The organism is Nonomuraea ceibae, assembly GCF_019396325.1.
Taxonomy (GTDB): Bacteria; Actinomycetota; Actinomycetes; order Streptosporangiales; family Streptosporangiaceae; genus Nonomuraea; species Nonomuraea ceibae.
In genome coordinates this window covers 1-47,318 of record NZ_JAHKRO010000073.1, presented here as the reverse complement: position 1 = coordinate 47,318, position 47,318 = coordinate 1, and the positions used below count along the sequence as shown (strand labels likewise).

The following is a 47,318-nucleotide window of genomic DNA, read 5'->3' as shown; positions in this document are numbered from 1 at the left end:
CCGGCTGCGGGACGCCGGGCCGGCCCGGCGCCTCGCGGCCGCCGGCCTGACCACGACGCGACTGCCCAAGGCGAGCGCCGCCCGGACCTGGCGGGACCTCGCGGGCGGGGGCGGTCCGTCACTGGCCGCCGGGACGGCCAAGCTGTGGCTGGACGGCCGCCGTGCCTTCACCCTCGACCGCAGCGCCGAGCAGATCGGCGCGCCCACCGCGTGGAGCCAGGGCTTCACCGGCAAGGGCGTCAAGGTCGCCGTGCTCGACTCCGGGTACGACCCCGATCACCCCGACCTGAAGAACGCGGTCAAGCAGTCACGCAACTTCAGCGACGAACCCGACATCCGCGACAACATTGGCCACGGCACCCATGTGACGTCGACCATCGCGGGGGCGGGGGAGAAGTACCGGGGCGTGGCCCCGGACGCGGAGATCGCCGTGGCCAAGCTGGGCAGCCGCACGTTCACCGAATCGGCTCTGCTGGCCGCCATGGAATGGGCCGCCGTCGAGGTCGGGGCCAAGGTCGTCAACATGAGCCTGGGCGGTTCCGACACACCCGGGCTGGACCCCGTGGAACAGGCCGTGAACGTGCTGTCGGAGCGGACCGGCGCGCTGTTCGTGGTCGCCGCGGGCAACTCCGGCCGCAACCCGGTGAGCAGCCCCGGCAGCGCCGACGCCGCCCTGACGGTCGGCGCCGTGGACCGGGACGGCCGCCTGGCCCCCTTCTCCAGCGCCGGGCCCCGCCTCGGCGACCACGCGATCAAGCCGGACGTCACGGCGCCGGGCGTCGGGATCGTGGCGGCGCAGGCGGGCGGCGCCCACGTCGCGATGGACGGCACCTCGATGGCCGCGCCGCACGTGGCCGGGGCCGCCGCGATCCTCGCCCAGCGCCACCCCGGCTGGACCGGCCCCCGGCTGAAGGCGGCCCTCATGGGCAGCGCGGCGCCCGCGGCGGACGAGACGCCGTACCGGCAGGGCGCCGGCCTGGTCGACGTGGCCCGCGCGCTCGCCCAGCCCGTGGTGGCCGAACCGGGCAGCCTGCACGCGCTCTTCCCCTTCGGCACGGCCGAGCGGGGGGCGACCAGGACCATCACCTACACCAACACCGGCGACACCCCGGTCACGCTCGGCCTGACCGCCGAGGGCGAGCTGCTCCGCCTCTCCGCGGACCGCGCCGAGGTGCCCGCGCACGGGCAGGCGACGGTCACGCTGACGATCGACGCGAGCGGCAGGCCGACCGGCGACCACCCGGGCGTCGTCACCGCCCGGTCGGGCGACCAGGTGATCCGGACGCCGGTCGGCGCGTACGTGGAACCGGAGACCCACCTGGTGACCGTCACGGCCCTGGGCAGGTCCGGCACGCCCGTCGACCCGCTGGTCCACGCCTTCGACCCGGAGACCGGCGTACAGCACGAGCTGTCCTTCGCCGACGGCCGCGCCGGGATCAGGCTGCCCAGGGGGCGGTGGAGCCTGCTGTCGGATACCTCCGAGCGCGAGGGCACCACCATCGCCCACACCGTCGTCACCGTGGGCGAGACCGACCAGGAGGTGACGCTGGACGCGCGGGCCGGCAAGCAGTTCCTGTTCTCGATCGACGACCCGGGCGCGGTCCAGGACAACGGCTTCGACTTCCAGCTGGAGTCCGGGAAATGGGCCACGGCCTGGCTCTCGTTCACGAGGTACCCGGACCGGCTGTTCGTCGTCCCGGCCCGCGAGCCCGGCCTGAAGTTCCTGATCAGGAACCAGTGGGTGAACGAGGCCACCGGCTCCCTCTACGACCTCGCCCGGCGTCACGTCGGCGGGCTCCCGGACGATCCCGGCTACGCGGCCGAACGGCGGGAGCTGGCGAAGGTGACCTCGACCTACCGGGCCTCGGGCACGGCGGGCACGGCGGGCACGGCGACTCCGCTGACGACGGTGCGTCTCGGCAGCGCAAGCGGCATGCCCCTGGCGCCCCCCAAGGACGTGGACCTGCCCGGCACGCTGACCCAGTACCGGACACCCGGCCTCTCCTGGAGCGGCGCGCTCCTGATCGGCACCGCGCTGATCACGGGCGAGGAGAGGACCGCACGCCGAGGCTCCACCAGAGAGCTGTGGAACGCCGCGGTGACGGGCCCGTCGCTCGCCGGGATCCACGCCCGGCGCACCGGCGACCAACTGGTGTTCCGCCCGGCGGCCCTGTTCGCCGACGGCGCCGCCGGACGGGCCGGGAGCGACGAGGCGGCCACGGGCACGGCGACCGTCGCCAGGGACGGGCAGGTGCTCGCCACCGCCGACCTGGCCGGCTGCTGGATCGACTCCCCGGAGTCCTGCGAGATGCGGGCGAAGCTGCCGGCCGGAGCCGCCACGTACACGATCAGCGCGTCCGCGCGCCGGCCGGCCGCGACGCTGTCCACCGCCGTGGACGCCGTCTGGACGGTGCCCTCCGCGCGCACCGGGGAAGAACGGCCGCTGCCGGTGATGGCGATGCGCTTCGGCCCGGCCGGGCTCGACGCGGTCAACCGCGCCCCCGCCGGATCGCTGACCCGGCTGCCGATGCGGCTGGAGGGCGGGGTCCGGCCGGTGAGCGTCCGCCTGGAGACGTCCGCCGACGACGGCGCGACCTGGCGGCCCGTGCGCGCCTCCGGCGCGGGTCCGTCCTGGCAGGCCGCCGTCCGCAACCCGGGCACACCGGGCTACGTGTCGCTGCGCGTCCGGGTCGAGGCGGCCGGCGGCGCCGCCCTCACCCAGACCGTCGTCCGGGCGTACGCGGTGGGCCCGCCATAGCCGCGTCGAGCTCGCGCGACGAACGCTGAAGCGGTCCTGGCAGGGTCACGTTGAGGATGGTGGGCCCGCCGTCCGGGCTGTTCAGCAGGAACGACCCGTCGTGCGCCTCGACCCGGCGGCGGATGCCGGTGAGCCCGGGGCCGCTCTCGTCCGCCCCGCCGCGTCCGTCGTCCACCACCCGCAGGCACAGCCGGTCGTCCCGGTGGCGGACGCTGACGACGGCGTACCGGGCCCGGCTGTGCCTGGCGACGTTGGCGAGCGCCTCGGCCACCACGAAGTAGGCGGTGGCCTCGACGGAGGCGGCGGCCCTGACCGGCGGGCCGGCGTCGACGACGCAGGGCACCGGGCAGGCCGCCGCCAGCCCGGTGAGCGCGTCGGCGAGGCTCTTGTCGGTCAGGACGGGCGGCAGGATGCTCCGCACGACGCCCCGGAGCTCGGCGAGCGCCTGCTCGGCGGTGGTCTGTGCCCGTTCGATCGAGGTCATGGCGGTGGCTGTGTCGCCGGCCGTGTCGCTCTCCAGCGCCCGCAGCGCGTCCGCGATCAGCGCGTCGACGGCGACGAGGCGGCTCTGCGTCCCGTCGTGCAGCGACCGCTCGATCCGGCGCAGTTCGGCGAGGTGCGCGTCGAGGACGGCGGCGCGGGTCGCGGTGAGCTGCGCCACGCGCAGGCTCAGGTCGACGCCGGGGCCGGGCCGCAGGAGACGCAGGCCGGACCAGGCCTGCAGCCGGGACATGCGGGGCGCTAGGAGCATGGTGAGCGCGATCTCGATCGGGGCCAGCACGGCGACGGCGAGGGCGCTGGGCAGGTCGCTGACCTCCCACATCCCGTAGGTCGCGGCCGTGGCGTCCCCCGCAGGCAGCACCCACCACCACAGCGCGAAGGTCGCGTCCTGGACCGCGTGGACCGGGAAGGTGAGGGCGAGCACGCCCACGAGGATGCCGGTGGACGCGTGCACGACCGCCCAGGCCAGCTCGCGCCGCACGGGCGGGTCGGCGAGGGCGGCGCGCAGCCCGGCCGGGGGCGGGGGCGGGGCGATGATCTCGTCCGGGTGCCAGCGCGAGAGCCGGGCCCGCTCCCGGTCGGCGACCGCGCGCAACCCGCGCAGCGCGGCCGGCATCAGCGGCAGCCCGACGCCGGCCAGGCAGGCCAGGGCGGTGACGATCACCGTGAGGAGCGCGGCCAGCGCCAGGACTCCCGTGCCTATGCCGCCGACGAGGTATTCGAGCGCGTCCAGGGTGGCACGGCCCCGGCCGAACACGTCCCAGCGCCAGGCCCATCGCGTCCGCCATCGCGCCCGCGGCAGCCGCGCGGCCCGGCAGCCCTCAGCGACCGTCATGGGAACGTACCTCCTCGGCCACGCACAGGGCCGTTCGCTGATCAGCACCGGAGGTACGCAGGTTATAGCCGACATGTCACCATGTCAGGGCTTTTGTCATAAGAGAGGGTCAGGCTCACAGCCGGTGACGGGGACCGGCGACGCCGTACAGCTCGGCGTGCCAGAGGTCGGAGCCGATCCGCTCCACGCCGGCCGTCAGATGGCGGCGGTAGGTGGTGAAGGGCAGGCCCAGCCGGGTGGCGGCGAGCTGCTGGGTGGGCGGGCCGCTCACGTACGTGACGGCGAGCGCCCGGTGCAGCTTGACCGAGCGCGGGTCGTCGCGCAGGGCGTCGATCGCCTCGCGGAGCAGGTCGTGCAGGGCCGTCGCCGGATCACGCCCGGCCCGCCCGGCCCGCTCGGTGACCAGCCGGGTACGCGTCAGCGGCGAGGCGGCCAGCGCGCCGGGCCGCGAGAAGTGGCGTAACGCCTGCCGGACGGCCTCGCCGAACTCGGCCCGTGACAGCACCGCCAGCCGCCCCGCCCCGCCGCCCGCCTCCGGGGCCGTCGTCCGGCCGAAGCGCTCCAGCCACGCCTGGGGCGGCACCGCCCGCCAGTCGTGGGCGAACAGGTCATAGGCCGCGTCCCCGACGCGAGGCCGGACGTCGATCCTGCCGATGCCGCAGCGCCACAGGTGTTCGTGCGCCTCGTGCTCCGGCAGCGCCCAGTAGGACCAGGCCATCTGCTCCGACCGCAGGCACTCCCCGACGGCCCGCCAGCGCATCATCGCCGTCAACGCCCTGCCGCCCGGCCGTCCCCGTGGCAGCCACATCCTGGCGACGGCCAGGTGCTCGCCCGCGCGTAGGGGCGCCGTGGCCCGCGCGTGCGCCCACGCCGCGGCCACGACCGGGTCGGCCGCGAGTTCCTCCTGGTCCGGTCCCGGCAGCCGCAGCCAGGCGAACCAGGCGACGGGCTCGCCCGTGGCGGCCCGGCGGTAGACGCGGAACGCCTCCGGGCGGCGCCCGGCCCAGAAGGCGGCGCAGCCCGCGGCCTCCTCCCCTTCCATCTCGGCCGCCATCTCGACCAGGGCCTCGACGTCCGCCGGGTTCAGAGGCTCCTCGCGGAACTCGGCCGTCGAGTGCGCGTCGCGTACGCTCGCCGGCTGGTCGCCGCGGTGGAGGTGGAGCAGGGCCGCCACGGCGCCGGGCACGTCGGGATCGGCCGCCGTCCGGACCTTTCCGGCCAGGTGGGCCCGGACGCGTTCGTGCATGGCGGCGTGTCCCTGCCGGTCCCGCCAGCGGAAGTCGGCCTCCAGGATCTCGCGCACCAGGGCGTGCGGGTACAGCCCGGAGGCGCCCGACTCCATGAACGGCAACCGGCGCAGCCACCGGAACAGCTCCTCGGCGTCGTGCGGCAGCACCACGCGCAGCAGATCCTCGGTCGTCACGTACGCGTGCGCGCTGACCTCCAGCGCCTGCCGGTGCGCGGCCGAGGGCACCTCGCCCACGAGCTGGTCCAGCAGCGCGGTCACGAGCTCGTGCTCCGGTTCCGCGCCCCCCGACGCCGCGGTCAGCAGCAGCGCCAGCGGATGGCCGCCCGCGAAGGTCAGCACCCGCTCGCGCGACTCCTCGGGCACCCCGCAGGAGTCGAGCAGCGCCCGCGCCTCGGCGGGCGGCAGGTCACGCAGCGGCATGACCCGCAAGGCCCGGGCCCACCCGGGGTCGGCGTGCCAGCGCACGTCCGGGGCGTGCCGGCCGGCCAGCACGACCAGCGCCCCCATCCGCACCCTCGACAGGAACTCCTCCCGCAGCCACTCCTCCAGCTCCTGAAGCTGCTCGAAGGCGTCGACCAGCAGGACCGCGCGCGGGTCGCGCAGCACCGGCGCGGCCTCGGCCTCGAACGCCTCGGGCGACGCCACGAGCCCACGGCCGTCGATGTGCACCACCGGGCGGTTCGCGGCGGCGGCGTCCTGGACGAACCGCCGCAGCAGCGCGGACTTTCCGATGCCGCCGGGACCGTGCAGGTACAGGACACTGTGGCTGCCGTGCAGGGCCGCGTGGAAGGCCGCCAGCTCCGCGCCCCGGCCGACGAAGGCCTGCTCCCGCGCGAGGTGTACCTGTCGCCCCAGTTGCTCCGGTTCATAATCGCTCGCCAGGCGCATACGCCTTGCTCCCCCTCGATCAACCGCTACGGACCGACGGTACGGGCCGCCGGTCCGCGCGGGCGATCCCGCGCACTGCCTCCTGCGGGTACAGCAGGCCGTACCGGCTCCGGAACGGCGGGGATCACGGCCCGCAGGGCAGGGTCACGGCCAGCACGGTGGGCCCGCCGGGCGGGCTGTCCAGGGTGAACGTCCCGTCGTGCGCCTCGACCCGGCCGCGGATGCCGCGAAGCCCGGAACCGTGCCGCTCGTCCGCCCCGCCTCGGCCGTCGTCGGTGATCCGGATCTGGAGCCGGTCGCCCACGCGGCGGGCCTCGACGGCGACGTGCCGCGCACGGCCGTGCTTGGCGGTGTTGGTGAGCGCCTCGGCGACCAGGAAGTACACGGTGGCCTCGACGGAGGCGGCGGCCTTGGCCGGGAGGTCCACGTCCACGGTGCACGGCACCGGGCTGGTCGCGGCCAGGCCGGTCAGCGCGTCGGCGAGGCTCTGGTCGATCAGGACGGGCGGCAGGATGCTCCGCACGACCCCACGGAGCTCGTCGAGCGACTGCCTGACGGCGTCCTGGGCCCGCACGAGGGGCTCTCCGGCCGTGGACGGATCACGTTCCAGCGCGCGACGGGCCGCCCCGAGCAGCACGTTGACGGCGACGAGCCGGTTCTGCGTCCCGTCGTGCAGCGACCGCTCGATCCGGCGCAGCTCGGTGGCGTGCGCGTCGAGGGCCGCGGCGCGCGTCGCGGTCAGCTCCGCCACCCGCGAGGTCAGATCCGTGGCGGAATCCGGGGCGTGGCGCAGCAGCCGCCGCCCGGGCCATGCCTGCAAGCGTGCCAGGCCGGGCGCGGCGATCATGGTGAGGACGATCCACACCGGGATCAGCAGGGCGACGCCGAGAGCGCTGGGCACGTCCCTGATGGTCCACCATCCCCAGGATTCGACCGCGGGCTGCTCCGGAGACAGCAGCAACCACCACAGCGAGAGGGCGGCGACCTTGAGGGCCTGGAGCGGCAGCGTGAGGGCGAGCAGTCCCAGGAGCCCCCCGAACCCGGCGTGGATCACCAGCCAGCCCAGCTCGCGGCGGACTGTGCGGTCGGCGGCCGCGTCGCGCAGCCGGGAGGGGGTCGTGCCCGGGCCGGTGAGCTCCGGGCCCCAGCGCGAGAGCCGCCGTCGTTCGCGGTCGGCGACCTCCCGCAGCTCGCGCAGCGCGGCGGGCACCAGCAGCAGCCCCACGCCGACCAGGCACAGCAGCGCGGTGGCGGTCAGCAGCAGCAGCGCGATCATGGCGACGATCCCCGTGCCCATGCCGCCGACGAGGCGTTCGAGCGCGTCGACCGTGGCACGGCCACGGGCCTGCACGTCCCAGCGTCCGCCCGGGCGCCGACGATCCCCGCGATCGTCGACCGTCATCCACACTCCCACGACTGAGGACCGGACGCTCCGCGGAGGTGGAGCAGGCGGGCATGCAACGGTATAGCAGGCTATATCCGGACTAGTTGCCTCAGCAGGAATTCATTATGAATTGTGGCAGTCAGCAGCCATTCGCCTGGGCAATCCGAGCCGCCTGACGCCCGGGAATGGCCGAAGATGGGGGCATACGGCGATCTTCGACCTCGGGGGACCACGCGTGCTTTCTGAACGGTACGTACTGCTGGACCAGCTCGGCAGCGGCGGCACGGGCACCGTGTGGCGGGCGACCGATCAACTCCTCGGCCGTACGGTGGCGGTGAAGGAGATGCACCTCCGGACGACCGGCCAGACGCGCGCCGCCCAGCTCACCAGGGCCCACCGGGAAGCCCAGGTCATCGCCCGGATCTCGCACCCGAACGTCCTCGGCGTGCACGACCTCCTGATCCACGACGAGCGGTTGTGGCTGGTGATGGAGTACGTGGACGGCCCCTCGCTGAAGGACCACCTCGCCGCCGCCGGCCCGATGACCCCGGCCGACGCCGCGACGATCGGCCTGCAGCTGCTGTCCGCGCTGGAGACCGTGCACGCCGCCGGCGCGCTGCACCGGGACGTCAAACCGGCCAACGTCCTGCTGCGCCGCGACGGCAGGGTGGTTCTGTGCGACTTCGGCATCGCGGCGCTGACCGGGACCGACTCGCTCACCGAGACCGACGCGGTGGTGGGGACGCTCGAGTACATCGCCCCCGAGCGGCTCCGCGGACAGCCCGGAGGGCCGCCCAGCGACCTGTTCTCGCTCGGCGTCACCCTGTGCGTGCTGGTGTCGGGACGGTCCCCGTTCGCCCGGCCGGAGCCCGCCGGGGTGCTGCACGCCATCGCCCAGGAGGCGGCGGACCTCCCGCCCGTCGCCGGGCCGCTGACCCCGCTGCTCGAAGCCCTGCTCCGCAAGGACCCGGCCCACCGCCCGTCCATCGCGGAGGCGAGCGCGATGCTGCGGCCCTTCGCCTCGACGACGCCGACCGTGCCCGACCTGCCGACCCATCCGCGACGACGATCCCGCGCCGTGCCGCGTCGCCGGCTGCCCGGCCTGGTGGCGATCACGGCCGCCGTCGTGCTCACGGCCGCCGTGGCCGCGGTCGCGCTCACGAACCGCGCCCCGGACGACACCCCCGCCGCCGCGGCGGCGACGACGAGCCCCGCCACCCCGCCGGCCAGTCAGCCAGCCACTCAGCCCGCCACCCCCAGCGCCACGGCCGCCGAGCCCCTGCGGCGCGTCCACGCGGTGATGCCCGTCCCCGACGACCCCGAGCTGAACGCCCCGAGCGGCTATTGGCTGTTCTCCGGCGACCGCTACGTCCGGGCCCGCCTCTCCACCCGGGGTTACCCGATAGGCGAGATCCTGCGAGCCGCCACGCCGCTCCGGACGTGGGACGACACCTTCGAGGACCTGCCCGCGTTCCGGGATCGGATCGACGCGACGCTGCGGGTCCCGGGCTCCTCCGATGAGTACTGGGTCTTCTCCGGCCGCGAGTACGTCCGCATCCGCCTGGCGGGCCCCGGCCAGGCGTACGACGACACGCTGGTGGCGGGGCCGCGACCCCTCAGCGACTGGGCGGACGTGTTCGGCGACCTCGCCGACGACGGCATCGACGCGGTGGTGCGCACCCCGGACGACCCGGAGCAGTACTGGGTGTTCTCCGGAGACAGGTACGTCCGGACCAGGCTGGACGGCGAGGGCCCCGGCGGTCAGATCACCCGCGGCCCGGCGCGGCTCGACGGCTGGCCCGGCACGTTCCACAAGGTCCCGGCGTTCAGGCAGGGCATCGACGAGATGCTGCCGGTGCCGGGCGAGGCGAACGACTACTGGGTGTTCTCGGGCACCCGGTACATGAAGATCCGCGTCACCGACGTCGCCTACGAGGACTCGGTGCTGACAGGGCCGAGGCCCATCCGCGACTGGTCCGCTCTCGGCTGAGCCGGGGCCGTCCCTCACCGGACAGTTTTCGGGCAGTGAATGGGTCTGTCGCGTGGACAGCCGAGGACTCTAGCGTCCCTCCGGTCCGACGGGGTGTCGGGATGCAGGGGAACGAGGGAGTCTGCGTTGAAGAGCAAGACCACCGGCGTGCTGTCCGCGCTGCTGGCCGTCGTCACGGCCACGGGAACCAGCGCGTGCGCGGCGGGCAAGACCGAGACGGCCGGGAGCGCCGGGGGGTGCGACACGAGCAAGGGCACGCTCGTCGTGGGCGTGATCGCGCCGATGTCGGGCAAGCTGTCGGCGATCGGGCTCGGCATCCGCAACTCGGTCCAGCTCGCCGTCGACCAGGCCAACGCGGCGTGCGCGGTCAAGGGATACCAGCTCGCGATGGATGCGCAGGACGACGAGGCAAACCCGGACAAGGGCGCCGCGGCGGCCCAGCGTTTCGCCGACGACCCCAACGTCGTGGGAGTCGTCGGCTCGTACAACTCGGGCGTGGCGCGGGCGATCCAGCCGAAGATCGCCGCCGCCAAGCTGCTGCTCATCTCGCCGGGCAACACCGACCCGGTGCTGTCCAGGGGAGCCGACTTCGCCACCGCGCCGAAACGGCAGTACGGCAACTACTTCCGCGTCGTCGGCACCGACGACCTCCAGGGCCCCTTCAACGCCCGCTACATGGTGCAGAAGGAGGGGAAGAAGAAGCTGGCGATCATCACCGACGGCAAGGCCGTGGGTGAGAGCAGCGCGACGGAGTTCGCCAAGGAGGCCGAACGCCTCGGCGCCCAGATCGTCATCCGCGAGAAGGTCAACGAGAACGACAGCGACTTCTCCAGCGTGCTGACCAAGGTCAAGACGCTGAACCCGGAGGCGATCTTCGTCGGTTCGGAGTATCACGTGGCCGGCCCGCTCAGCAAGCAGGCCAGGGACCTGGGGCTGAACGTGCCCGTGTCGGGCACCGACGGCCTGTTCGACCCCCAGTTCATCGCGCTCGGCGGCAAGGACGGCGACGTCGCCACCTCTGTCGGCGCGCCGATCGACAAGCTGGACAGCGGCAAGGCGTTCGTGGACGCGTACAAGAAGAAGGGCTTCTCCGACGGGTACGGCGGTTTCGGGGCCTTCGCCTTCGACGCGGCCAACGTCATCGTCGCCTCGGCCGGCAAGGTGACCGCGAGCGGCGGCTGGAGCGGCGGGCTCGAACAGCGCGCCGAGCTGATCAGGCAGGTCCAGGAGTACCGGACCGACTCGGGCGCCAACGGCACGATCGGATTCGACCAGTACGGCGACAGCGTCAACAAGATGTTCACCGTGTACAAGGTCACGTCCGGTGCGTGGAAGGACGTGCTGAGTGACCAGTTCGAGGCGAAGTAAGCCGTGTCCACTCTGGCGCAGCAGATCGTCAACGGTCTGGTGCTGGGTGCGCTGATCGGCTTGATCGCGCTCGGCTACACGATGCTCTACGGCATCGTCCAGTTGATCAACTTCGCTCACGGCGAGGTGTTCATGGTGGGCGCGTTCGGCGCGCACTTCGTCTCCCTGCGTCTGCTGCCCGCGGACACGCCCTGGTACACGGCGCTGCCGGTCATGTGCGTGACGGCGGTGGCCGTCTCCGTGGCGGTCGCGGTCGCGGTGGAGAGGCTGGCGTACCGGCCGCTGCGCGGCGCGCACAAGCTGGCGCCGCTGATCACCGCGCTCGGGGTGTCCATCCTGCTGCAGGAGGTGGTGCGGGTCTTCTACCCCGGCGCCACCGCGCCGCTGGCCTTCCCGCGCGCCTTCCCCGACGGGCACCTGGTGCTCGGGCCGGTGACGGTCCTGTGGACCGGCGTGCTGGCCCTCGCCGTCGCCCCCCTTCTGGCCGCCGCGCTGCACCTGTACGTGGAGCGCTCCCGCCTGGGACGCGCCATGCGCGCCACGGCCCAGGACCCCGAGACCGCCCGGCTCATGGGGATCGACCCGGACCGGGTGATCCTGGCGACGTTCGTCCTCGGCGCGGCGCTCGCGGGGGTGGGCGCCGTCCTGTACGGCATCCACTACACGCAGATCGACACCGCCATCGGCTTCCAGAACGGCATCTTCGCCTTCACCGCGGCCGTGCTCGGCGGCATCGGCAGCATCCGCGGGGCCATGCTCGGCGCGCTCTCCATCGGCCTGGTGAAGTCACTGGCCGGCCAGTACGCCTGGGGCGGCGCCCAGTACGACTACGTGTGGGTCTTCGCACTGCTGATCCTGGTCCTGATGTTCCGCCCGCAGGGCTTCCTCGGCCGGCCGGAGAGGGTGCGGGCATGACGTCCTCCTTCGTCCGGGACCGCCCGGTCACCGAAGCGCCGTCCCGGCGCGAGCCGCGCCCCGCCTGGCGTTCCGCGCCGGGCGCCGCGCTGGTGCTGCTCGGGGCGCTGTCGCCGTGGGCGTCGGCCGTCATCCCCGGCGGCGCCTATCCCGGCCTGGCCACGCTGCAGTTCTTCGACGCCCCGTACCTGGTCACCGGCTTCCGCCTGCACCTGCTGCTCCTGGGGCTGGCCGCGTTGCTGCCCCGCGCGAGCCGGGCCGCGGGCGCGGGCGCGGCCGTCATCGCGCTCGTCCACATCGCGTTCCTGGCCGCGCTCGGCGTCCTGTCGTTCGGCGGTCCGGTGACGCTGGCCGGCGGCGCCCTGCTGATCTGGCTGGGCCGGAGAGAACCGGCCCCCGAGTGGAAGCTTCCGTCCCGCGCGCTGGCCTGGCCGATCCTGGTGGCGGCCTTCGCCGCCCTGCTGTGGGCGGTGTCGGCGATGCTGACGGCGGGCGGGCAGAGCCGGGCGACCAACCCGCACGGAGGGGCCGAGTTCCTGTCGTTCCTCGGATTCGCCGTCGGCCTGTTCGGCATCCTGTCCGCGTACGGGGTGCTCTCCTGGCTCTCGGCCCTGGCCGAACGGCACCGGGCCTTCAGCCTCACCGTCCTGCTGGCCTGCGCCATGCTCCTGCCGCTCACCGAGGCCGGAACCGGCTACTGGATGACGGTGGCCTCCACCATCGGCATCTACGCGGCCACCGCGATCGGGCTCAACATCGTCGTGGGCCTGGCAGGGCTGCTCGACCTCGGCTACGTGGCCTTCCTCGGCATCGGCGCCTTCACCGCCGCGAACCTGGCCCACGTGGTCTCCTTCCCGGTCGCGGCGCTCGCGGGCGCGGTGGTGGCGGGCCTGCTCGGCGTCGTGGTGGGCGCGCCCACCCTGCGCGTGCGGGGCGACTACCTGGCGATCGTGACGCTCGCGTTCGGCGAGATCTTCTTCCGGGCCGCGCAGAACGACATCGGCGGGCTGACCGGCGGCGCCAACTCCATCCCGGGGATCCCGCCGATCACCCTCTTCGGGCAGGGCTTCGACCAGCCGGTCGGCGGGCTGCCCGCCGGCTTCCTCTACTACGCGCTGACCGTGCTCCTGGTCGCCGGCACGATGGCGGTCCTGGCCAACCTCAAGCACAGCCGCACCGGCCGGGCCTGGCTGGCGATCAGGGAGGACGAGGACGTCGCCAGGGCCATGGGCGTGCGCACCGGCCGGGCCAAGATCCTGGCCTTCCTGGTCGGCGCCACGCTGGCGGGCCTGGCGGGCGCGGTCTTCGCGCACAAGCTCGGCACGGTCGGCTACGAGAGCTTCGACTTCAGCGAATCGGTCACCTTGCTGGCCGCGGTGATCCTCGGCGGCATGGGCACGGTGCCCGGCGCGCTCGTGGGCGCCTCGCTGCTGTTCGTGCTGCCGGAGAAGCTGCGCGAGTTCAGCGACTACCGGCTGATGCTCTTCGGGCTCGCCCTCATCCTCATCATGCGTTTCCGGCCCAAGGGGTTGGTGTCCTCATGACTCTCGTCGCAGAGCGCCTGTTCATGTCCTTCGGCGGCCTCCTCGCGCTGGACGGCGTCTCGCTCACCGTGCCCGACGGCGGCGTGGTCGGGCTGATCGGCACCAACGGCGCGGGCAAGAGCACCGTGCTCAAGGCCGTGTCGGGCCTGCTCCGCCCGCACCGCGGCGAGATCCGCCTCCGGGGCCGCCCCATCCACCACCTGCCGGCGCACGCCGTCCTCGCCGCCGGCGTCGCGCACTGCCCCGAGGGACGTCGCCTGTTCGCCGGCATGACCGTCGAGGAGAACCTGCGCCTGGGCGGCCACCTGCGCCGGGACCGCCACGTCGCGAAGGACATGGCCCGCGTCTACGACCTCTTCCCCGTCCTGGGGGAACGCCGTACGCAACGGGCGGGGCTCTTCTCCGGAGGCGAGCAGCAGATGCTGGCCATCGGCCGCGCCCTGATGGCCCGGCCGGCGCTGCTCATGTTCGACGAGCCCACCATGGGATTGTCGCCCATCATGATCCGGCGCATCCTCGACACCATCGCCCTGCTCCGGAACCAGGGGACGACGATCCTCATGGTCGAGCAGAACGCCCTGGCCGCTCTCATGCTGGCCGACCACGGCTACGTCATCGACCTCGGCCGGACCACCATGTCCGGGCCGGGCACGGACCTGCTGGCCGACCCGCGCGTCCGCGCCGCCTACCTCGGCTGACCGCGGCGGCCGTCTCTAGCGCGTGCCGGGGCGGGCCGGTGTGAGGCGGACGGGCAGGGCGCGGACGAAGTCGCCGTGCGGCTGCCCGTCCCGGACGACCGGCCCGGTGACCTCGATCTTCGCGAACCGCTCGACGAGCAGCCGCACGGTCTCCTCGATCTCGACGAGCGCGATCAGGCGTCCCAGGCACGCGTGACGCCCGGAGCCGAAGTTCAGCACGGGTCTCGGATGCGTACGGCCGATCCGGAACCGCTTCGGGTCGGTGAAGACCGACGGATCGTGGTTGGCGGCGATCACCGAGGCGAACAGCCACGTGCCGGAGGGGATCGCCAGCCCCGCGAACTCCTGGTCCGCGCTCCCGAGCCTCGGGTCCGACCAGACGTTCGGACGCGCCCGCAGGCTCTCCTGGACCGCGCTCGGGATGAGTGTGGGGTCCTCGCGCAGCAGGCGCCACTGGTCCGGATGCGCGGCGAGCGCCATGACGGTGTGCGAGAGGGCCGCGCTCGTGTTGTCGGTGCTGGCTGTCAGCAGCGTGAAGAGGATTTCGAGGATCTCCTCCGTGGTCGTCTCGCCCCGCCGCTCCGCCACGAGGAGCTGGGAGAGCACGTCGTCGCCCGGCTCGGCGCGCCGGCGTTCGATGTGGGCGCGGGCGTAGCCGACCAGCGTGCGGGCGCCGCGTTCGATCTCGTCACGATGGCGGGGATCGGCGCGGAACGCCTTGAGCAGCATGTCCGAGCAGGCCGCGACCAGCTCGTGGTCCTCGGCGGGCGCGCCGATGAGATGGCAGAAGTACGCGGCCGGCACGTGGGGCGCGACGGCCTTGGCGAAGTCGAACTCGTCGCCCGCCAGGCTGTCGAGCAGCCCGGCCGCGATCAGGCGCGCCACGCCCCGGGACCGCTCGATCACCACCGGGCCGAGCAGCGGCCCCAGCAGCCGGCGCTGGCGCCGGTGCGCCTCGCCCTCGAGCGCCGCCGTGTTCGCGACGCTGTAGCGGTAGGCGACGTCGCCCGGATTCAGCCCGCAGGCGGTGAGCAGCTCGGCGAAGCCCACCGTGAACCGCTCGTCACGCAGCAACGCCCGCGCCAGGTCGTAGCTGAGGAACTCCACCCCGCGCGGGCTCCGGGCGACGGGAACGCCCGGCCCGAGCGCCTCGATCATGCCCAGTGGGTCCGAGACGTAGTCAGCGGAGTACACGTCGAGGAAAGGCAAACTGTCGATGTCCCGGGTGAGGTCGCGCATCTGATCCCCCTGATCTCCATGCGGGCTCCGCCGAGCCCGCCGACCGGATCGAGCCTGTCAGCGCGAGCGCGGCATGATCCATCCCGCCAGCGCTACCTCCACCGGTAGCGCAGCCTGTCGGCCGGAGACGCTTTGGGTGGCGTGAGCCGATCCGGTCAGACGCCGACCTCGTAGGGGCGCACGTCCACGGTGTCCTTCCAGCCGGCGTCGGTCGGCAGGGGCGGTCCGCCGTTGCGCGTCAGCACCTGGAAGCGGGCCAGGTGGAGGCGCACGGGATGGTGGAAGTCGCTGGTGAACCGCCAGGAAGACGCGCGCGGCCACGGCCTCTCCGGGAGGCTCGACCGCCGACCGCCGACCGCCGACCGCCGACCGCCGACGGGGGACCGCGCTGTCGTCGGCCGCCCGGTGCCGGGCCCGGTCTGGACCGGCTGACCGACAGGGAACGCGAGGTCCTGACGCTGGTGGCGACCGGCCTGTCCAACGAGGAGATCGCCACCCACCTGACCATCAGCCACGCCACCGCGAAGACCCGCGTCAGCAGGACGATGTCCAGGCTGGGCGCAAGGGACCGCGCCCAACTGGTCGTCCACGCCTACGAGTCGGGCCTGGTCACCCCGGGCGCCCGTTGATCGCCCCGCCCGGTCCGCGCGGGGCGCGCGGCCCGGCCGTAGGGTTGAGCATGATCGAGCAGCGCGCGAAAGGCCGGTAACGGATGCGGGTGATGGTCGCCGACGACTGTCTGCTGTTCCGCGAAGGGCTCGCCCGGCTCCTCACCGAACGCGGGTTCCAGGTCACGGGCCAGGCGGGTGACCCGGGGTGGCTGATCAGCCTCGTCCGTCAGGACCCGCCCGACGTGGTCGTGGTCGACGTCCGCATGCCGCCGACGTACACGGCCGAAGGTCTCGACGTGGCGCGGGAGCTGCGTGACGCCTATCCCGGGCTGGGCGTGCTGGTCCTGTCGCAGTACGTCGAGACGCACCACGCCGGTCAGCTCTTCGGGGAGGACGGCGGCATCGGCGGCGCGGGCTACCTGCTCAAGCACCGGGTCAACCGGCTGGACGACCTGGAGAGCGGCGTCCGGCGCGTCGGGGCGGGCGGCCTGGTCCTCGATCCGTCGGTGGTCGACCGGCTGCTGCGGCGCCGGCGGACGCGAGATCCGCTCGACGAGCTGACCGGCCGGGAGCGCCAGGTGCTGGGCCTGATGGCAGAGGGGCGTACGAACGCGGCCATCGCCAAGGCGATGAGCGTGACCGTCAAGACGGTCGAGGCGCACGTGCGCAACATCTTCGACCGGCTGCACCTGGCGCTCACGGACGACGACAACCGCAGGGTCCTCGCGGTCCTCGCGTATCTACGGCGCTGATCAGCCGTTCTGGCCCGCCTTCAGCGGCGTCCTGGCGGTGGGCAGGAGGACCTGTCCCGTGACGAACTCGGTCCACAGGCCGAAGCGGAGCTCGCCGCCCGTTCTCGCGGTGGTCTCGGCGAAGCCGACGGTGCGCCCGTGGTGCCGGCGGGTGGCGCCGAACGAGAGCTGGAAACGGGTGGTGCCCACGCGGTCCTGGGGTGGGACGGCCGTGGGCGGCACGATCTCGTCCAGCGCCCATCGGTAGTCCTTCCGGTACGGGGACGTGACCCGTTCCAGCGTCTGCTCCAGGATCACCCCCGAAGCCGGCAGCACCACCAGCACCCCGGCTGACCGCCCGATCCGCGTGTTGAAGGCGTGTACCTCCTGCGGCTCGCCGCTCGGGAACTCGCCACGGCCGCCTCCGATCCGCGACCCGGCCGGGCACGCCCGCACCCCCTGCCGCTCGATCACGGCGCGAGCGCACGTGGGGAACGCCTCGGGGTTGAAGCTCACCGAACGGTCGAACAGGAAGACGAACCGCCGTGGCCCGGCCGGGACGTCGCCCGTCGCGGCGCGGCTGCGCCGGTCGAAGGCGATCGTCACGCTCCGGCCGGCCCCGCGAGTCGCCGTCACCGACAGCGAGTCGATGTTGTCCGTGGCTTCGACGTCGGGCTCGTACGGCCGCTGCGGCCCGCCCGGAGCGGGGTCCGGCGGGGTGGCGTCGGCAGCCGCGGCCTGCGTGAGCACGCTCAGGGCCGCGAACGCGGCGGCCGCGGTCAGAACGCTCTTCATCCTCATGAAACCTCCAGATGTGGAACGGCGACGGCGGTCACGCGCACGCGTCGGACCCAGGGGAGATGGCTTGCCCACGACCGCCGGCGGGTTCGGTGAGATCATGCTCGCTCGCGTGCGGGGTGGTGAACAGAGGGATAACCCTGTGTCGCGGGGTCAGGGACGGGCAGGCTCGCTGTCACACGGGTGCCCGCACCCGCGGGGCTGTGCACGCGCACGTGGCCGCCGACGGCGGCGGCCCGGTCGGCGAGCCCGCGCAGGCCGCTGCCCGACGGGTCCGCGTTCCCGGCGCCGTCGTCGCTCACGATCAGGATCAGCCGGCTGCCCTCGTCCCGAAGCCGTACGACGACCTGCGAGGCCCCGGCGTGTTTGGCGGCGTTGGCGATGGCCTCGGAGGTGAGGAAGTAGGCGGTCTCCTCGACACGGGAGGGCAGCCGGCGTGCGGGCAGGTCCTCCAGAACGACGGGCAGGGCAGCGCGTTCGGCCAGCGACTCCAGCGCGGGCCCGAGGCCGGCGTCCGCCAGGATCGCCGGGTAGACGCCACGGGCCAGCTCGCGCAGCTCCTCCAGGGCCGCCTCCAGCTCCATCATCGCCCGGTTGAGCGCCGCCCCGGCTTCCGGCGGTTCGGCCAGGCGTGTGCGTGCGAGCGTGAGTGACATGCCGACGTTCACCAGGCGCTGTTGCGCGCCGTCGTGCAGGTCGCGTTCGATGCTGCGGCGCCCGGCGTCCATCGCCTCGACCACCTTGCCCCTGGCGTCCTTCACCTCGCCGTGCAGGTGCTCGTTCTCCGCGAGCAGCCCGCGTACGCGCGTGTTGCCCGCGCAGATCACCCGGACCATGACCTCGATCGGCCAGGTCACCAGCGCCGCCAGGAGCAGCCCGAGACCGGGCACGGGCAGGAACAGCTCCATCGCCGTCACTCCGCCGGCCAGCCAGCCGAGGAGGCTGATGAGCAGCCCCGCCGCGGTGAAGGGGAAGCCGGGCGACGAGGCGAAGACCGCGTAGGCGAAGACCACGAACAGCACCCCGGGCGCCAGGTCGCCGATCCCCGCCAGGACAGGGTGGTCGAAGGAGCGCAATCCAGCCGTGAACCAGGTGAACCCGATCGCGACCGTCCGCCGCCCCAGCGAGCTCACGTGCCGCTGCGACCAGACGATCAGCCCCATGACGATGTAGACCCATGCCGCCCATAAGGGTCCCGCCACCCCGGCCAGGTCCCAGAGCGGCGCGGCGTGCGGGTCGTCCAGCCAGCCGGTGCCGGCGACGTACACGACGCTGGCGAGAACGGCCAGCGCCACGATGCCGTACCTGGTCCTGAATGTCATGAACCCTCCTTCGCAGAGATCACGCCGATCGGCACCCATGACATCAACTACCACCGCAAAGTCGGCGAAAGCCGCCATTCGGGCGGCGACATCTAGGGATAACCCCATGGCCGGCGTCGCGGCGGACCACGACGATGGCATCTCCCGGACGCGCATGAAGTGAAAGGCGATGAGGAGTCTCCCGATGACAAGGCATGTCGCAGCTCTGACAGGGGTTCCGGCTCTCGTGATAGCCCTGACGGCCTGCGGTGCGGTGGGCGGGCCCGGCGGCGGTGGAGAGCGCCAGGACGGCGCTCGTGCGGCGAACTCCACCGGGACCTCCGCGGCCCGGCCGAGTTCGTCGCCGTCACCCGAGACGACGACCACCACCACACCGGCCGTATCTCCGTCAGCCCTTGCCCCGATCGCGTCTCAGCGGTTCGAGCGTGAGGGACGCGACATGACCGTGACCATCACCCAGCTCCAGCGGGAGGGGAAGATGGCCACGCTCAGCCTCACGATCAGCAACGAGGACGGGCCCTCCTGGCGCATCGGCAACGACCTGGGCAAAGGACCGACCGACTACACGGTGGGCGGACTCTCCCTGGTGGACGCCGGCAACGCCAAGCGGTACCGGCCCGGACGCACCGGCCACTTCGCCTGTCTGTGCTCCACGACCAGCGGCAGCGTGGTCATCGACGAGGGCGAGAGCCTTCCCTTCTACGCGACGTTCGCCGCTCCGCCCCCGGACGTCACCAAGGTGCACGTCGAGGTCCCGGGCTTCGGAATCATGAGCGATGTCCCGATCGCGTGAGCCGGTCACGGCCACTTCGGTGACTGAGGCCCGGGCGGCGCGCCGACGGCTGGCTCTGAGCCTCGGAACGGCGTCGATGCTGCTGCTCACCACGTACACCCCGGCCTCAGCCGGGACCCGGGCAGACGACGTCTTTCCCGTTGAGGACATCAGGCACCTCGTCGAGAACGTCCGGCTCACCGTGGAGTCCCTGGACGCCTCGGAGAGCGAGACCCGCGACGACAGGACCGTCACCGTCACCCTGACCAGCGACGTGCTTTTCGCCTTCGACAAGTGGGAGGTGACCGGGGCAGCCAGGACCCGGCTGGCGAGGATCGCGGAAAGCATCAGGACCGACGCGCCCGACGGCGTCATCGAGATCGCCGGGCATACCGACGACCAGGGCTCGAAGGCATACAACCGCCGCCTGTCCCAGCGTCGCGCCGAAGCCGTGCGCGGCGTCCTCGCCGGGTTGCTCTCCGGGAGGTCCGTCACGTTGAGGGCCTCCGGCCACGGCGAGACCAGGCCGCGGGTGCCCAACATGGTCGGCAACCGGCCCAGCGCCGAGAACCGGGCGCTCAACCGGCGCGTCGAGATCGTCTACGAGGCGAGTCGATGACCACTCCACCGTGTGCCCGGCCGGCCGGTGGCACCCCATGCCTGTTCTTTCCGTCGAACATCTTTTACGTCGTGAAATATCTTGGTGCGCGAGAAGGCGGCCTTGTCTGTCGAGCGGAACCCCGGCTCGGGTCGCCGAGCCGGGGTTCTTTCGTGCCGGGGTCAGGAGAAGACGACGGAGCGCACCAGGAGGCGGTCCGAGGCGCCCGCGCCGGGGCGCAGGCTGTAGTAGACGTCGCCCGCGCAGCCCCGCTCCAGGAAGACGGTGGCCGTCGCGTCGGTCAGGTTCTTGGGCGCGTAGGCGGCCGACGTGCCGTCGGAGCCGGCGCCCTGGATGTCGATGCACGTCCGGCTCGGCGGATTGTTGATGAAGCCGACGGCGTCGTAGCCGTCGGCGGTCTGGTACGAGTAGCGGAACTGGCCCGTGGCGGCCCAGGCGGAGCCGGGAACCGCCAGGACCAGCATGAGGGCGCCGGCGGCGGCGGCCAGAGCGGAGTGCGAACGCATGGTTCTCCCCTTCACGGAGTAACGACATCGGACACAAAGAGTAATCGTACACTTACAATTCGTGTCAGGACGCTGCTCGGCCGGATGCGGCATAGTGGGCGGTCATGGCGAGAAAGCTCGGAGTCTTACTCGTGTCGTCGATGCTCGCCGGGTGCGCCGCCGCAGGGCCGGGCCCCGCCGCGCCGACACCCCCGCCCGCGCCGGAGCCCGCGCCGGAGCCTGTGCCGGTCTCGGTGACCCCGGCCGCCGCGCCCCCGTCGCGGCCCCGGTGCTCCGGCAAGGCCGAACCCGGTGACGTGAACGGTGACGGCTACGCCGATCTGGCGTTCGTCCGGACGGGCGCCGACTGGCGGGAGCGGGCCCAGCTCGTGGTGGTGCACGGGTCGGCGCGCGGCCTCGACCCGGCCACCGCGTACGTCGCCGGTGACGGCGCCATGTCCGGCGAGGTGCCCCCGCAGTTCGCCGACCTCGACGGCGACGGCTGCGCGGACGTCGTCATCCCCGACCGGTCCCTGATGATCTTCTGGGGCGGCCGGGGCCCGGCCGCCGTCCTGCCGTACGGAAGTCACTCCGGCGTGGCTGACCTCGACGGCGACGCCGCCGCCGACCTGCTGGCGACCACGTCGCGTCCCGACGGCAGCGGCGGCAGGCTCGTCCGCCTGCACGGCCCGTTCACCAGGTCCGGCGAGCCCGCCCGCCGGAGCGGCCGCCCGCTCCCCGAGGGCGAGTGGCCCGGCAGGATGGTCACCGATCCGTACGGGCCGGACCTGGTCGTGTACGGGCCCGACGACGGCGAGCAGGCCCACGCCTGGCTGCTGACCGGCGAGGACTTCCGCGAGGTGGCCACGGGCAGCTCGGCGGTGTTCGGCGACTTCGACGGCGACGGCCGCCGCGACGTGGCGATCGGCGACAGCGGAGCACGCAACAACGAGCCCGGCATGGAGACGGAGGACCCGTCGGTCGAGAGCATCACCCGCGTCTTCTACGGCGGCGCGGACCGCGAGCCGCAGGTGCTCGACGGCGTCCGGGGCAGCCTGCACGCCGGCGACCTGACCGGCGACGGCGCCGACGACCTGGTCTCCGGCGAGGTCATCGGCATGCACGCGCGGGTCGTCGGCGGGGCCGAGATCCTCACCGGCTCCCCGGAGGGCGTGCGCCGTCCCGGCCTGGCGTTCAGCCATCGGGGCCCCGAGCGCGGCCCGGCGGGCAAGCGGCTCAAGGACTGGGAGCGCGGCTCGATCAGGACGTGGTCGGTGGGCGACCACGACGGCGACGGCCGGGCCGAGGTGATCCGCGTCTGGCAGGGCGGTCCGGGCCGCGCCCGCTTCTGGCGTGTCGACGGCGCGGGGGCGACGCTGCAGGTGTTCGACCTGGCGGGCAAGGGCGGCTGACCGGAGGGGCGAAGTCTTTGCCGGTGTCGCACGGCGGCTTGAGGGCAGGGCGGGAAAGGGGTCATCCGAGGAGAGGAAACGGTGACATGAGTGACGTTGGTGACCGTCGCGAAGTGCTGACGAACCGGCAGGGCCATCCTGTCTACGACAACCAGAACCAGCGGACGGTGGGCGCGCGAGGGCCCGCAACGCTGGAGAACTACCAGTTCCTGGAGAAGATCAGCCACTTCGACCGCGAGCGCATCCCGGAGCGGGTGGTGCACGCGCGCGGGACCACCGCCTACGGGTTCTTCGAGGCGTACGGGAAGATCGGCGACGAGCCGGTCAGCCGCTACACCAGGGCCAAGCTGTTCCAGGAGCCGGGCAAGCGCACGGATCTCGCGGTGCGCTTCTCCACGGTGATCGGCGGCCGTGACTCGGCGGAGACGGCCCGCGACCCGCGCGGGTTCGCCGTCAAGTTCTACACCGAGGACGGCAACTGGGACCTGGTGGGCAACAACCTGGCGGTGTTCTTCATCCGGGACGCGATCAAGTTTCCCGATGTGATCCACGCGCTCAAGCCGGACCCGGTGACGTTCCGCCAGGAGCCGAACCGGATCTTCGACTTCATGTCGCAGACGCCCGAGTGCATGCACATGCTGGTCAACCTGTTCAGCCCGCGCGGCATCCCGGCCGACTACCGGCACATGCAGGGCTTCGGCGTGAACACGTACAAATGGACCAACAAGCAGGGCGAGTCGTTCCTGGTCAAGTATCACTGGATGCCCAAGCAGGGCGTGCGCAGCATGACGGCGGCCGACGCGGCGATCATCCAGGCGACCGAGCTGGGGCACGCGACCAAGGACCTGCACGAGGCGATCGAGCGCGGCGACCACCCGGAGTGGGAGCTGCTCGTGCAGGTGATGAGCGACGACGAGCACCCCGAGCTGGACTTCGACCCGCTGGACGACACCAAGGTGTGGCCGGAGAACGAGTTCCCGGCGCGGCCGGTGGGCCGGATGGTGCTGAACCGCAACGTGGACAACAACTTCGCCGAGAACGAGCAGATCTCGTTCGGCACCGGCGTGCTGGTCGACGGGCTGGACTTCTCCGACGACAAGATGCTGGTCGGGCGGACGTTCTCCTACAGCGACACCCAGCGCTACCGGGTGGGCCCCAACTACCTGCAGCTCCCGGTCAACCAGGCGAAGAACGCGAGCATCCGCACCAACCAGCGTGACGGGCAGATGACGTACTTCGTCGACACCGGCGGCGAGTCGCCGCACATCAACTACGAGCCGTCGCTGGTGGGCGGGCTGCGCGAGGCCGAGTACCCGACGGAGGACATCGAGGGCCCGGTCATCACCGGCCGTCTCACCCGCAGGCGCATCCCGCGCACGAACGACTACGTGCAGGCCGGGCAGCGTTATCTGCTGATGGAGGAGTGGGAGCGCGACGACCTGGTGCACAACTTCGTCACCCAGCTCAAGCAGTGCGACCGGCGCATCCAGGAGCGCATGGTGTGGCACTTCCTGCTGGTGGAGGACGACCTGGGGCTGCGCGTGGGCGAGGGCCTGGGCATCACGCCGGACGACGTGGCCGGGCTGGAGCCGCTGCCCAAGCAGGAGCTGACCGACGAGGACCGGGACCGGCTGGCCAAGCTGGGCAGGAACGGGCCGCGTGACGTGACCGGGCTGAAGATGACGCACTGCGTGCCGGACGAGCGGTTCACTCCAGGCGGCGCAGCAGGGCCTGCTTAGCCGAGGCGAACTCCTCGTCGTTGAGCACGCCGGAGCGGTGCAGCTCGCCGAGCTCGGCGAGGTGGCGCAGGACCACGTCCACCTCGCCCGCCGGGGCCGGGGCGGGGGGCAGCTCGGCGACGCCGCGCGGGATGCGGGCGTGCACGGCGGCGGCGACCAGCGCGGTCGTGCCGCCGAAGCGCTGCACGCCCCACGAGATGCAGCGCGGGTCCTTCTGCGGCTGCTTGTCGGGCCCGTCGCCCTTGGCGCGGAAGCGAAGGGTGCCGTAGCCGAGGCCGGACTGCGGCTTCCACTCCACGGCCACCAGGTCGGTCAGCGGGAACTCCTGCGGGCCGGCCTCGTCCTTGGCGGTGCTGGCGAAGGCGGTCCACTCGATGCGTACGCGCTCGCCGTCGAAGGCGACGGTGCCGTCACCGGCGGACGCGCTGATCGGCACGTCGGGCCCGGGCAGCAGGTAGTCGTCCGTCGGCCCGCTGGGCGTCTGCCACGCGGCGAGCGCGTCGCGGATCTCGTCGGCGTAGTATTCGGCGGCGCCGGTGCGGCCCTTGGGAACGGCCAGGCGGTAGGGGTCGGCGGGGGCGGTCAGCGAGCCGGCGACCACGTCGGTCAGCGGGTCGGCGCCCCGGCGCAGCCGCAGCCGCAGGTGGCCGCCCTTGCGTGACGGCTCGAACGTCGCCCCGGCGACGGCCTCCAGCGGGACGACGAGCTCGCCGAGCGCCTTGCGCAGCTCGTGGACCTCGCGGCCGCTGCCCGGGACGATCCGGACCGTCTCTCCGTCGAACGTCCACGCCCCGTCGGGGACTGCGATCTCCGCCATGTCCTCCAGCGTAGTGGGCCAGAAAACATTCCGATAACAAGCCTTGACCGGCCAAAACACCACAAACTAACGTCTGCTGCATTCTATAGAAAGCAGAATGTGGAGGCGGTGGATGGACGCGACGGCACACGCGGCGATCGTCACCGACGTCGCGGGACCGGTGGACGTACGCGACTACCCGCTGCCCCGCCCCGGCCCCGGGGAGTTCGTCCTCAAGGTCGAGCTCTGCGGCATGTGCGGCACCGACGCGCACATCTACCGGGGCCGGCTGGCCAGCGTGCGCTTCCCCGCGCTGCTCGGCCACGAGATCGTCGGCACCCTCGCCGCCCTCGGCGAGGGTGTCACCACCGACCACGCCGGCCGGCCGGTGTCCGTCGGCGACCGCGTCGGCGTCTTCCCGTCCCTGAGCTGCGGCCGGTGCTACGACTGCCAGGTGCGGCGCCGGCCCGGCAACTGCCCCGACCGCCGCCCCTCCTACGGCTTCGCCTCGCCCGCCGACCGCCCGCCGCACCTCACCGGCGGCTTCGCCACCCACCTGTACGCCTCCAACGCGGGCACCGTGTTCTACCGGACCGGCCTGCCCCCCGAGGTGGCGGTGCTGCAGCAGCCCCTGTCCGTGGCGCTGCACGGCGTGGAACGTTCCGCGATCCGGATCGGCTCCACCGTCGTCGTCCAGGGCGCCGGCGCGATCGGCCTGATGGCCGTGGCCGCCGCCCGCACCGCCGGGGCCGCCCGGATCGTCGCCGTCGGCGCGCCGGGCGCCCGGCTGGAACTGGCCGCCCGCCTCGGCGCCGACGCCGTGGTCGGGCTCGGCGACGGCCCCGAGAAGCGCCGCCAGGAGATCTTCGACGCGCTCGGCCGCGACGGCGCCGACGCCGTCATCGGCACCGCGGGCTCGCCCGAGGCGTTCCGCGAAGCGCTCGGCCTGGTCGCCGACGGCGGCGTGCTCGCCGAACTCGGCAACTTCACCGACCGCGGCGCCATCCCCTTCAACCCGTACAGCGACCTGCTGAAGCGGGACATCACGATCGCCGGCGTGTACGGCGCCGGCCCCGACATGCAGCGCCGCTACCACGAGGCGCTGACCATCCTCGAACGCGGCGGCAGGCCGTACGAGCAGGTGGTGAGCCACCGCCTGCCGCTCGGCAGGGTCCGCGAGGCGCTCGAAGCCCTCGGCGGCGGCTACGCCCTCGACGGCAGGGACGTCGTCAAGCTCGCGATCGACCCCACCGCGTAAACCCCCATTTCCCCGGAGGAGAAGTCTTGAAAAGCACCCGCCTGGTCGCGGCCGTAGCCGTGCTCGGTCTGGCCGTCGCGGCCTGCGGCTCGTCGGCCGAGGAGGTCCCGGCAGACGGCGGCGGGCTCGGCACCGCGCAGCAGCCCGTGTCGATCCGCGTGATCGCCAACGACGCGTTCGCCAAGCAGTGGCAGGACAAGCTCGTGCCGGAGTTCAACAAGAAGTATCCGAACATCAAGGTCACCATCGACGGCATCCCGTACAACGACCAGCTCGCCAAGACCATGCTGGAGCTGACCGGCACCACCGCCACCTACGACGCGGTGCTCGCCGACGACCCGTGGATCCCGCAGCTCGCCAAGACCGGCGCCCTCTACGACCTCAAGGGCCAGGAGCTGGCCAAGTGGAACGACCCCGAGTACGACTGGGCCGACTTCCACGCGACGCCGCTCGCCGCGGGGGAGTGGGAGGGCAAGCAGTACGCGGTGCCCGTCCGCTCCAACCTGCTGCTGATGTTCTACAACAAGTCGCTCTACAAGAAGGCCGGGGTCGCCGAGCCGACCGACGAGACCACCTGGGAGCAGTACTTCGCGGACGCCCAGAAGCTCGTCCAGGACACCGACGGCGACGGCAAGACCGACTCGTGGGCCGTGGGCACGTACTTCACCAAGGACCCGCTGACCCCCACCGTGTGGCAGACCGTGCTCAACTCCGACGGTGGCAAGCTGCTCGACGACAAGATGCAGGTCGCCTTCGCCGGCGAGGCCGGGGTCAAGGCGCTGCAGACGCAGGTCGACCTGCTCAAGTACGCGCCTCCCGGGGCCTCCACCTACCAGTTCAACGAGCCGCTGGAGGCGTTCCGGCAGGGCAAGACGGCCACCATGTTCATGTGGGGCAGCGTCTTCAAGGGCACGGCCGTCGACAAGGAGACCACCACGCTGACCCCCGAGGAGGTCGGCATCACCACGATGCCCGCGGGCACCGCCGGGCCCGGCGCGCACCGCGGCATCTGGTCGGCGGGCATCTCCAAGAAGTCCGAGCACCCGGCCGCCGCCTGGACGTGGCTGCAGTGGGTGACCTCCAAGCAGGGTGAGCAGTTCGTCGGCAAGGAGTTCGGCACCTTCCCGGCGCGTAACTCCACCCTCGACGGCACCCCGCCCGCCGACTGGGCCGGGCCGGTCTACCAGGCGCTCAAGGACGGCTACGAGGTCGCGAGCAAGGGCCAGATGTGGCGGCCCAGGCTGCCCGAGTCCGACGCCGTCCAGCAGATCCTGGCGCTGCAGACCAGCCGGGCCATGTCCGGCCAGGCGACCTCCCAGCAGGCGATCGACCAGGCCGCGAAGGAGATCACCGAGCTGCTGAAGACCAAGGGCTACGGCCAGTGAGACGCGTGAGGCTGGGAGAGCCGGGCACCGCCTGGCTCTTCCTCACCCCGGCCCTGGTCCTGCTGGCGGGCATGCTGCTCTACCCGATCTTCTACACGCTCTGGGTGAGCATGTCCGACTTCGACCTGGCCACCTTCCAGCCGACGGGCTGGGTCGGCTGGCGCAACTACGAGGCGGTGCTGAACGACCCCGGCTTCCTGGAGTCGCTGCGGGTCACGGCCGTCTACCTGGTGATCGCGCTGCCGCTGCAGATGGTGCTCGGGTTCGCGATCGCGTTCCTGCTGAACGTGCCCTGGCGGGGGCGCGGGGTGCTGCGGGCGCTGTTCCTCATCCCGATGGTGGTGGCGCCGGTCGTCGCGGGCGGCGTCTGGCGGATGCTGCTCGACCCGCTCTGGGGCGTGGTCAACTACACGCTCGGGCTGGTCGGCATCGGGCCCGTCGAGTGGATCGGCGACCCGGTGCTCGCGATGGCCAGCGTGATCATCATCGACACGTGGCGGTGGACGCCGTTCGTGGTGCTGATCGCCTCCGCCGGGATCATGGCGCTGCCCGGCGACGTGTACGAGGCGGCCAAGTCCGACGGCGCCGGCCGGTGGGCCACGCTGCGGCACGTGACGCTGCCGCTGCTCGTGCCGGTGATGGCGGCGGCGTTCGTGGTGCGCTGGCTGGGCGCGGTCAAGATGTTCGACATCGCGCTGGCCGCCACCAAGGGCGGGCCAGGGAACGCGACGAACGTGGTCAACCTCTACATCTACGAGAAGGGGTTCAGGAGCCTGGAGTTCGGCTCGGCGTCCTCGATGGCCACGATCGTGCTCGTCGTCACGATGCTCATCACCTTTGTCCTGTTCCGCGTGAGCCGGCGTCTGGAGAACCGATGGTGAGAAGGTACGCGGCCATCGCCGGGGCGATCCTGGTGACGCTGGCCTTCCTGTTCCCCGTCCTCTACATGGTGAGCATCTCGTTCAAGCTGCCCAAGGACATCTTCACGGTGCCGCCCCGGTGGCTCGGCGAGTTCACGCTCGACAACTACGTCAGCTACTTCCACCAGGCGCGCATCCTGCCCCGGATCGTCAACACGATCATCATCGCGGTGGGCGCCTCGGCCATCTCCATGATCGCCGGCTCGATGGCCGGCTACGCGCTGTCGCGGATGAGGATGCGCGGCGCCGGCGTCGTCGGCGGGCTCATCCTCGCCTCCCGCGCGGTGCCGCCGATCGCGCTGGTCGTGCCGCTGTTCCTGGTCGCCCGGAAGCTCGGGCTCACCGACCAGTACATCACCGTCATCCTCGCGTACGTGACCTTCCTCGTGCCGTACGTGGTGTGGCTGATGCGGGCGTTCTTCCGCGGCCTGCCCAAGGAGCTGGAGGAGGCCGCGATGATCGACGGGTGCTCCCGGTTCGGCGCGTTCTTCCGCGTCATCGTGCCGACGAGCATCACCGGGCTGGTCTCGACGCTGATCTTCTGCATCATCCTGGCCTGGGAGGAGCTGCTGTTCGCGCTCATCCTCACCAACGACAGGGCGGTCACCATCCCGGTGGCGATCGCCGGCATCGCGGCCGACACCGAGAAGGGCGGGATGTGGGGGCCGCTGGCCGCGGTCGGCGTGCTCACCGTGCTGCCCGTCGTGGTGTTCGCGCTGCTCGTGCAGAAGTACCTGATCAAGGGTCTCGCGGACGGCGCGACCAAGGGGTGATGGGCCGATGAGGATCACAGACGTGCGCGCTCGCGTCATCGAGCTGCCCTACCCCCGGCCGTTCGTGCCGTCGTGGGCGCCGGAGGGCGCGCACCGGGCCATGTCGGCCGTCATCGTCGAGGTCGAGACCGACGAGGGCATCGTCGGCGTGTCCGGCGGCGACATGGGCCACGGCACCGGGCCGATGCTGCTGGAGGCGATCCGCGGCTGGATCCGGCCGCAGCTCGTGGGCCTGGACGCCTTCGCCACCACGCACGTCGCCAACCGGCTGCGGTACGTGGCCGAGTACGTCTTCCCGAGGCCGTGGGTCGTCGGCGTCGCCGTGTGGGACGCCGTCGGCAAGGCCTGCGGGCAGCCGCTGTACAAGCTGTGGGGCGGGCACGCGGGAGCCGTCCGCGCCTACGCGAGCTTCGGCGAGGTCCGCACCCCCGAGCAGCGGGTCGAGGACAGCCTCAAGGCCGTCGCCGCAGGGTTCCAGGGCATCAAGCTGCGCGTCCACGCCAGGACCATCGCCGAGGACGTGGCCCAGGTCGCCGCCGTGCGCGAGGCCGTCGGCCCCGGCGTGGCCCTCATGGTCGACGCCAACCAGGCCGCCGCCCGCTGGCGTTACGCCCCCGACGGCACCCGGCTGATCTGGGACTACGACCGGGCGCTCACCACGGCCAGGGAGCTGGCCGGTCTCGGCGTCGCCTGGCTGGAGGAGCCGCTGCCCCGGCACGACTACCGCACGCTGTGCGAGCTGACCGCCGCCTCGCCGATCCCGATCGCGGGCTGCGAGCACAACCGCGGCATCGGCCAGCTCGTGCGCATGCTGGAGGACGGCTGCTTCGACATCTTCCAGCCGGACGCGAATGAGAGCGAGGAGATCGGCGCGCTGCGCGACTTCGGCGCGATGGCCGCCGCCCGGCAGCGCAAGGTGATCCCGCACGCCTGGGCCACCGGCCTCGGCGTGGCCGGCAACCTGCAGCTCTGCGCCTCGCTGCCGAACTGCGACTGGCTGGAGTACCCCTACGATCCGCCGGTGATCGTCCCGGAGGTGTTCCACGCCATGCTGACCGAACCGCTGCTGCCCGATTCCTCCGGTCTCGTAGCCGTTCCGGAAGGACCCGGACTCGGTGTAGAGCTTGATCATGCGGCGATCGAGCCGCTCACCGTCCAGCGGGTCTGAAGGGCTCCCCACCATGGCCGAATCGCGTTCCCCGTTCCGCACCAAGGCGGATCTGGCCGCCGAGCACATCAAGCACCTGATCATGACCGGTGAGGCGCCTCCCGGCACGAAGATCACCACCCGGGTGGTGGCCGAGGCGGTCGGCATCAGCGAGACGCCCGTGCGCGAGGCCATCAAGCAGCTCTGCTCGGAGGAGTGGCTGGTCGAACGCCCGCACGTGGGCGCCGTCGTCGCCGCGTTCACCGTCGAGAACGTGCGCGAGCTCTACAGCGTGCGGGCCGCGCTCACCGCGCTCGCGCTGGAGCTGGACGGCCGCCCGCTGGCCGGCGAGCGGCTGGCCGAGGTCGACGCGGTGCTCGCCGAGTGCGAGATCGCCGTCGGCGCCGGTGACGTGGCCGCGTTCGCCCGGCTCAACCGGCGCTTCCACTCGCTGCTGTGCGACACCGAGAACAGCAAGCTCACCCACCGCATGCTGCAGGGCCTGTGGGCCAGGACGGAGACCGCCCAGCGCGGCTTCCGCCTGGTCCCGTGGCGGCTGCCCGAATCGCACGCCGAGCACGTCGCCATAAGGAACGCCCTGGTGGCCGGCGACATCTCGCTGGCCAGCGAGCTGCAGCACGCGCACGAGATGGCCGCCATGAAGGCGCTGATCGAAGGAATCCAGGAGACACATGGCTGACACACGACGGGCGCTCATCGGGGCCGACTGGCGGGAGGCCGGCGGCACGTTCACCGTGTACGCGCCCGCCACCGGCGAGCCGCTGGCCGAGGTCGCCGACTGCGGCCCGGAGCTGACCGGGCAGGCGATCGACGCCGCCTGCGCCGCGCTGCCGGGCTGGCGGGCCATGCCCGCGCACGAGCGGGCCGACCTCATGCGCGCCGCCGCCCGGGAGCTGGCGGCCCGCGCCGGCGCGATCGGCGCCGTCATGACGGCCGAGCAGGGCAAACCGCTCGCCGAGTCGACCGGCGAGGTGCTGTCCGGCGCCGACCACCTGCTGTGGGCCGCCGAGGAGACCCGCCGCCTCTACGGCGAGACCGTGCCGGGCGCGCACGCCGACAACCGGATCTGGCTGCTGCCCGAGCCCGTGGGCGTGGTCGCCGGCATCACGCCGTGGAACTTCCCCGTCTCGATGATCACCCGCAAGCTCGGCCCGGCGCTCGCCGCGGGCTGCACGGTCGTGCTCAAGCCCGCGGAGCTGACCCCGCTGTCGGCCGTCGCCGTCGCCGAGGCGTTCGTCGCCGCCGGGCTGCCGCCGGGCGTGTTCAACCTGGTCACCACGTCGCGCCCGGCCGCGTTCGGGGCCGCCGTGATGGCCGACCCGCGCGTGCGCAAGGTGTCGTTCACCGGCTCCACCGAGGTCGGCAGGGAGCTGATCAGGCAGAGCGCCCACGACGTCAAGCGGCTCAGCGTCGAGCTGGGCGGGCACGCGCCCGTGCTCGTCTTCCCCGACGCCGACCCGGTGGCCGCCGCGCGGGCCGTGGCCCGCAGCAAGTTCCTCAACGCCGGCCAGGCGTGCACCTCGCCCAACCGGATCTTCGTGCACTCCTCGCTGAGCGCCGCCTTCACCGCCGAGCTCGTCCGGCAGGCCGAGGCCGCCGAGCTGGGCCCGCTCATCGACGAACGGGCCGTCGCCAAGGTGGCCAGGCACGTCGAGGACGCCCTGGCCCACGGCGCGAAGGCGCTGACCGGCGGGGTCCGCCCCGGCGGCGCTGGAACGTTCTACCCGGCGACCGTGCTCGGCGGCGTCACCGAGGACATGCTCGTCTGCCGCGAGGAGACGTTCGGGCCGGTCGCCCCGGTGCTGGAGTTCGACGACTGCGACACGGTCGTCGAACGCGCGAACGCGACCCCGTACGGGCTGACCGCCTATGTGTGGACCAACGACCTGAGCAGGACCGTCCGGGTGGCCGAGGAGCTGCAGTTCGGCATGGTCACCGTCAACGGCGGGCCGCTCGCGCCGCCGCAGGCGCCGTTCGGCGGCGTGAAGAGCAGCGGCTACGGCCGCGAGGGCGGGCACCACGGGGTGGCCGACTACCTGGAGTACAAGTACCTCAGCATCGGGCTGGGGCGATGACGGAGAGCACGATGAACACGAGCCCGCGCGCGGTCGCCGAGCGCGAGATCACCAGCCGGGTCGACCTGTGCCTGCCCGACGGGCGGCTCAACCCCGCCGCCGTCGGCTGGAGCCGCACCCCGCTGCACCGCGCCAACATCCGAGGCTGGGGCCGCACCATGCGCTGGGACTACTGGTGCGTGACCAGTCCCGGCCAGGTGTTCGCGTTCAGCGCCAGCAGCCTCGACTACCTGGCGGGCGAGTCGGCGTTCTTCCTGGACCGCCGCACCGGCGAGCAGGTGACCAGCAAGGGCCTGCTCGTCCCGGCCCGGGGCGTGTCGTTCTCCGCGCGCAGCGGCGAGGGCAGCGTCCGCATCGGCGCGGGTCCGGTGCGGATCAGCGTGGACGAGACCGCCGACGGCACCCGGCTGCGGCTGAAGTCCGCCGAGATGGAGGCCGACCTGCTCGTGCACCGGGTGCCGGGCCGCGAGAGCCTGTCGCTGGTGGTGCCGTGGAGCACCCGCCGCTTCCAGTACACGGTCAAGGACGTGGGCCGCCCCGCCGAGGGCACCGTGCGCGTCAACGGCAGGACGTACGCCTTCGCCGCCGGCGACGCGCTGGCCACGCTCGACCTCGGCCGGGGCCGCTGGCCCGGCGAGATCCTGTGGAACTGGGGCGCCGCCTCGGGCCGCCCCGGAGGCCGGGACGTGGCCGTGCAGCTCGGCGGCAAGTGGACCGACGGCACCGGCAGCGTCGAGAACGCGCTCATCCTCGACGGCCGGGTGCACAAGATCAGCGAGGAGCTGGTCTGGCGCTACGACACCACCGACTGGAACGCGCCGTGGCGCATCACCGGTGACCGGGTGGACCTGGAGTTCGTCCCCGAGCACGTCCGCGAGGCCGACATCAAGCGCGCCCTCTACATGCGCACCCGGGAGGCCCAGGCGTTCGGCCACTACCGGGGCACGGTGGTGGCCGACGACGGCGAGGTCGTGGAGATCTCCGGCCTGTACGGATGGGCCGAAGAGGTCTACCGCCGCTGGTGACGACACCCCCGGCCGAGGGGAGGCCGTGGGCGGGGGGTCAGGTGAGGGTGAGGCGGGCCAGGCGGTTGCGGACGCCGTCGAAGTGGGCGATGACGGCCGTGACCGCCGCCGGCTTGTCGGCCGCCTGGACCGCCACGTAGATGTCGCGGTGGCGGCGGGCGACGTCGGCGGGGGACTCGTCCGGGGCGCCGAGATGGTCGCGCAACTGGTGGTAGACGTCCCAGAACGCGCCGAGGAGCTGGCTGACGACGGGGTTGCCGAGCGGCCGGTAGAGCAGGTCGTGGAAGAGCCGGTCGGTCTCGGGGGAGATGTCGTCCACCAGCGCCTCGGCCTCCATGCGGGCCATGACGTCGGCGACGGCGGTGAGGTCGGCGGCGTCGCCCAGGTCGATGAGCCGCTGGACCAGGCCGACTTCGAGGATCTCGCGGATCTCGATGAGGTTGGCCAGGGCGTTGCGGCCGTTCTGGAGCGTGATGCGGCTGTGGAAGGTCAGCTCGTCGACTAACCCGGCGAGCGACATGCGGCCGACGAACATGCCGAAGCCGTGGCGGATGTCGACGATGCCGACGGCTTGCAGGGCCTTCAGCGCTTCCCTGACCGAGTTGCGGCTGATGCGCAGTTCTTCCATCAGCTCGGATTCGGTGGGCAGGGGGTCGCCCGCCTTGAGCCCGCGCTTGAGGATGAGCTCCTTGACGCCCTCCTGGGCCTCGACGGCACGGCTGAGCCGTGAGCGCGGGGCAGTGGTCATGAAAGATCCCTTCTCTGCGGACTGGTGCGTAACATTCCGGAAACCTCCTGTTGACCGCAACCAGGCCTCGCATCTAGCGTCCACCTTACGCAAAAGATAGGACATGGGATGTCCCACGTTCTACGTTGGGCTACCCCCCGGGAGGCATCCGTGAGCCCTGAGTTCAGCCGCCGCGACTTCTTGCGTTACAGCGGAGCGACAGGGGCGGCCGCGATCATCGCGTCCACTCTGGCCGCCTGCAGCGGAGGCCCGGCTTCGACCGGCTCGGTCGGCGCGGGATCCAACAAAGACCTGATCACCGCCGTCATCGGCTACGGCAACGACCAGAGCTGGGACCCGACGCAGACCGCCTCGGCCTTCGCCATGGCCGGCATCACCCACATCTACGAGGGCCTGCTCGACACCGACCCCATCACCCGCGAGCCGTACCCGGCGCTGGCCACGGCGCTGCCCGACGACCTGAACGCCACCACGTGGAAGTTCACGCTGCGCGAGGGCGCCAAGTGGCACGACGGGCAGCCGGTCACCGCCGACGACGTGGTGTTCACCTTCGAGCGGGTGCTCGACCCCGAGGCCAACGTGCTCGTCGGCAACTTCTTCCGCTCCTGGCTGGAGGAGGTCAAGAAGGTCGACGACCGCACGGTGGAGCTCGTCTTCAAGTTCGCCTTCCCGGACGCGGCGCCCCGGCTCACCATCGCCAAGATCATGCCGAAGCACGTCTTCTCCCAGCCGGGAGCGTGGGACCAGGCCAAGAGCGGCAAGGCCGTCGGCTCGGGCCCGTACCGGATGACCGCGCACAACCCCAAGTCCAACACCTCGTTCGAGGCGTTCGACGGCTATAACGGGCCCCGGCCCGCGACGGTCAAGCAGATGAACTGGCTGACGATCGTCGACGCGGCCGCCCGGGTCGCGAAGATCTCCGGCGGATCGGCGGAGGCGCAGATCGCCGACAACATCCCGTACGCCAACGTCGACCAGCTCAAGCAGCAGGGGCTGACGGTCGAGGGCGGCGCGGGCATGAACCACATGTTCCTGATGTTCAACACGGGCACCAAGCCGTTCGACGACGTGCGCGTACGGCAGGCGCTGCACTACGCGATCGACAAGAAGAAGATGATCGACGTGGCGCTCAAGGGCCACGGCACCGCCTCCAGCTCCTTCCTCAACGAGGGGCACCCCGACCACAAGCGGGCCGCGGTCGTCTACGACTACGACCCGGACAAGGCCAAGGCGCTGCTGAAGGAGGCCGGGGTCAGCAACCTGACGGTCAACCTCATGGCCGTCAACGTGAGCTGGATCGCCGACTGCCTGCCGACCATCGCCGCCTCGTGGGAGGCGATCGGCGTCAAGACGACGCTGGAGCCGCAGGACACGGCGGCGCTGTTCACCAAGATGGACCAGTTCCAGGACTACCAGGTGGTCGCGGCGGCCTCCAACCCCAACCAGTTCGGCATGGACGCCGACCTGATCCTGCGTTACAACTTCGTCGAGGGCGGGCTGTGGATGAAGTACGCCCACTTCGACGGCAGCAAGGACGCCAAGGCCCTGTTCGCGATGATGGACGAGGCCACCAAGGAGCCGGACAAGGCAGCCAAGGCCGCCAAGGTCCAGAAATATCTGGACGTCATCGCCGAGCAGGCCGTCCTCTACCCCGTCGTCCACACCGAGCTGATGACCGCCTGGGACCCCAAGAAGGTCTCCGGCGTCCGGGCGCAGGCATACCCCGGCATCAACCTGCTCCAGGCCAAGCGCACCTGAGCCGCCATGATCCTGATCGCCAGAATGCTCGCGCGGCGGGTGCTGATCCTGGTCCCGCTGGTGCTCGGCGTCGTCGCGTTCGTGTTCATCGTGATGCGCTTCTCCAACAGCAAGCCGGAGTACGCCTACTTCCAGGGCGCGAACCCGACCGCCGAGCAGATCCGCCAGTTCCAGCTGGAGAACGGCCTGCTGGACCCGCTGCCGCTGCGATACGTCCGATTCGTCGGCGACCTGCTGCAAGGGGACATGGGCACCAGCGTGCTCACCAAGAAGCCGGTGATCGAGTCGATCGCCACGGCGCTGCCGCTGACGCTCCAGCTCACGTTCCTGGGCCTGGCGGTCGGGATCGTGCTGTCGCTGGTGTTCGGCGTCGCCGGCGCGCTGTTCCGCGACCGCTGGCCGGACCAGGTGATCCGCATGGTGTCGCTGGTCGGCGTGGCGGCCCCGTCGTTCTGGCTGGCGCTGCTCATGATCCAGTGGCTGGCGGTGGGCGAGGGCCTGTTCCCGACAGGCGGCTACATCAACCCGGCCGACTCCTTCGGCGGCTGGCTGCGCTCGATGACGCTGCCCGCCCTGTCACTGTCGCTGCCGATCGCCGCCCAGCTCATCCGCATCATCCGCACCTCGATGGTGGAGGAGCTGGACCGCGACTACGTCCGCACCGCGATCGGCAGCGGCCTGCCGCCGATCGTCGTCGTCGGCCGCAACGTGCTGCGCAACGCGCTCATCAACCCGCTGACCGTGCTCGGCCTGCGCATCGGCTACCTGATCGGCGGCACCGTCGTCATCGAGACGATCTACGGGCTGCCCGGCATGGGCCAGCTCATGATCAACGCGGTGCGTGACGGCGACCCCGCCGTGGTGCAGGGCGTGGTGCTGACCATCGCGGTCGGCTTCATGGTCGTCAACCTCGTGGTCGACGTCCTCTACCTGCTGGTCAACCCCCGGCTCAGGAGTGCCGCATGAGACGAGGACTGGCGGAACGCCTGTCGAGGCCGGGCGTGGGATTCAGGAGGCTGCCGCCGCTGTCGTGGCTGGCCGTCGGCATCGTGGTCGTCGTCGTGCTGGCGGCGCTGTTCGCGCCGCTTCTCGCCCCGTACTCGCCGTACTTCCAGGCCACCACCGGCGGCGGCCCGTCGGCCGAGCACTGGATGGGGCTCGACAGCGCCAACCGCGACATCCTGTCCAGACTGCTGTACGGGGCCCGCTGGTCGCTGATCATCGGCCTGGGCGCGACCGGCCTGGCGCTGGTCGCCGGGGCCGTGATCGGCGCGGTCGCGGCCACCTCCCGCCGGGCCGTCGACGAGACCATCATGCGGCTGCTCGACGTCATCATGGCCTTCCCCGGCATCGCGCTGGCCGCGGTGCTGGTGGCGGTGTTCGGCGGCAGCATCCCGGTGCTGGTCATGGCCATGGCGTTCCTCTACATGCCGTCCGTGGCCCGGGTCGTGCGCGCCAACGTGCTGGCCCAGTACGGCGAGGACTACGTCGCCGCCGAACGCATCATCGGCGCGCGCACCCCGCACATCATCATCAAGCACGTCGCGATCAACTGCGCCGCCCCGGTACTGGTCTTCTGCACGGTGATGGTGGCCGACGCGATCGTGTTCGAGGCGTCGCTGTCGTTCATCGGCGCCGGCGTGCGCCCGCCCGACCCGTCGTGGGGCAGCGTCATCGCCGACGGCAAGAACCTGGTGCTGCTCGGCGGCTGGTGGGCCACGGTCTTCCCCGGCCTGCTCATCCTGATCACCGTGCTGGCGCTGAACATCCTGTCCGAAGGCATCTCCGACGCCTGGGCCGCCCCGGCCGCCCGCAAGAGCGCCGTCCGCAAGGACGACGACGCCTTCGAGCAGGCCCGGCCCGGCTCCGGCGAGATCGTCGAACTGCCCGGCCTGGCCGAGGCCGCGCGCCGGCTCGCCGAACGGGCCCGCCCGCTGCCGGCCGGCCCGCCGATCCTGTCGGTCACCGACCTGCGCATCGGCTTCGACGCCGGGGTGGACATCGTCGACGGCATCTCCTTCGATGTGCGGCCCGGCGAGGTCCTGGGCCTGGTCGGCGAGTCGGGCTGCGGCAAGTCGCTGACGGCGCTGACCGTCATGGGCCTGCAACCGGCGAACGCCCGCGTCAGCGGCGAGATCGTCTTCGACGGGCAGCACCTGCTGACGATGCCGCGCAAGGCGCGCAGGAAGCTGCTCGGCCACGACATGGCGATGATCTACCAGGACGCGCTCTCCTCGCTGAACCCGGCCATGACCATCAAGGCCCAGCTCAAGCAGGTCTGCCGGCGCGGCGGCCGGCGCACCCCCGCCGAGCTGCTGGAACTCGTCGGCCTGGACGCGCGCCGCACGCTGACGTCCTACCCGCACGAGCTGTCCGGCGGGCAGCGGCAGCGGGTGCTGATCGCGATGGCGCTGTCGCGCGAGCCCAAGCTGATCGTCGCCGACGAGCCCACCACCGCGCTCGACGTGACCGTCCAGGCGCAGGTCATCGAGCTGCTGCTGAAGCTGCGCGAGGAGCTCGGGTTCGCGCTCATCCTCGTCTCCCACGACCTGGCGCTGGTCGCCGACGTCACCGACCGGGTGGTCGTCATGTACGGCGGCCAGATCGTGGAGACCGGCGTCACCGCCGAACTCGTCGGAGCGCCGGCCCACCACTACGCCCGCGGACTCCTCGGCTCGGTGCTGTCGCTGGAGTCGGGGGCCGAACGGCTCACGCAGATCCGCGGCGTGGTGCCCTCGCCCGCCGACTTCCCGGCGGGCTGCCGGTTCGCCGACCGGTGCCCGATGGCCTCCGAGGTGTGCCGTACGGACGCGCCCGTGCTGACGGGCGACGACCGCAGGCACACGGTGGCCTGCCATCACCCGGCCGTGGTCCTCACCGGAAGCCAGCAGGGGAGCGAGCAGCATGCTTGAGCTGAAGGACGTGCACGTCGTGCACAAGGCGCGCTCGGGCGGCCTGTTCTCGCGCGACCGGGTCCACGCCCTCACCGGCGCGGACCTCGTGGTCGGCGCGGGCGAGACCGTCGGCGTCGTGGGCGAGTCCGGCTGCGGCAAGTCCACGCTGGCCAAGGTGCTGGTCGGGCTGCAACGGCCGACCTCCGGGACGGTGTCGTTCCGGGGCCGCGACCTGTGGGGGCTGAAGGAGTCCGAACGCCGCTCGCTCATCGGCACCGGCGTCGGCATGGTCTTCCAGGACCCGTCCACCGCGCTGAACCGGCGGCTGCCGGTCCGCCAGGTGCTGCGCGACCCGCTCAACGTGCACCGGCGCGGCACTCCGGCCCAGCGTGACGCCCGCGTGCGCGAGCTGCTGCAGCTCGTCGGGCTGCCCTCAGGCGCCGCCGACGCGCTGCCCAGCCAGCTCTCCGGCGGGCAGCGGCAGCGGGTGGCCGTCGCCCGCGCGCTCGCCCTGGAGCCGGAGCTGATCGTCGCCGACGAGCCGACCAGCGCGCTCGACGTGTCGGTGCGGGCGCAGATCCTCAACCTGCTGCTCGACCTGAAGGAGCGGCTGGGGCTGGCCCTGGTGTTCGTCTCGCACGACATCCAGACGGTCCGCCGGATGAGCGACCGCGTCGTCACCATGTACCTGGGCCGCATCGTCGAGCAGACGCCCGCCGAGGCGCTCCCGCTCGGCGCGCGGCACCCGTACACCCGGGCCCTGTTCTCGGCCACGCCGGGCCTGATCTCACCGATCAACCCGATCCCGCTGGTCGGCGCGGTGCCGTCGGCGACCAGGCCGCCGAGCGGCTGCCCGTTCCGGACCCGCTGCTGGCGGGCCGACGACGCGTGCGCGGCCGCCTGGCCGGCCGCCGTCACCGACGCCGACCACCTCTACCACTGCCACCACCCGGTGGCGGCCGGCGCCACCGACCTCGAACTGATTCAGGAGCGTGTATGACCCCCCTCACCGGAGTGATTCCCCCGGTTTGCACACCGTTGACCCCTGGGGGTGAGGTGGACGCCCGGTCGCTGACGCGGCTGGTGGACCATCTGCTGGAGGGCGGCGTGGACGCGCTGTTCGTGCTGGGGTCGTCCTCCGAGGTGGCCTACCTGACCGACGCGCAGCGCCGGGTGGTGCTCGACACGGTGATCGGGCACGTGGGCGGCCAGGTGCCGGTGCTGGCCGGGGTGATCGACATGACCACGCCCCGGGTGCTGGAGCACGCCGCCGTCGCGGCGGCGGCCGGGGCGTCCGGGCTGGTGGCGACGGCGCCGTTCTACACGCGCACCCATCCGGTGGAGATCGCCACGCACTTCCGCACGCTCGCGGCACGCGGCGGGCTGCCGGTGTACGCCTACGACCTGCCCGTGTCGGTGCACACCAAGCTGAGCGCCGAGCTGCTGCTGGAGCTGGCCGCCGACGGGTCGCTGGCCGGGGTGAAGGACTCCAGCGGCGACGACGGCGGGCTGCGGCGGCTGATCCTCGGCAGGCGGCCGCCGTTCAGCGTGCTCACCGGGTCGGAGCTGACCGTGGACAGCGCGCTGTGGATGGGCGCCGACGGCGTGGTGCCGGGCCTGGGCAACGTGGACCCGCACGGCTACGTGAACCTGGTCCGCGCGGCCGGGCAGGGCGACTGGGAGGCGGCCAGGCGGGAGCAGGAGCGCCTGGTCAGGCTGTTCGAGATCGTCCAGGTGGGCGGCTCGCGGATGGGCGGCAGCTCGGCGGGGCTGGGCGCGTTCAAGGCGGCCCTGCACCTGCGCGGCATCATCGACCACCCGGCCACGGCGGTCCCGCAGGTGCCGCTGAACGAGGACGAGACCGGCCGGATCGGCAAGCACCTGGCGGCGGCCGGTCTGCTGTAGGGGCTATCTGCTGACGCCGTCGCCCTGCCCGGTCAGCAGGCGCAGGTCGTCGCGGCGGGGCAGGCTCTCCCAGTCGCCCTGCGAGGTGACGGCGAACGCGCCGGCGGCGCACGCCATGTCGAGCCGCCGGTCCGGCGGGGCGTCGTCGAGCAGTCCCGCCAGCCATCCGGCGGCGAACCCGTCGCCGGCGCCGACCGGGTCGACCTCGGTGACCCGGTACGGCTCGGCCCGGCGCAGCACGCCGCCGGACAGCTCCAGCGCCCCGCGCGCGCCGAGCTTGACGAGCACGTGCGCGGGGCCGAGCGCGGCCAGCGCCCAGGCGAGCTCCTCGGGGCCGCCCGCCGTGTCGGGGCCGGTGACGAGGCGGCCCTCGGCCTCGGTGGCGAACAGCACGTCCACGTCGCCGACGGTCTCGCGCAGCCAGGCGCCTGCCTCCTGCGGGGTCCACAGCGCGCGGCGGTAGTTGACGTCCAGCGACACCGTCACCCCGGCGTCCCGCGCCAGCTTGACGGCATGGCGTACGGCCTCGCGGGCGGTCGCGGACAGGGCGGGGGTGATCGCGGAGACGTGCAGCACCCGGGCGGCCCGGACGAGCGACGGGTCGAGGTCGTCGGGGGAGAGGCGGGACCCGGCGCTGCCGGTCCGGTAGTAGCTGACGTCGATGTGGTCGGCCGTGCGCCTGCCCTTGATCATCAACCCGGTCGGCGCGCCGGGGTCGGGGACGGCGCGCACGTCGACGCCCTCACCGGCCAGCGTCGAGCGGATCAGGTCGCCGAACTCGTCGGCGCCGACGCGCCCGATCCAGCAGGCCGGATGGCCCAGCCGCGCCACGCCGATCGCCACGTTGGACTCCGCCCCGCCCAGTCCCAGGTCGAAGTCCCGGGCGAAGCGCAGCGGCCCCGTGCGGCGGGCCGCGAACAGCGCCATGGTCTCGCCGAAGGTCACCAGTCCGGTCATCGCGTGGAGCCCAGCTTTCTCGAGATGCGCGCCGCCGCCCCCGCCACCAGCGGCCCCAGCTCGCGCACCCGCGCGGCGGTGATCCGCGAGGTGAGGCCGGAGACGGAGATGGCGGCGGTGACGGCGTCGTGGTGGTTGAAGATCGGCGCGCCGACGCAGCGCACCTCTGGTTCGTTCTCCCGATCGTCGACGGAGTAACCGCGCCTGCGCACGTTCGCCAGCTCGGCGCGCAGCCGGGCCGGGTCGGTGATCGTGTGCGGGGTGGCCTCGGGCAGGCCGGCGGCGACGACCTCCTCGACGGTCTCCTCGGGCTGCCAGGCCAGGATCGCCTTGCCGACGGCGGTGGAGTGGAGCGGGCCGCGGCTGCCGATGCGGGAGGCCATGCGGACGTTGGCCTGGTTCTCCACCTTGTCGATGTAGACGACGTGCGGCGGGTCGTAGACGACCAGGTGGACGGTCTCGCGCACCTCGCTCATGAGCCGGTGGGATTCCTCGGCGGCGACGGCGCGCAGGTCGAGCGACGACAGGTAGGACTGGCCGAGCCGGAGTGAGCCGTGGCCGAGCCGGTAGGCGCCGGTCTTCCTGTCGCGCTCCAGCAGGCGGGCGTCGACGAGCGGCGCGGCCAGCCGCAGCACGGTGCTCTTGGGCAGGCCGACGGCCTCGGCGAGCTGGGTCAGCGTGAGCCCGCTGTGGTCACGCACGTGCTCCAGCACCACCAGGGCGCGTCTGAGCGAGGCGGACTGGTTGCGTTCGGGCACACGCGCCAGCCTACGACAGGTTTCGGTTTTGCAACACAGCGTTGTGCAATGCAGAACAACTCCGACAGTCACTTCCCAGCTACCCGCCGCCTTCCTACTGTCACGGCGAGGAGGTAATAGTGAGGTTTCTTTACTGTGCTGCCGCCCTCGTGGTGCTGACGGCCTGCGCGCCGTCCACGGCGCCGGCGACCGGCGGCGGCGACGAGAAGACCGGAACCCTGCGCGTGTGGCTGTTCGACGAGCCGAACCGCGCCCCCAAGGACAAGGTCGTCCAGGAGGCGGTCAAGGAGTTCACCGCCGCCCATGACGGCGTCCAGGTCGAGATCACCTACATCCCCACCACGCCCGCCCGGCACGAGAAGTTCAAGGGCGCCTTCAACGACCCCGCCAGCGCGCCCGACGTGGCCGAGTACGGCAACACCGACCTGGCCGAGTACGCCGCCGCCGGCGGCTTCACCGACCTGACCGCCGACCTGCAGGGCCAGGACATGACCGCCGAGCTGCTCCAGTCGGCGTCGGTCGACGGCAAGCAGTACGGGCTGCCGTGGTTCATCGGCATCCGCTCCCTCTACTACCGCACCGACGTCTTCAGCGAGCTCGGCCTCCAGCCGCCCACCTCCATCGAGGAGCTCACGGCCGCCGCCCGCACCGTCCGCAAGAAGAAGCCCGAGCTGTACGGCATCGCGGTCGGCGGTGAGTACACCTTCGGCGCCCTCCCGTTCGTGTGGGCCGCGGGCGGCGACATCACCAGCCTCGACGGCCCCGAAGCGCGCAAGGGCGTCAAGGCGTACACCGACCTGCTGTCCGACGACGTCTGCCCGCCGCAGGCGTGCGCCTCGCTCACCGGCGGCAAGACCGTCGAGCTGTTCGCCAGCGGCAAGGCCGCGATGGGCATCCTCGGCAACTTCAACCGCTCGGCCGTCGACGCGGGCGCCGCCGCCAGCAAGTACGCGGTCGTGCCGCTGCCCGGCTTCGACAAGGGCTCGCTCGCGCCCGCGTTCGCCGGCGGCAACAACCTCGGCGTGCTCAAGAACGCCAAGCACCGCTCGCTGGCCGTCGACTTCGTCAAGCTCCTGGGCGGCAAGGCGTACCAGGTCAAGATGTACGAGGCGATGGGCAACCTGCCGACGCTGACCTCGGCCCGTACCGAGGTGGCGGGCAAGGAGCCGTTCCTCAAGCCGTTCCTGGACACGGTCGCGGCGGGGACGAAGTTCGTGCCCATCGACCCGGCCTGGGTGAAGATCGACAACGGCAAGGTCATCCCGACGATGCTGCAGAAGGTCGCGACAAGCCAGTCCAGCGTGGACGAGGCGACCACCGAGGCCGCCACCGCGGTCAAGGCAGCGTTCGGCCGCTCGTGAGGCGCGCACGGCCCTGGCTCTACCTGCTGCCCGCCGCGGCGGTGCTCGTCCCGCTGTTCGGCTACCCCGTCTACATGCTGGGGCTGCTGTCGGTGTTCGACTACCGCCAGGCCCAGGTCAGCGGCGGGCAGCCGACCACGTTCGTCGGGGCCGGGAACTACGCGGACGTGCTCGGCGACCCCCGGTTCTGGCAGGTGCTGCTGCAGACCGTGGGGTTCGCCGCGGCGCTCGTCGTCGCCACGCTGGCGGTGGGCGCGGCGCTCGCCGTGCTGCTCACCCGCGTCTCGCCGATCCCCCGGGCGGCGCTGTCGCTGGCGGCGCTCGGGGCGTGGGCGGCCCCGGCGATGACCGGGTCCACGGTGTGGATGTTCCTGTTCGACGCCGACCTCGGGCTGGTCAACCAGACGCTCGGCATCGAAGGGTTCAACTGGTTCTACGACAAGTGGGTGACGTTCGGCGTCGTCGGCGCCACCGTCGTGTGGCACTCCTTCCCGCTGGTCATGCTGACCCTCTACGCGGGCATCCAGGCCATCCCCGGCTCGGTGCTGGAGGCGGCCTCGCTCGACGGGGCCTCGGCGTGGCACGCGTTCTGGCGGGTGATGGTGCCGATGCTGCGGCCCCTCATCACCATCGTGGTCATCCAGTCGATCATCTGGGACTTCAAGATCTTCACTCAGATCTACGTGATGACCAACGGCGGCGGCATCGCCGGGCAGAACTCGGTGCTCAACGTCTACGCCTACCAGACCGCCTTCGGGTCGTCGGAGTACGGGCTCGGCTCGGCGATCGGCGTGATCATGACGCTGATCCTGCTGGTGATCACCCTGTTCTACATCCGCGCGCTCTATCGCACGGGGGAGAGGCTGTAGATGCGACACGTGGCCAACACCGTGGCGCTGGTCGTGGCGTTCCTGACGGCGTTCCCGCTCTACTGGATGGTCGTCTCGGCGCTCAAGCCCGCCGGGGAGATCCAGTCGCTCGACGTCAAGCCGTGGACGCTCAACCCGACCCTCGAGCACTTCACCCGGGTGATCACCGGGGAGGGGTTCGGCCGCTACTTCGTCAACAGCGCCATCGTCGCGCTCTCGGTCGTCGTGCTGTCGGCGCTCGTGGCGTTCCTGGCGGCCGTGGCCGTGACCCGGTTCCACTTCCGGTTCCGGACCACGGTGCTGATCATGTTCCTGATCGCCCAGATGGTGCCCGTCGAGGCGCTGACGATCCCGCTGTTCTTCGTCGTGCGGGACCTGGGGCTGCTCAACACGCTGGGCTCGCTGGTGCTGGTGCACCTGGCGTTCTCGCTGCCGTTCGCGATCTGGATGATGCGCGGGTTCGTCGCCGCCGTGCCGGAGGCGCTGGAGGAGGCGGCGATGATCGACGGGGCCGGGCGCGCCACGATCCTGTGGCGGGTGCTGTTCCCGCTGGTCGCGCCCGGGCTGGTGGCGACCAGCGTGTTCTCCTTCATCACCGCCTGGAACGACTTCATCTTCGCCAGGACGTTCATCATCTCGGCCAAGGACAGCCAGACCCTGCCCGCCGCGCTGCTCGTCTTCTTCAAGCCGGACGAGAACGACTGGGGCGGGATCATGGCGGCCTCGACGCTGATGACGATCCCGGTGCTGATCTTCTTCGTGGGGGTGCAGCGGAAGCTGGTGTCAGGACTTGGAGGGGCCATCAAAGACTGAGATTTCATGCTTGTCGCCGGGGGCCAGGAACTCCAGCAGCCGCAACCCCTCCTCGGCCACCGCGTCCAGGTCCTTGATCGGCGTCCACTGGTGGACACCCAGCGTGGACACCTTCCCGGCCCTGGTCACCGTCCAGTCCCCGGCGGTGACGCCGTCGACCAGGATGACCCGGGGCATCACGTTCGTGCCCATGAAACCGCCCAGCGCGGCGAACCCCGCCTCCGTGATGACCCGGGACCGGTCGGCATGCGACAGGAACAGGTTGTCGAAGTCGTACATCAACCGCACCGGCGCCGGAACCTCCGGCGACGGGCGTTCGGCGTCCGGCAGGTCGTACAGGGTCCGGCCCTGCTCGTCGCGGAACCGTACGAGATCCATCGACTCCACCACCTCGCCCAGCCGGGTCAGGCCCGACCACGTCTGCGCGTCCATCACCGTCGCCGGGCCGAACGCCCGCAGATAGCGCGTGACCAGCTCGGCGGGCGTCATCGCCGGCGCATCGAAGCCGAGCCACGACTCCGCGCTCGTGTGCGCGATCGGGCCGCTCCTGCCCCACAGGCCGCGCGGCGGCACCTGCACCAGCGGCACCAGCCAGCGCACCACCTGGCTCAGCGCGTGCGGATCCTCACCCGGCCACCGCTCCGCCAGCGCCCTGCCCAGTGCCGCGAACGTCATCGGCTCCGCCTCCACCAGCTCCCGCCCGTACGCGGCCAGCTCGGCCAGGTCCACGTCGCCGAGCTTCCTGACGAACGTCGACCTGGTCATCCGCTCGGTCACCACCTGGAGCAGCGGCCGCATCGCCAGGCAGTCGCGGGCCGTCACCAGGTGGATCGTCGAACGCTGCAACGCCAGCCGGACCAGCGCGCGCGACTCCAGCAACGCCGACGCCTCCGCCGCCCGGAACCCCTCGATGCGGTTCCACAGGCCGGTGTACCAGGTGTGCGGCGTCTGCGCCTGCAAACCGCCCACCCGCTCCACGACGTCCGTCACCGGCAGCTCGGCGCGGGACAGGAGAAGCTGGCGGTCGAGGGTGGCCCGGTTGAGCGCCCTGCTGGTGAGGAGAGGGTTCATGCGCACCACGGTAGGGGCTATCGCGGCAGGTCCCGTGCCGCGATAGCCCCAGCGGAACCGGCGGGAGACGCCGGGCTGTGGTCTGCCCTCCCCAACGGGAGTATGCGCCCGAACCCGACCGGCTTCCAGGCTCCCCGGCAACCTGGAAAAGTAGGACCGGTGCTGACATTCCAGGTCCTGGGACCGCTCGCCGCCCGCCTCGGCGGCGAGCCGGTCGCGCTGGGCAGGCCCCGGCAGCGCTCGGTGCTCGGCCGCCTGCTCGCGGCGGGCGGCCAGGTGGTGCCGGTCGAACGGCTCATCGACGACCTCTACGCCGAGGAGGCGCCGCCCAGGGCGCTCGCCGCCGTCCAGTCGTACGTGTCCAACCTGCGCCGGGCCCTCGAACCCGGCCGCCCGCCCCGCTCCCCGGCCCAGGTGCTCGTCACCCAGCCGCCCGGCTACGCGCTGCGGCTCCCCGCCGAAGCGGTCGACGCCTGGCGGTTCGAAGCCCTCGTCGGCGACCCGGAGGCCGGGCCAGAACCGCTCGCCGAGGCGCTCGCCCTGTGGCACGGGCCCGCCTACCAGGAGTTCGCGGGCTCCCACTGGGCCGACGCGGAGGCCGCCCGGCTGGAGGAGCTGCGGCTGACCGCCAGGGAACGGCACGCCGGCGCCGTCCTCCGGCTCGGCGGGGCGGCCCGCGTCATCCCCGACCTGGAACGGCTGGCCGGCGAGCACCCGCTGCGCGAAGGCGCCTGGGCGCTGCTGGCCCGGGCCCTCTACCGGTGCGGCCGCCAGGGCGACGCCCTCGGCGCGATCCGCCGCGCCCGCGCCGTCCTGGCCGACGAACTCGGCGTCGACCCCGGGCCCGAACTGCGGCGCCTCGAACAGGACATCCTCGCCCAAGCCCCCCACCTCAGCGACCCCGCCCCGCCTCCCGCCCGCCCCTC

The 47,318-nt window shown here is 72.2% G+C and carries 40 protein-coding genes and 1 pseudogene; 29 read left to right on the top strand and 12 right to left on the bottom strand.

The window, feature by feature from the left end; all coding sequences use genetic code 11:
- The coding region (locus KME80_RS33565; protein WP_219510581.1) for a S8 family serine peptidase at nucleotides 1-2,758 on the top strand (2,758 nt) is incomplete at its 5' end.
- Here KME80_RS33565 and KME80_RS33560 read toward each other — a convergent pair.
- The 3 genes from KME80_RS33560 to KME80_RS33550 form a co-directional block, all read right to left on the bottom strand.
- Nucleotides 2,715-4,094, bottom strand: a complete 1,380-nt coding sequence (locus tag KME80_RS33560; protein WP_219510580.1) for a sensor histidine kinase — start codon at nucleotides 4,092-4,094, stop codon at nucleotides 2,715-2,717. The genes KME80_RS33565 and KME80_RS33560 overlap by 44 nt on opposite strands.
- Nucleotides 4,095-4,209: 115 nt before the next feature.
- Nucleotides 4,210-6,231: an ATP-binding protein gene (locus tag KME80_RS33555; protein WP_219510579.1), complete on the bottom strand. Its 2,022-nt coding sequence runs from the start codon at nucleotides 6,229-6,231 to the stop codon at nucleotides 4,210-4,212.
- A gap of 124 nt (nucleotides 6,232-6,355) precedes the next feature.
- Nucleotides 6,356-7,633 carry a sensor histidine kinase gene (locus KME80_RS33550; protein ID WP_219510578.1) on the bottom strand — a complete coding sequence of 426 codons (1,278 nt, stop codon included), beginning with the start codon at nucleotides 7,631-7,633 and terminating at the stop codon, nucleotides 6,356-6,358.
- Nucleotides 7,634-7,850: 217 nt separating this feature from the next.
- Here KME80_RS33550 and KME80_RS33545 point away from each other — a divergent pair, with 217 nt between their 5' ends.
- The 5 genes from KME80_RS33545 to KME80_RS33525 all read left to right on the top strand — a co-directional run bounded on the left by KME80_RS33545 (nucleotide 7,851) and on the right by KME80_RS33525 (nucleotide 14,130).
- Complete coding sequence (locus KME80_RS33545; protein WP_219510576.1) at nucleotides 7,851-9,605, top strand: serine/threonine-protein kinase; 1,755 nt, start codon at nucleotides 7,851-7,853, stop codon at nucleotides 9,603-9,605.
- Between the two features lie 126 nt (nucleotides 9,606-9,731).
- Nucleotides 9,732-10,973: a branched-chain amino acid ABC transporter substrate-binding protein gene (locus KME80_RS33540; RefSeq protein ID WP_219510575.1), complete on the top strand. Its 1,242-nt coding sequence runs from the start codon at nucleotides 9,732-9,734 to the stop codon at nucleotides 10,971-10,973.
- Nucleotides 10,974-10,976: 3 nt separating this feature from the next.
- Complete coding sequence (locus KME80_RS33535) at nucleotides 10,977-11,888, top strand: branched-chain amino acid ABC transporter permease (protein WP_219510574.1); 912 nt, start codon at nucleotides 10,977-10,979, stop codon at nucleotides 11,886-11,888.
- Complete coding sequence (locus KME80_RS33530) at nucleotides 11,885-13,432, top strand: branched-chain amino acid ABC transporter permease (RefSeq protein WP_219510573.1); 1,548 nt, start codon at nucleotides 11,885-11,887, stop codon at nucleotides 13,430-13,432. Before KME80_RS33535 ends, KME80_RS33530 begins: the two co-directional genes overlap by 4 nt.
- Nucleotides 13,429-14,130 carry an ABC transporter ATP-binding protein gene (locus tag KME80_RS33525; protein ID WP_219510572.1) on the top strand — a complete coding sequence of 234 codons (702 nt, stop codon included), beginning with the start codon at nucleotides 13,429-13,431 and terminating at the stop codon, nucleotides 14,128-14,130. Before KME80_RS33530 ends, KME80_RS33525 begins: the two co-directional genes overlap by 4 nt.
- Nucleotides 14,131-14,145: 15 nt before the next feature.
- Here the strand turns inward: KME80_RS33525 and KME80_RS33520 are convergent, their stop codons facing one another.
- Entirely contained in the window at nucleotides 14,146-15,369 is a 1,224-nt protein-coding gene (locus KME80_RS33520; protein ID WP_219510571.1) for a cytochrome P450, read from the bottom strand.
- 392 nt (nucleotides 15,370-15,761) lie between these two features.
- On the opposite strand from KME80_RS33520, the pseudogene KME80_RS50890 reads away from it, so the two are divergent.
- Both KME80_RS50890 and KME80_RS33505 read left to right on the top strand, forming a co-directional pair.
- A pseudogene (locus KME80_RS50890) lies at nucleotides 15,762-15,998 on the top strand (response regulator transcription factor); the annotation flags it as partial.
- An 83-nt stretch (nucleotides 15,999-16,081) separates the two neighbouring features.
- Complete coding sequence (locus tag KME80_RS33505; protein ID WP_219510569.1) at nucleotides 16,082-16,732, top strand: response regulator transcription factor; 651 nt, start codon at nucleotides 16,082-16,084, stop codon at nucleotides 16,730-16,732.
- On the opposite strand, the gene KME80_RS33500 is transcribed toward KME80_RS33505, so the two are convergent.
- Complete coding sequence (locus tag KME80_RS33500) at nucleotides 16,733-17,506, bottom strand: hypothetical protein (RefSeq protein ID WP_219510568.1); 774 nt, start codon at nucleotides 17,504-17,506, stop codon at nucleotides 16,733-16,735.
- Between the two features lie 101 nt (nucleotides 17,507-17,607).
- Nucleotides 17,608-18,831, bottom strand: a complete 1,224-nt coding sequence (locus KME80_RS33495; RefSeq protein ID WP_219510566.1) for a sensor histidine kinase — start codon at nucleotides 18,829-18,831, stop codon at nucleotides 17,608-17,610.
- A gap of 439 nt (nucleotides 18,832-19,270) precedes the next feature.
- On the opposite strand from KME80_RS33495, the gene KME80_RS33490 reads away from it, so the two are divergent.
- Together KME80_RS33490 and KME80_RS33485 are read left to right on the top strand one after the other, a co-directional pair.
- Entirely contained in the window at nucleotides 19,271-19,624 is a 354-nt protein-coding gene (locus KME80_RS33490; RefSeq protein WP_219510565.1) for a hypothetical protein, read from the top strand.
- Nucleotides 19,625-19,643: 19 nt separating this feature from the next.
- Nucleotides 19,644-20,222: an OmpA family protein gene (locus KME80_RS33485; protein WP_219510564.1), complete on the top strand. Its 579-nt coding sequence runs from the start codon at nucleotides 19,644-19,646 to the stop codon at nucleotides 20,220-20,222.
- Between the two features lie 161 nt (nucleotides 20,223-20,383).
- Here the strand turns inward: KME80_RS33485 and KME80_RS33480 are convergent, their stop codons facing one another.
- Entirely contained in the window at nucleotides 20,384-20,728 is a 345-nt protein-coding gene (locus KME80_RS33480; protein WP_219510563.1) for a hypothetical protein, read from the bottom strand.
- 104 nt (nucleotides 20,729-20,832) lie between these two features.
- Here KME80_RS33480 and KME80_RS33475 point away from each other — a divergent pair, with 104 nt between their 5' ends.
- Complete coding sequence (locus KME80_RS33475) at nucleotides 20,833-22,119, top strand: FG-GAP repeat domain-containing protein (RefSeq protein ID WP_219510562.1); 1,287 nt, start codon at nucleotides 20,833-20,835, stop codon at nucleotides 22,117-22,119.
- Nucleotides 22,120-22,205: 86 nt separating this feature from the next.
- Complete coding sequence (locus KME80_RS33470; RefSeq protein ID WP_219510561.1) at nucleotides 22,206-23,858, top strand: catalase; 1,653 nt, start codon at nucleotides 22,206-22,208, stop codon at nucleotides 23,856-23,858.
- Here the strand turns inward: KME80_RS33470 and KME80_RS33465 are convergent.
- On the bottom strand, nucleotides 23,827-24,675 hold the full coding sequence (locus KME80_RS33465; RefSeq protein WP_219510560.1) for a DUF4429 domain-containing protein: 849 nt from the start codon (nucleotides 24,673-24,675) through the stop codon (nucleotides 23,827-23,829). The two genes, KME80_RS33470 and KME80_RS33465, sit on opposite strands and share 32 nt — an antisense overlap.
- Nucleotides 24,676-24,787: 112 nt before the next feature.
- On the opposite strand from KME80_RS33465, the gene KME80_RS33460 reads away from it, so the two are divergent.
- From KME80_RS33460 to KME80_RS33425, 8 genes are read left to right on the top strand one after another with little or no spacing between them, the layout of a single operon-like run.
- On the top strand, nucleotides 24,788-25,912 hold the full coding sequence (locus tag KME80_RS33460) for a zinc-binding dehydrogenase (protein ID WP_219510559.1): 1,125 nt from the start codon (nucleotides 24,788-24,790) through the stop codon (nucleotides 25,910-25,912).
- A gap of 26 nt (nucleotides 25,913-25,938) precedes the next feature.
- Nucleotides 25,939-27,297: an ABC transporter substrate-binding protein gene (locus KME80_RS33455; RefSeq protein WP_219510558.1), complete on the top strand. Its 1,359-nt coding sequence runs from the start codon at nucleotides 25,939-25,941 to the stop codon at nucleotides 27,295-27,297.
- Between the two features lie 5 nt (nucleotides 27,298-27,302).
- Entirely contained in the window at nucleotides 27,303-28,178 is an 876-nt protein-coding gene (locus KME80_RS33450) for a carbohydrate ABC transporter permease (protein WP_308126029.1), read from the top strand.
- On the top strand, nucleotides 28,172-28,990 hold the full coding sequence (locus tag KME80_RS33445) for a carbohydrate ABC transporter permease (RefSeq protein WP_219510556.1): 819 nt from the start codon (nucleotides 28,172-28,174) through the stop codon (nucleotides 28,988-28,990). Before KME80_RS33450 ends, KME80_RS33445 begins: the two co-directional genes overlap by 7 nt.
- Before the next feature lie 7 nt (nucleotides 28,991-28,997).
- Nucleotides 28,998-30,158, top strand: a complete 1,161-nt coding sequence (locus KME80_RS33440) for a mandelate racemase/muconate lactonizing enzyme family protein (RefSeq protein WP_219510554.1) — start codon at nucleotides 28,998-29,000, stop codon at nucleotides 30,156-30,158.
- A gap of 13 nt (nucleotides 30,159-30,171) precedes the next feature.
- Nucleotides 30,172-30,837 carry a GntR family transcriptional regulator gene (locus KME80_RS33435; RefSeq protein ID WP_219510553.1) on the top strand — a complete coding sequence of 222 codons (666 nt, stop codon included), beginning with the start codon at nucleotides 30,172-30,174 and terminating at the stop codon, nucleotides 30,835-30,837.
- Nucleotides 30,830-32,233, top strand: a complete 1,404-nt coding sequence (locus tag KME80_RS33430) for an NAD-dependent succinate-semialdehyde dehydrogenase (protein ID WP_219510552.1) — start codon at nucleotides 30,830-30,832, stop codon at nucleotides 32,231-32,233. Before KME80_RS33435 ends, KME80_RS33430 begins: the two co-directional genes overlap by 8 nt.
- 11 nt (nucleotides 32,234-32,244) lie before the next feature.
- On the top strand, nucleotides 32,245-33,258 hold the full coding sequence (locus tag KME80_RS33425; protein WP_246646195.1) for a DUF2804 domain-containing protein: 1,014 nt from the start codon (nucleotides 32,245-32,247) through the stop codon (nucleotides 33,256-33,258).
- A 37-nt stretch (nucleotides 33,259-33,295) separates the two neighbouring features.
- On the opposite strand, the gene KME80_RS33420 is transcribed toward KME80_RS33425, so the two are convergent.
- Nucleotides 33,296-34,006 (bottom strand): FadR/GntR family transcriptional regulator, encoded by a 711-nt coding sequence (locus tag KME80_RS33420; protein WP_219510550.1) that lies wholly within the window; start codon nucleotides 34,004-34,006, stop codon nucleotides 33,296-33,298.
- A 150-nt stretch (nucleotides 34,007-34,156) separates the two neighbouring features.
- Here KME80_RS33420 and KME80_RS33415 point away from each other — a divergent pair, with 150 nt between their 5' ends.
- The 5 genes from KME80_RS33415 to KME80_RS33395 are packed head-to-tail and all read left to right on the top strand — an operon-like array spanning nucleotide 34,157 to nucleotide 40,563.
- Nucleotides 34,157-35,764, top strand: coding sequence for an ABC transporter substrate-binding protein (locus tag KME80_RS33415; protein ID WP_219510549.1), 1,608 nt, complete (start codon nucleotides 34,157-34,159; stop codon nucleotides 35,762-35,764).
- Between the two features lie 6 nt (nucleotides 35,765-35,770).
- The gene (locus KME80_RS33410) at nucleotides 35,771-36,730 is read left to right on the top strand and encodes an ABC transporter permease (protein ID WP_219510548.1); all 960 of its coding nucleotides are present in this window, start codon (nucleotides 35,771-35,773) and stop codon (nucleotides 36,728-36,730) included.
- Nucleotides 36,727-38,676, top strand: coding sequence for a dipeptide/oligopeptide/nickel ABC transporter permease/ATP-binding protein (locus KME80_RS33405; protein ID WP_219510547.1), 1,950 nt, complete (start codon nucleotides 36,727-36,729; stop codon nucleotides 38,674-38,676). Before KME80_RS33410 ends, KME80_RS33405 begins: the two co-directional genes overlap by 4 nt.
- On the top strand, nucleotides 38,669-39,658 hold the full coding sequence (locus KME80_RS33400) for an oligopeptide/dipeptide ABC transporter ATP-binding protein (RefSeq protein ID WP_219510546.1): 990 nt from the start codon (nucleotides 38,669-38,671) through the stop codon (nucleotides 39,656-39,658). Before KME80_RS33405 ends, KME80_RS33400 begins: the two co-directional genes overlap by 8 nt.
- Entirely contained in the window at nucleotides 39,655-40,563 is a 909-nt protein-coding gene (locus tag KME80_RS33395) for a dihydrodipicolinate synthase family protein (RefSeq protein ID WP_219510545.1), read from the top strand. The genes KME80_RS33400 and KME80_RS33395 overlap by 4 nt, the downstream gene beginning before the upstream one ends.
- A gap of 3 nt (nucleotides 40,564-40,566) precedes the next feature.
- Here the strand turns inward: KME80_RS33395 and KME80_RS33390 are convergent, their stop codons facing one another.
- Nucleotides 40,567-41,520, bottom strand: a complete 954-nt coding sequence (locus KME80_RS33390) for a sugar kinase (protein WP_219510544.1) — start codon at nucleotides 41,518-41,520, stop codon at nucleotides 40,567-40,569.
- Nucleotides 41,517-42,278 carry an IclR family transcriptional regulator gene (locus KME80_RS33385; RefSeq protein ID WP_308126028.1) on the bottom strand — a complete coding sequence of 254 codons (762 nt, stop codon included), beginning with the start codon at nucleotides 42,276-42,278 and terminating at the stop codon, nucleotides 41,517-41,519. The genes KME80_RS33390 and KME80_RS33385 overlap by 4 nt, the downstream gene beginning before the upstream one ends.
- A 119-nt stretch (nucleotides 42,279-42,397) precedes the next feature.
- On the opposite strand from KME80_RS33385, the gene KME80_RS33380 reads away from it, so the two are divergent.
- From KME80_RS33380 to KME80_RS33370, 3 genes are read left to right on the top strand one after another with little or no spacing between them, the layout of a single operon-like run.
- A complete protein-coding gene (locus tag KME80_RS33380) occupies nucleotides 42,398-43,639 on the top strand; it encodes an extracellular solute-binding protein (RefSeq protein ID WP_308126027.1) in 1,242 nt (413 codons plus the stop codon).
- The gene (locus tag KME80_RS33375; RefSeq protein ID WP_219510543.1) at nucleotides 43,636-44,508 is read left to right on the top strand and encodes a carbohydrate ABC transporter permease; all 873 of its coding nucleotides are present in this window, start codon (nucleotides 43,636-43,638) and stop codon (nucleotides 44,506-44,508) included. The genes KME80_RS33380 and KME80_RS33375 overlap by 4 nt, the downstream gene beginning before the upstream one ends.
- A complete protein-coding gene (locus KME80_RS33370) occupies nucleotides 44,509-45,321 on the top strand; it encodes a carbohydrate ABC transporter permease (RefSeq protein WP_219510542.1) in 813 nt (270 codons plus the stop codon). It abuts the gene before it with no gap.
- Here the strand turns inward: KME80_RS33370 and KME80_RS33365 are convergent.
- Nucleotides 45,292-46,392, bottom strand: coding sequence for a winged helix DNA-binding domain-containing protein (locus tag KME80_RS33365; RefSeq protein WP_219510541.1), 1,101 nt, complete (start codon nucleotides 46,390-46,392; stop codon nucleotides 45,292-45,294). The genes KME80_RS33370 and KME80_RS33365 overlap by 30 nt on opposite strands.
- Before the next feature lie 159 nt (nucleotides 46,393-46,551).
- On the opposite strand from KME80_RS33365, the gene KME80_RS33360 reads away from it, so the two are divergent.
- On the top strand, nucleotides 46,552-47,318 hold a 767-nt coding region (locus tag KME80_RS33360; protein ID WP_308126026.1), incomplete at its 3' end, for an AfsR/SARP family transcriptional regulator.

Coding starts and splice junctions, on each gene's coding strand:
- KME80_RS33440 (WP_219510554.1), top strand. CDS start 28,998: ATGAGGATCACAGACGTGCGCGCTCGCGTCATCGAGCTGCCCTACCCC.
- KME80_RS33430 (WP_219510552.1), top strand. CDS start 30,830: ATGGCTGACACACGACGGGCGCTCATCGGGGCCGACTGGCGGGAGGCC.
- KME80_RS33365 (WP_219510541.1), bottom strand. CDS start 46,392: ATGAACCCTCTCCTCACCAGCAGGGCGCTCAACCGGGCCACCCTCGAC.
- KME80_RS33555 (WP_219510579.1), bottom strand. CDS start 6,231: ATGCGCCTGGCGAGCGATTATGAACCGGAGCAACTGGGGCGACAGGTA.
- KME80_RS33445 (WP_219510556.1), top strand. CDS start 28,172: ATGGTGAGAAGGTACGCGGCCATCGCCGGGGCGATCCTGGTGACGCTG.
- KME80_RS33425 (WP_246646195.1), top strand. CDS start 32,245: ATGAACACGAGCCCGCGCGCGGTCGCCGAGCGCGAGATCACCAGCCGG.
- KME80_RS33490 (WP_219510565.1), top strand. CDS start 19,271: ATGACCGTGACCATCACCCAGCTCCAGCGGGAGGGGAAGATGGCCACG.
- KME80_RS33560 (WP_219510580.1), bottom strand. CDS start 4,094: ATGACGGTCGCTGAGGGCTGCCGGGCCGCGCGGCTGCCGCGGGCGCGA.
- KME80_RS33525 (WP_219510572.1), top strand. CDS start 13,429: ATGACTCTCGTCGCAGAGCGCCTGTTCATGTCCTTCGGCGGCCTCCTC.
- KME80_RS33370 (WP_219510542.1), top strand. CDS start 44,509: ATGCGACACGTGGCCAACACCGTGGCGCTGGTCGTGGCGTTCCTGACG.
- KME80_RS33400 (WP_219510546.1), top strand. CDS start 38,669: ATGCTTGAGCTGAAGGACGTGCACGTCGTGCACAAGGCGCGCTCGGGC.
- KME80_RS33405 (WP_219510547.1), top strand. CDS start 36,727: ATGAGACGAGGACTGGCGGAACGCCTGTCGAGGCCGGGCGTGGGATTC.
- KME80_RS33500 (WP_219510568.1), bottom strand. CDS start 17,506: ATGAAGAGCGTTCTGACCGCGGCCGCCGCGTTCGCGGCCCTGAGCGTG.
- KME80_RS33410 (WP_219510548.1), top strand. CDS start 35,771: ATGATCCTGATCGCCAGAATGCTCGCGCGGCGGGTGCTGATCCTGGTC.
- KME80_RS33395 (WP_219510545.1), top strand. CDS start 39,655: ATGACCCCCCTCACCGGAGTGATTCCCCCGGTTTGCACACCGTTGACC.
- KME80_RS33520 (WP_219510571.1), bottom strand. CDS start 15,369: ATGCGCGACCTCACCCGGGACATCGACAGTTTGCCTTTCCTCGACGTG.
- KME80_RS33420 (WP_219510550.1), bottom strand. CDS start 34,006: ATGACCACTGCCCCGCGCTCACGGCTCAGCCGTGCCGTCGAGGCCCAG.
- KME80_RS33390 (WP_219510544.1), bottom strand. CDS start 41,520: ATGACCGGACTGGTGACCTTCGGCGAGACCATGGCGCTGTTCGCGGCC.
- KME80_RS33465 (WP_219510560.1), bottom strand. CDS start 24,675: ATGGCGGAGATCGCAGTCCCCGACGGGGCGTGGACGTTCGACGGAGAG.
- KME80_RS33495 (WP_219510566.1), bottom strand. CDS start 18,831: ATGACATTCAGGACCAGGTACGGCATCGTGGCGCTGGCCGTTCTCGCC.
- KME80_RS33470 (WP_219510561.1), top strand. CDS start 22,206: ATGAGTGACGTTGGTGACCGTCGCGAAGTGCTGACGAACCGGCAGGGC.
- KME80_RS33475 (WP_219510562.1), top strand. CDS start 20,833: ATGGCGAGAAAGCTCGGAGTCTTACTCGTGTCGTCGATGCTCGCCGGG.
- KME80_RS33505 (WP_219510569.1), top strand. CDS start 16,082: ATGCGGGTGATGGTCGCCGACGACTGTCTGCTGTTCCGCGAAGGGCTC.
- KME80_RS33480 (WP_219510563.1), bottom strand. CDS start 20,728: ATGCGTTCGCACTCCGCTCTGGCCGCCGCCGCCGGCGCCCTCATGCTG.
- KME80_RS33435 (WP_219510553.1), top strand. CDS start 30,172: ATGGCCGAATCGCGTTCCCCGTTCCGCACCAAGGCGGATCTGGCCGCC.
- KME80_RS33530 (WP_219510573.1), top strand. CDS start 11,885: ATGACGTCCTCCTTCGTCCGGGACCGCCCGGTCACCGAAGCGCCGTCC.
- KME80_RS33460 (WP_219510559.1), top strand. CDS start 24,788: ATGGACGCGACGGCACACGCGGCGATCGTCACCGACGTCGCGGGACCG.
- KME80_RS33550 (WP_219510578.1), bottom strand. CDS start 7,633: ATGACGGTCGACGATCGCGGGGATCGTCGGCGCCCGGGCGGACGCTGG.